Consider the following 56,383-nt stretch of genomic DNA (forward strand, 5'->3'; position numbering starts at 1 on the left):
CGTTTACCGTGATTTTCTCGGACACGATCGACGGATCGAACGGCATGTGGCCGCTGTCACCCAGGATCAATTGCAAGGTGTGCTTGCCCGGGGCCAGTTTGATGTCGGCCTGGGTTTATGCCTTGCCGAAGTGCATGTGGTTGGCGTCGTTTGGAATCGGCGCGCCAGCGGCAGGCAGTTTGTCGACATCGATGAGCAAATGGTGATGGCCAGTATTTTTGGTCACATCGCCGGCCGGGGCCAGGGCGATCTCCTTGACGCCGAACTTGACCGTGAACTCTTGGGCGACGGTGGCGCCGTCTGCCGGGGAAACGATGAACACTTTTGCACCTTCGGGTGCCGAGGTCGCGGCGGTTGCCAGCATCGAGGCGCCCAATAACAGGCCGGCCAACGTGGCACGAGACATAAAGCTTTGCATTTTTTTCTCCAGTTTTTCCATGAAATCCGCCTGGCCATGACAACTTCATGACCAATCGTTGTCAAAGCTTGCAACAACCATAGCAAAGCGCGGCTGAAACGGGCGTCGCTAAATACAAAGGAGTGACCATGCGCTTTCTGCCTGGCCTGATTTGCCTGCTACCCCTTTTGAGTCCCCTGGCTCATGCCGAACTGATCGATGACATCAATGACCGTGGCGAACTGCGCATTGCCCTCGAGGCCAACACCGCGCCCTTCAACTTCAAGGAAGACGGCAAACTCACCGGTTTCGAAGTGGAACTGGGCGAAATGCTTGCCAGTGAGCTCGATGTACGCCCCGACTTCGTGGTCACTGATGCCGGGGACCTGATGAGCGGGGTGGAGAGCGGCAAGTACGACGTCGCCATCAACCACATAGCAATGACCCCGGAACTGGCGGAACGTTTCGATCTCAGTGCTGCTTACAGCCATCCGGATGCACAACTGCTGGCGAGCAAGGATGAGACGCCACGCCCGTTGGTCATGGCGCAGTCATTCCAGCCAGAAAAAAAGAACGACCCGGCGCCGAGCCTGGTGATTCCGTTCCAGAAGGGCAACCCGGCCTTCAAGTCCAGCCTGGACAACGCCCTGACGCGTATCAAGGATGATGGAAGGCTGGAGCGGTTGTCGCAGAAGTGGTTGGGGCTGTAGGAGCTGACGAGTGCAACGAGGCTGCGATCTTTCCAAGGACACTTGAATCTCAAGCGAAAGATCAAAAGATCAAAAGATCGCAGGCGCCTACAGAGCTCAGTGGGAGTAAGTTCTTCGCCAGGGTTCAGCATTGAACCGGTTCAGACGAGTCTGTCTTCAGGGTTTACGCCAGACACTCGCCAACCAAGGCTGTTGCTCCCGCGGCAGCCCCGCCGGTCGGTAGTAATGCTCCAGTTCCACGAAGCCTGCGTCGCCGAGCAGCGTGCGCCAGGCCGCGAGGTCGTGGTAGGCGCCGAAGCGCTGGCCGTTCCAGCCCTCCTGGTTTTCGCCTCGAGGGTTTGAGCTGAACAGTACGCCGTCGGGCTTGAGGGTGGCGTGCAGTTGCTTGAGCACCCGCGGCAGTTCCTGGACGGGCACATGAAACAGCACCGCGTTGGCGAAAATCCCGTCAAAGCGCTCGGCCGGTAGGTCGAGTTCCAGGAAGTCCTGTTGCCACACCTCGCAGCCGCTGTCCTGGTGCGCCATCCGGGCAAACGCTTCTGAACCGTCGAGGCCGACCGCGACGTGGCCCAGGGCCGTGAATGTCCGCAGGTCGCGCCCCGGGCCGCAGCCGAAATCCAGGATGTGCAACGGTGCCTGGCCCTGGATATGGCGCAGCAGGGCGTCGATGTTCTGGCTGACATCGTGATCGCGGGTGCCTTCGCGAAAGCTTTCTGCCACGGCGTTGTAATGGCCCAGGGTCGTGGCAGTGATGGCGTGCAAGTCTTCGGTGGTGCGTTTCATGATCGTGGGCTTAGGTGGGGAGCGTCAGCCGACTATACCGCAAGATCCTTGGTCTACCGGTGGGTCGAGCCCGTGTGTTGTTGGGGTAGATGGGCCAGTGCGTGAAACAGCTTTTCGCGCAGGGTGCCGTTGTCGTATTCGGTTTTGTACGAGCCGCGTCGTTGCAACTCGGGAATCACCAGGTCGATGACGTCCACGTACTGGGAAAAATCGATTCCCGTCGATGCGGCAAAATGCGCCACGCCGGCCTCGGCGCTGGCGTAGCTCAGGTACTCGGCATGCTTGGCCCAGGCAGCCGTTTCGGCCACGGCAATCTAGGCAGGGCCTTGGCGTATTGCACTGGAGTGATCGTGTTCCGTTCCATACCCACCTCACATCTCAAGAAAACGCCGCGTTGAATGCGGCGAGCGAAAATCGAGAATGTCCGGTGATCCGGTCTATATACCTTAAACGCGTTTATATTATTTTTTGAACTAACTTTTAGGACTGCGGCTAGCGGGCTTTTGCCGGGTGATGTTGTAGCGAGGGGATTTATCCCCACGCGACAAAAAGCTTCTTTAGGGTATTCACGTTCGGTGACGTGACTCGGCCGCCAGGAGGGGTTCTTTCGGCGGGTTGTTCAGATACGGATTGGCGCAACCGATCTTCAACGTCCGTGGCGGTGCCCAGTGGGAGTTGTTGCCCACACGGTCGAGGATGCAATAGGTCACTTCCAGGCGCAGGTCTTCTCCTGCCTCCAGGATGATCTGCGGCGGGACCCAGATATGGATTGGCTGGCCGACGTCGCTGGCGGTAACGGCAGGCAGGTCCATGCGCACATCGCCCCAGCGCAGGGTCACGGCATCACCGGCGGCCATGTTCAGGTAGGGTTCGATGGTCAGTGGTACGCCGCGCTTGATCTGGTTGGGGTTCACCCCTTGGCGTCGGATCGTGTCGGGAATGCGCACTGGGGCCAGGCTTTGGTTTTCATCGCCGCTCAGGGGCGACGGCTGCCCGCCAGGGCAATCGAGCTTTGCGTGTACCCGTTGCTTGGCGGATAGCGCCGGCCCACGCCCGACCTGCATCACCCGATAGTGGATGCGCGAAGTCCCATCGACGATGAAACTCTCCGGGACCCGCAGGGTGACGCGGTCTTGCGCATCGGCGTGCGACAGCAAGCGCGAGCCGACGTAGCAGTTGTCCCAGAACAGTTCGATCAGGTCGCCGGCGTCCATACCGGGGTAGGGCGCAATGGCAACCTCCAGGTGAGCGGCGTTGGCGATATTGATGCCGGTGGGGTGGGCGTTGGCCAAGGTGGGTGCAGCCAATTCGGAACTCTTCGACTTACATGTCATGGTGTTCTCCTTGATGCTTGAAAACGAAGTCCGTTTCGGGAAGATCAACGGCAACGACTAATTGCGAGATATCTTTATGTGTACAGTCATGTAGGCGGATTGTGCTTAATCACTGAGCAGAACATAAATAATGTGCATCGCCTGTTGGACACTAGATAAGGGCTCAATAGTTTCAGTGTCAATAGAGGCACTTGCTTAATAATTCAATGTTAAAGGCTTCAGAAATATCCTACGCACTCGTGTTAATAATGCGCGGCATCACAAGCCATTTTCCCAGGCTCGCAGGTTTTTGAAAAGTGCTCCGGAGAGCGTCTTAAGACTAAAAAAGGCAGGGGCTTGGGCTCAGAGGAAGTGTTACGAGAGGTAGGTCCATGCCGCACATAAAACGGTCGAGGATGTTGAGTGGGGCGCAAGTCGCACGTTGTTTCTTTGTGCTCAAATTTATGACGGTAGTGTCTTGAATGTGTTGTGGCGGCCTCACTTCCATCCTTGGAAGTGATGGCGCTCCCCATAACTTACTGGGTGCCGTGTCCGTCGGAGAGGAACTTGCTGAGGAACTGTCGCGTGCGTTCTTCCTTGGGTGCTGCAAACAAGGCCTTGGCTTCGCCTTGTTCGACGATCACGCCTTTGTCGAAGAACACCACGCGGTTGGCCACGTCTCGGGCGAAGCCCATTTCGTGGGTCACGATGACCATGGTGCGTTTTTCTTCGGCCAAGCCGCGAATGGTTGCCAGCACCTCGCCTACCAGCTCCGGATCGAGGGCCGAGGTCGGCTCGTCGAACAGGATGACCGCCGGCTCCATCGCCAACGCTCGGGCTATCGCCACGCGCTGTTGCTGACCGCCGGAAAGGCGCCGTGGATAGGCGTCCTCCTTGCCGGCCAAGCCGACCTTGGCCAAGAGCTTGCGCCCCAGGGCTTCGGCTTCGGCACGGGGAACTTTCTTCACCACTTGCGGGCCTTCAGTGACATTTTCCAAGGCGGTGCGATGGGGAAACAGGTTGAAGTTCTGGAACACGAAGCCCACCTGCTGGCGCAAGCGGCGCACCAGGCCCTGTTGCTGGTTTAGCGGGCGACTGCCATCGATCTCGATGTCGCCGACCTTGATCCGGCCGCTGGTAGGCTCTTCGAGGAAATTCAGGCAGCGCAGGAACGTCGTCTTGCCCGAGCCGCTGGGGCCGATGATCGCAACCACTTCGCCTTCTTCGATCTTCAAGTCGATGCCGTTGAGCACCACCTGACCCTTGAACTGCTTTGTCAGTTTTTCCACGACAATCATGGGTCAGGACTCCTGGTCATGCCGATTGACCCGGGCTTCCAGGACGTTCTGCAGGTGCGAGAGCACGCTGGCCAGAACCCAATAGATCAGCGCGGCGGCAAGGTACATGGTGAAGATTTCGAAGGTTCGCGCGGTGATCAACTGCGCCTGGCGGAACAGCTCCGGTACCTGGATGGTTGCCGCCAGCGCGGTGTCCTTGACCAGGGAAATGAAGCTGTTGCCCAGCGGTGGCAGGGCCGTGCGTGCCGCTTGCGGCAGGATGGCCCGGCGCAGGGTCTGGGCGCGGGTCATGCCGATGCTTGCCGCCGCTTCCCACTGGCCGCGCTCGATGGAGCTGATGGCGGCCCGCAGGATTTCACACGCGTAGGCGCCCATGTTCAGCGAGAAACCGATCAGGGCCGCCGGTAGCGGATCCAGCTCGATGCCCAGTTGCGGCAACCCGTAATAGATCACGAACAACTGCACCAGCAACGGCGTGCCGCGAAAGAACGACACGTAGATGCGGGCGATCCAGTTCACCAGTTTGAAGCGCGACAGGCGCATCAGCGCCAGGCCGAACCCCAGCAGCAAGCCGAAAAACATACCGCCCAGGCTGAGGATGACCGTGTAATACGCGCCCTTGAGCAGGAAGGGCGCGGAATCCAGTGCGAGTTGAAGAGCAGCTTCCATTATTGGGTAACGTCAGCGCTGAAGTATTTTTCCGAAAGCTCTTTCAGCGTACCGTCGGCGCGCAGTTTCTCGATCGCCTTGTTCACGGCTGCCAGCAACTCTGGCTCGCCCTTACGCAGGGCAATACCGGACTCCTGGCGCGAAAAGGCTTCGCTGGTCACCGTGGTGTCCTTGGCTTTCTTGGCGTATTCCAGTGCGGCCAGGCGGTCGATCAGGATGGTATCGATACGACCGACGCGCAGGTCCTGGAACTTGGTTGGGTCGTCATCGTAGGTTTTGACTTGGGCGCCCGGTACTTCTGCCTTGACCCACTGTTCGTAGTTGGTGCCAAGGCCCACGCCGACTTTTTTTCCGTCCAGGTCGGCGGCCTTCTTGATGTTCAGCTCGTCGGCTTTCTTGGTCAGTACCAGCGCTTGAATCCCGGAGACGGTGTACGGCTCGGAGAAATCGTACTTTTTCTTACGTTCCTCGGAGATGGTCACCTGGTTGACCACTGCGTCCAGACGCTTGGATTCCAGGGCCGCGAGAATGCCGGCCCAAGGGGTCGTTTGCAGTTTGACTTTCACCCCCAGTTCCTTGGCCAGGGCTTCGGAGAACTCCACTTCGAAGCCGGACAGTTTGCCGCTGTCATCAACGAAACTGAACGGTGGATACGTGCCTTCCAAGCCGATCTTGATTTCGCCGGTGTCCTTGATTTTCTGCAGTTGCTCACCGGCAACTGCTTGCCCCAACAGCCCGGCGCTCAATGCCAGGCCCAGCGAACCTAGCAACAGGTTGCGACGTAATGCGGAAAAATTCATGACAAGCCCCTGTGTTTTCTTATGAAGAGGTTATTTTGGCTGAGCGACGGCGTAGCCGCGATCCGAAAAGATTGCCACATCCTGCCTTAAAGCAGCTTGGGCGTCTTGCGGCAAATGCGCCTGCGGCGAGACTATAGGATGGCTTTTATAGATTGGAAAATAATATTAAATCATCCACATATTCCAAAATCCAATGGGTTCTCCTGTGGGAGCGAGCTTGCTCGCGAGGGTCTGTCAGCCAAATTGATCGTGGCTGATCCACCGCTATCGCGAGCAGGCTCACGCCCATATAGAGGTTCCCCCCGACATCTCAGAACGCCGCATTATAGGCAAACAACGCCGGTGCGCCGCCGGTGTGCAGGAAGATGATCGGGCCATCGTCGAAACGGTCACGACCCATGCCGTCGAGCAGGCCGGCCATGGCCTTGCCGGTGTAGACCGGATCGAGCAGCAGGCCTTCCTGGCTGGCCAGCAACTTGACCGCCGCCAGTGTCCCGGCGTTCGGTTCACCGTAGCGGGGGGCGAAATATTCGTCCCACAGGTTCACTTTGAACGCTTCTGGAAGGGCGACTTCGAGCAACGCTGCGGTGCGCTCGGCCAGGCCCTGGACCTTCGGAAACTGGTCCTCCTCGCTGCGCGAAACCGTGACGCCGATGACAGGCAGCGCCGGCAGGGCTTCACTCAGCGCCAGCGCCAAGCCACTGTGGGTGCCGGCACTGCCGGAGGCCAGTACCACGGCGGCGAATTCAATTCCGGTGTCCTTGATCTGCTCGGCCAGTTCCAGGCCGGCGCGCACATAACCCAGCGCGCCCAAGGCGTTCGAACCACCTATTGGCACCAGATAGGGTTTTTTCCCGTTGCTGCGCAGGCGACCGGCCAGGGCTTGTAGCTGCTCATCGGCGTTGTCCAGGTGGTCCACTAACTCGACCTTGGCGTCGAACAACTCCATCAGCAGCCGGTTGCCGTTGCCCAGGTAATTGCTATCTTCGGTGCCGATGGGGTTTTCCAGCAAGGCCACGCAGCCCAGGCCCAGTTTCGCGGCCAGGGCTGCGGTCTGGCGCACATGGTTGGACTGGATCGCCCCGGCGGTGATGAGGGTATCGGCGCCTTGGGCGATGGCGTCGGCGGCCAGGTATTCGAGCTTGCGCAGTTTGTTGCCACCCATGGCCAAGGGCGTCAGGTCGTCACGCTTGATATAGATGTCCCGGCCGAGCCAGGTGGAGAGGCGGTCAAGTTTTTCCAGCGGTGTCGGATGGCCGAGCAGGTCGAGACGGTTAAAGCGAGACAGCTGTTCTTTGATCATGGGTCCGTACTGGTTGTAGGCGATGCCTGGACTATAGGCACGCCGATATTCAGGGGCAACCGGCATGTTTTTGTTTGAGCGTGGATCTGGCGACACGTCGTCGGTTTGCCCTGTACTTGATCTGGGGGAGCGGGCTTGGCGCTAATGAACGAATGCCTTCCAGGCAACGTCATACCCTCCCGTAGGTTGGTGTAGCAAGCGTGCTATCAAGCCCTGCGATTGGTCCTTAGCTAGCTATTTATGTTTAACTTGAACGTTCATTCAAGTTAAACCGTCGGTTTGCTGCCCGCTCACAACAGGAGGCTTGCCTTTGCCGAGTCCATTTTCGACCACCCGGATTCTTTTTCCCGAGGTGCTGGTTTCATGAGTACCTCGCCCCTTCCATCCAGCGGCCTGGTCCGTATGAACCCGCCGGTCTTTTACTTCGCCGCGACCTTTATCTTGTTGTTCGGCCTGGTGGTGATTGCCATGCCCGCCCAGGCCGGCGCCTGGTTGTTGGCGGCGCAGAACTGGGCGGCCAATACGGTCGGCTGGTACTACCTGTTGGCGATGACGCTGTATCTGGTCTTCGTGGTGGTCACCGCCTTGTCCGGCTACGGTAAGATCAAGCTCGGTGCCGACCACGACGAACCCGAATTCAGTTACCTGTCCTGGGCCGGCATGCTGTTCGCCGCCGGCATCAGTATCACCCTGTTTTTCTTCTGCGTGTCCGAGCCACTGACCCACATGGTCCAGCCGCCCCAGGGCGAGGCTGGTACCGCCGAGGCGGCGCGCCAGGCCATGCAGATCCTGTTCTTGCACTGGGGGCTGCACGGCTGGGGTGTTTTCGCGTTCGTCGGTATGGCCCTGGCGTACTTCGCCTACCGGCACAATTTGCCGCTGGCCCTGCGTTCGGCGCTGTATCCGCTGATCGGCAAGCGCATCAACGGCCCCATCGGTTACGCCGTGGACGGCTTCGGCATAATCGCCACGGTGTTTGGCCTCGGCGCGGACATGGGCTTTGGTGTGCTGCACCTCAATTCCGGGCTCGACTACCTGTTCGGCATCGCCCATACCCAGTGGATTCAGGTCGGCCTGATCGTGCTGATGATGGGCTCGGCGATCATTGTGGCGGTGGCCGGTGTCGACAAGGGCGTGCGGGTCATGTCCGATATCAACATGCTGCTGGCCTGCGCATTGTTACTGTTCGTGCTGTTCGCCGGGCCCACCCAGCATTTACTCAACACCTTGATCCAGAACATCGGCGATTACCTCGGCGCCCTGCCGATGAAGAGCTTTGACCTGTACGCCTACAATGAACCTAGCGACTGGCTGGGCGGCTGGACGGTGTTTTACTGGGCCTGGTGGATCGCGTGGTCGCCGTTCGTGGGGCTGTTCATCGCACGGATTTCCCGTGGCCGCACCATCCGTGAGTTCGTGTTTGGCGTGCTGCTGATTCCCCTGGGTTTCACCTTGGCGTGGATGTCGATCTTCGGCAACAGCGCCATCGACCAAGTGCTGAACCACGGCATGAGTGCCCTGGGCATGTCCGCTCTGGAAAACCCATCGATGAGCCTTTACCTGCTGCTGGAAACCTACCCCTGGAGCAAGACCGTCATCGCGGTCACTGTGTTCATCAGCTTCGTGTTCTTCGTCACGTCCGCCGACTCGGGCACCGTGGTGCTGTCGACGTTGTCGGCCAAGGGCGGCAACCCCGATGAGGACGGGCCGAAATGGCTGCGGGTGTTCTGGGGGGCGATGACGGCCTTGGTGACCAGTGCGTTGCTGTTCTCCGGCAGCATCGATGCCTTGAAGTCGGCGGTGGTGCTGACGTCCTTGCCGTTCTCGTTGATTCTGTTGCTGATGATGTGGGGACTGCACAAGGCGTTCTACCTGGAGTCGCAGAAGCAAATCGCGCAATTGCACTCCCTGGCGCCGGTGTCGGATTCACGCCGGGGCACGGGCGGCTGGCGCCAACGCTTAAGCCAGGCGGTGCATTTTCCGTCCCGTGATGAGGTGTACCGTTTCCTCAACACCACGGTGCGCCCGGCCATTGAAGAGGTGACGGCGGTGTTCGTCGAAAAAGGCCTGGCGGTGGTGACTCAGCCTGACCCGGCCAACGACAGTGTCAGCCTGGAGATCGGTCACGGCGAGCAGCATCCATTCATCTACCAGGTGCAGATGCGCGGCTACTTCACGCCGTCCTTCGCCCGGGGTGGTATGGGCTCCAAGGAACTCAACAACCGTCGTTACTACCGTGCCGAGGTGCACTTGAGCGAAGGCAGCCAGGATTACGACCTGGTGGGCTACACCAAGGAGCAAGTCATCAACGACATCCTCGACCAGTACGAGCGTCATCTGCAGTTCCTGCATTTGGTGCGCTGACCAACGTGCCACCGTGCCGACCCCATCGTGAGCAGGCTCGCTCCCACAAGGCAATCACGTAACCCTGTGGGAGCGAGCCTGCTCCGGGCGGAGCGGTTTGGTTGGCGACGAAGAAACCTCAGACCAGCCCACCGTTGGCCCGCAGGATCTGCCCGTTCACCCAGCCGGCAGCCGGGCTCACCAGGAATGCGATGATGCTGGCAATGTCTTGTGGCTGGCCGAGGCGTTCCAGGGGCGGCATCTTGGCGTAGTGCTGCACCTGCTCTTCACTCTTACCGTGCATGAACAGTTCGGTGGCGACGGGGCCGGGGGCCACGGCGTTGACCGTGATCTGCCGCCCGCGCAGTTCCTTGGCGAACACCTGGGTCAGGGATTCCACTGCGGCCTTGCTGGCGATGTACACCGAGTAGCCGGGCAGGTTCAGGCCCACGGTGCTACTGGAAAAGTTCACGATCCGGCCGCCGTCGTTCAAGCGGGTCGCGGCTTCGCGCAGGGTATTGAAGGTGCCACGGGTGTTGATGGCGAACGTCTGGTCGAACAGTTCGTCGCTGTGCTGCGCCAGAGGCATCACCTGGAGGATACCGGCGTTGTTGATCAACACATCGACCTTGCCCAGTTGCGCTTCGGTTTCATCGAACAGCCTACGGACATCGGCGGCAGAGGACACGTCGGCCTTCACCGCTATGGCCTGGTGGCCGGCCTGGCGCAATTGCACCACCCACTTGGACGCCTCACTGGCGCTGTTGGCGTAGTTGATGACGACGGCGAAACCTTCGCTGGCCAGTTGCTTGGCGATTTCGGCACCGATGCCGCGGGACGCGCCGGTGATGATGGCAACTTTGGATGTTTGAGTCGGCATAGTTGAGTCCTCTTGAAGTGGGTGAGGCCAGGCTCACATGTTTACTCTCGGCGATAAATGCCGGAAAGTTGCCTTGACTGTTCAACAATCGCTAACAATAAAGGCGCCGGTTTCAGATGGATCAAGTCAAAGCGATGAAGGTGTTCGTGCGCATCTACGAGCGAAGCAGTTTCACCCTGGCCGCCGAAGACTTGAACATGCCACGGGCGACGATGACCCACACCCTCAATCAATTCGAAGCCTGGCTGGGTGTTCGCTTGTTGGAACGCAGCACCCGCAAAGTGCGCCCGACCCTCGATGGCGAAGCCTATTACCCACGCTGCGTGCAATTGCTGGCGGAACTTGAAGAAGCCGAACTGGCGTTTCGCGGCGTGGCGCCCAAAGGCAAGCTGAGGGTGGACTTGCACGGAACCCAGGCTCGGCACTTCGTGATACCGGCGTTGCCGCAATTCATGGCCCGCTATCCCGAAATAGACCTGTTCATCAGCGAGGCGGATCGTTTCGTCGATCTGATCGCCGAAGGCGTCGATTGCGTGCTGCGCTCCGGTGCGCTGGCGGATTCGTCATTGATCGGTCGACGTGTCGCCAATCTTCGGCAGATTACCTGTGCCAGTCCCGCTTACCTGCGCCAGTACGGTGAGCCGAAAAGCCTCGATGACTTGAAACATCACAGAGCGGTGAACTACGTCTCTCGGACCACCGCCAAACTGTATCCGTTTGAGTTCATGGTCGATGGCGAGCTCAAGGAGGTACCGATCGGGGGCTCGCTGTCGGTGTCCGGCGCCGAAATCTATGCCGCCTCGGCCATCGCCGGCCTGGGCTTGATCCAATGCCCGCATTACCGAATGGAAGAGCAGATCCAGCAGGGCCTGATCCAGGAAGTCCTCACCGCCACCCCACCGCCGTCCATGCCGGTGTCGGTGCTTTATCCGCACAACCGGCTCATGTCGCCGCGTGTGCGCGTGTTTGTGGATTGGTTGGCGGAGGCGTTTGCGCAGGCGCAATGACCGAGTGGTGATGGCGACGCATTGGCTGGAGAGTTGAGCCAGTCTTTTTCAGGGTGTGTGTTGTGTGTATCGAACTCATCTTTCGCAGCTAGAGTTTTCCGGCAGAGCTGCAAACACCCAGACGCCGATCTGCCCAGAGGCACGATCAATAGCATATTGAAACAGGCGGGCCTGAAATGAAGCCCATGACCGATTACGAAATCCCCGATGCGTCTGTGAAGTGTTAGCTTCTGCCACCAGCGTCCGAACAGAGAGCCTTTCGATGACCTACACCGCTGCGCAAAACCGCTACGAGTCCATTCCTTATCGCCGCGTCGGTCGCAGCGGGCTGGTGCTGCCGGCGCTGTCGCTGGGGTTGTGGCACAACTTTGGCGACAGCACGCCCATCGATACCCAGCGCGCCTTGCTGCGCACGGCGTTTGACCTGGGCATCAACCACTTCGACCTGGCAAACAACTACGGCCCTCCCTACGGCAGCGCCGAGATCAATTTCGGCCGGTTGCTGCGCGAAGATTTCAAGCAGTACCGCGATGAGTTGATCATCTCCAGCAAGGCCGGTTGGGACATGTGGCCGGGCCCCTACGGCCAGGGCGGTGGCTCGCGTAAATACGTGCTCGCCAGCCTCGACCAGAGCCTGCAACGCCTGGGGCTGGACTATGTGGATATCTTTTATTCCCACCGCTTCGACCCCGATACCCCACTGGAAGAAACCGCCAGCGCACTGGCCACTGCCGTACAGCAGGGGAAGGCGCTGTACATCGGCATTTCCTCGTATTCAGGGGTGAAAACCCGGGAAATGGCGACGCTGCTCAACGAGTGGAAAGTCCCGCTGCTGATTCACCAGCCGGCCTACAACCTGCTCAACCGCTGGGTGGAAACGGACCTGCTGGACGCCACCGACGAACTGGGCACCGGTGTGATCGCTTTCACGCCACTGGCCCAGGGCCTGTTGACCGATAAGTACCTCAAGGGTATTCCGGCCGATGCGCGGGTGAACCGTCCGGGCGGTGGCTCGCTGCAAGCCTCGCACCTGTCGGAGGAAAACATCGCCCATGTACGCGCCCTCAATGAGATCGCCCAGCGGCGCGGCCAAAGCCTGGCGCAAATGGCCTTGGCCTGGACCCTGCGCGATCCACGCGTGACCAGTGCGCTGATCGGCGCGAGCCGGCCGGAGCAAGTCATCGAGAACGTCGGGGCGTTGCAGAACCTGAGCTTCAGTGCTGAAGAACTGGCGCAGATCGATCGGTTTGCCCAGGAAGGCGGAATTAATCTTTGGGAGAAACCTTCGTCGGCTGAGTAACGCCCTACCGTGCCGGAACCGCGTAGGAGCTGTCGAGTGCAACGAGGCTGCGATCTTCCCCCAGCCACTTGAATCTCAAGCGAAAGATCAGAAGATCAAAAGATCGCAGCCTTCGGCAGCTCCTACAGTGCAGTCCAGCGAAGCGTCCTCGTCAAAGAGGGGTCAGTTGCTGATTGCCAGGATGCTCGCCTGATACGAACCCACGAACACGTCGAAGTCCCCCACTTCGTTCTGCTCCAGCTCAGTTTGCTGGACCAGTGACTCTCGGGCGGTTTTTTCGAATGCCGCCTGTGCCTGGGCGGGCAGAGGCTCGGCGCGGAAGAACTCAGCGTGGGCCTTGCTTTGGCGCAGGGAGAACTGGGAGAAGCTTTCCTGGTGCTTGGCCATGGCGGCCAGCACTTGGGCGGAGGGCGTGAGGGACGGATCACGGACTTTCGCCACTTGTGCATCCAGCGCCTGGCGGTGGGCATCGCCACCTTGGCTCTGATCGAGCAGCGAGGCCAGCGGCGCGATTTTTTCCAGCAATTCGACGGCCCAGGCCTGCATGTCCACTGACTGACCCTGATGCTGCAATTGCAGACCCGGCTTGCGGCCTTCCTTGACCACGGTCAGGAAGTTACTCGTGGCGTTGCTGCATTCGTTGTTTTCCAGCTGCGGGCTGTCATTAAGGCCGCAATACAGCAGGAACGCATCGAGGAACCGCGACTCGGTGAGGTCGATACCCATTGGCAGGAAAGGGTTGATGTCCAGGCAACGCACTTCGACGTACTGGATACCCCGGGCCATCAAGGCCTGGATCGGCCGCTCGCCGGTGTAGGTCACGCGTTTGGGGCGGATGTTGGAGTAGTACTCGTTTTCGATCTGCAGGATGTTGGTGTTGAGCTGCACCCACTCGCCGTTTTGGTGGGTGCCGGCTTCGACGTACGGCGCATAAGGTGTCGCCACCGCTTTGCGCAGGCTGTCGGTGTAGCTGGCCAGGTCGTTGTAGCAAGGCGTGAGGCCGGCCTGGGCGTTGCTCTGGTAACCCAGGTCGCTCATGCGCAGGCTGGTGGCGTAGGGCAGGTACAAGGTGTCCGGGTCCAGTTGTTCCAACTGGTGCGGGCGACCCCGCAGGAAACCGGCGTCCAGGGCCGGCGAGGCACCGAACAGGTACATCAGCAACCAGCTGTAGCGGCGGAAATTTCGGATCAGTGCGATGTAGGCCGACGACTGGAAGTCACGGTCGCTGGCCTCGATGCCCTCGGCCTGCCGGAGCAGGGGCCAGAGCTTTTCCGGCAGGGAAAAGTTGTAGTGGATCCCGGCAATGCATTGCATGCTCTTGCCGTAGCGCAGGGCCAGGCCCTGGCGATAGACGTACTTGAGCCGACCGATATTCGAGGTGCCGTAATACGCGATCGGGATGTCCTCTTCCGCCGGCAGTGGGCACGGCATCGAAGGGCTCCACAGGTACTCGTCGCCCAGTTTGCTGTAGGCAAACCGGTGGATCTTGTCGAGGCTGCTCAGGGTATCGGCCGGGTTGGCCAGGGCCGGTGTGATGAACTCCAGCAGCGACTCGGAATAGTCGGTAGTGATCTGTTCGTTGGTCAACGCCGAACCCAGGGCCTTGGGGTGCGGGGTCGGCGCCAAGTGCCCATTGCCGGTGACGCGCAGGCATTCACGCTCGATGCCGTGCAGGCACTGTTCGAGCAGAGAGAGGTTGGCGCGCTCGCCGAGCAGGGCCAGGCGGCGGTTTAAAAGGTCGCTCAAGTTGAATTCCTTCACGCGTCAGTCGCCCCAATATGGGGGTGGGCAAGACGGTCTACAAGGGTGAAGTTAAAACTGGCGTTTTCGCCTGGTTTTCATGCTGCCAAAGACAATCATCACACCCCCTGTGGGAGCGAGCCTGCTCGCGATAGCGGTCTGTCAGTCAACTTTTATATTGACTGGTCCACCGCTATCGCGAGCAGGCTCGCTCCCACAAGGGGTTTCGGCGCGGCATTCATGGCATCGAAATTAACTCAAATCGATGACAGGGAGCTATAGGACAGCGAACGTGCCTTGCGCTTTTGCGACCAGTTTGTCGCCTTGCATCACCTCGGCCTCGACCACCAGCGTGCGCCGGCCGGGGTGGATGACCCGGGCGGTGCACAACACGTCGCCGTCGGACACGGCGCGAATGTAGTTGATCTTGCATTCGATGGTCGCGCTTTGCTGGTCAAAGCCATGGACGCTGGAGCAGGCCAGTCCCATGGCGATGTCCACCAGGCTGAACAGCGCGCCGCCGTGCAGCTTGCCGCCGCGATTGCGCAGCGGCGGCTCAAGGCCCAGGGCGACTTGCGCCACCCCGTCCCCAAGGCTGTGCAGACGGCAGCCAAGCAGCTTGAAAAAGGCGCTCTCCACCAACCCGGCTGGCACGTCCATCAGCGTTTCTTCAGCTGCTTGGCGTTGGCGAACAAAGAAGCCATGGCGTTGTTCGCGGGTGCCGCGGTGGCGGTTTCCTTGCGTGGCGCGGTGTTTTGCGACTGGCGTGGCGTCGAGCCAGGACGCGCACCACGGGCCCCGTCGACTTTTTCGCCCGGCGTGTCGCTCATGCGCATCGACAGGCCGACGCGTTTGCGCGGGATGTCGACTTCCATGACCTTCACTTTCACCACATCACCGGCCTTCACCGCTTCGCGCGGGTCCTTGATGAACTTCTCGGATAAGGCCGAGATGTGCACCAGACCGTCCTGGTGCACGCCGATGTCGACGAAGGCACCGAAGTTGGTGACGTTGGTTACCACACCTTCGAGGATCATGCCCGGTTGCAGGTCCTTGAGGTCTTCGACGCCGTCCTGGAACTCGGCGGTCTTGAACTCAGGGCGCGGGTCGCGGCCCGGTTTCTCCAGCTCCTGGAGGATGTCGGTGACGGTGGGCAGGCCGAAGGTTTCGTCAGTGAATTTCTTCGGATCCAGGCGTTTGAGGAACCCGGCGTCACCGATCAGCGAACGGATGTCGCGGTCGGTCTGGGCGGCGATGCTTTGCACCAGCGGGTAGGCTTCAGGGTGGACCGCCGACGAGTCCAGCGGGTTATCGCCGTTCATGACCCGCAGGAAGCCGGCGGCCTGTTCGAAGGTCTTTTCACCCAGGCGCGGGACTTTCTTCAGCGCGGCGCGGGTCTTGAACGCGCCGTGTTCGTCACGGTGGGTGACGATGTTCTGCGCCAGGGTGGCGTTCAGCCCGGAGATTCGCGCCAACAGCGCCACCGACGCGGTGTTCACGTCCACGCCCACGGCGTTCACGCAATCTTCCACCACCGCGTCCAGGCCACGGGCCAGTTTCAATTGGGAAACGTCGTGCTGGTACTGGCCGACACCGATGGATTTGGGGTCGATCTTCACCAGCTCCGCCAGCGGGTCCTGCAGGCGCCGGGCGATGGACACCGCGCCACGGATCGATACATCGAGGTCCGGAAACTCCTTGGAGGCCAGTTCCGACGCTGAGTAAACCGAAGCGCCGGCCTCGGAGACCATGACCTTGGTCATCTTCATGGCGGGGTATTTCTTGATCAGCTCGGCGGCCAGCTTGTCGGTCTCGCGGCTGGCGGTGCCGTTGCCGATGGCGATCAGGTCCACCGAATGCTTGGCGCACAGCGCGGCGAGCACGGCGAGGGTCTGGTCCCACTTGTTGTGCGGCACGTGCGGGTAGACCGTGGCGTGGTCCAGCAGCTTGCCGGTGGAGTCCACCACGGCCACCTTGCAACCGGTGCGCAGACCCGGGTCCAGGCCCAGGGTGGCGCGTGGGCCGGCCGGGGCGGCCAGCAGCAGGTCGTGCAGGTTGTGGGCGAACACGTTGATCGCCTCGGTCTCGGCGTTATCGCGCAACTCGCCCAGCAGGTCGGTTTCCAGGTGGGTGTAGAGCTTGACCTTCCAGGTCCAGCGCACCACCTCGGCCAGCCATTTGTCGGCGGCGCGATTCTGGTTCTGGATGCCGAACTGCTGGCCGACCATGCCTTCGCACGGGTGCATGGTGCCGGGCAATTGTTCACCGACTTTCAGTGCGGAGCTGAGGATGCCTTCGTTGCGGCCACGGAAAATCGCCAGGGCACGGTGGGACGGCATGCTCTTGAGCGGTTCGTCGTGTTCGAAGTAGTCGCGGAACTTCGCGCCTTCCTCTTCCTTGCCGGCGATCACCCGGGCGCTGAGAATGGCTTCCTGTTTGAGGAAGTTACGCAGTTTTTCCAGCAGGTTGGCGTCTTCGGCGAAACGCTCCATGAGGATGTACTTGGCGCCTTCCAGCGCTGCTTTCACGTCCGCCACGCCTTTTTCGGCATCGACGAAGCGCGCGGCTTCGGTTTCCGGGGCCAGGGTCGGGTCGTTGAACAAGCCGTCGGCCAGTTCGCCGAGGCCGGCTTCCAGGGCGATCTGGCCCTTGGTGCGGCGCTTTTGCTTGTAGGGCAGGTACAAGTCTTCAAGGCGGGTCTTGGTGTCGGCCAACTTGATGTCGCGCTCAAGTTGCGGGGTCAGCTTGCCCTGCTCCTGGATGCTGGCCAGGATGCTGATACGCCGTTCGTCGAGTTCTCGCAGGTAGCGCAGACGCTCTTCCAGATGACGCAATTGGGTGTCATCGAGGCTGCCGGTGACTTCTTTCCGGTAGCGGGCGATAAATGGCACCGTAGAGCCTTCATCGAGTAGCGTGACGGCCGCTTCGACCTGTTGTGGGCGTACGCCGAGTTCCTCGGCGATGCGGCTGTTGATGCTGTCCATAAAACCACCTGACAAATTGTGAAATCAGGCTCGCCACCGCGCAAACAGGGCTCGGCGAGACTGGTTGAGCGGCCTGGCGTGCGCCGCTGCCTGGGTCAACAGGCTGCCTGTTGACCCGCGAAATTCAAAAAGTGCTGCCGGGCCAAGGGGAAAAAACGATACGCCGGGATAATGATCCGACATTCCCTGGCACAAAAGGCCGCGCATTATAACCAGCGTTCCGTCCTTCGGGGGCGTCGTGGTCTGTAGGTTTGATACCCGGATTTGTGGAGCTAGAGGAAAAATCTGCTAACAATGCACACGGTGCGTATAACGGCAGCTAGGCCATAATGCGCGCCAAGATCAAAGGAGCTTCCTATGAGCAGCACCGCACAAACTGCTGAAGGCGAAAAAATTCTTATTGTTGACGACGATCCGGGGCTGAGCAGCTTGCTGGAACGCTTTTTCGTCAGCAAGGGCTACCGCGCCCGCACCGTACCGAACACCGAGCAAATGGATCGACTGCTGGCCCGTGAGGTTTTCAACCTGGTGGTGCTCGACCTGATGCTGCCCGGTGAAGACGGCCTGACAGCCTGCCGCCGCCTGCGCGGCGCCAACAACCAGATCCCGATCATCATGCTCACCGCCAAGGGCGACGAATTGAGCCGTATCAAGGGCCTTGAACTGGGTGCCGACGATTACCTGGCCAAGCCGTTCAACCCCGACGAGCTGATGGCCCGCGTCAAGGCGGTACTGCGTCGTCAGTCGGCGCCGGTGCCTGGTGCGCCGGGTAGCGAAGATGAAAGCGTGACCTTCGGCGACTATGAACTGTCCCTGGCCACTCGCGAGCTCAAGCGCGGCGATCAGGTCCACATGCTCACCACGGGTGAGTTCGCGGTGCTCAAGGCCCTGGTGATGAATGCCCGCCAGCCGCTGACCCGCGACAAATTGATGAACCTGGCCCGTGGTCGTGAATGGGATGCGCTGGAACGCTCCATTGACGTGCAGATTTCCCGCCTGCGCCGGATGATCGAACCCGATCCTTCCAAACCGCGGTATATCCAGACCGTCTGGGGAGTGGGTTATGTGTTCGTACCGGATGGCGCCGCCAGCAAGTGATCGGCGATTTGTAGGAGCGGGTGGTTTGGCCGGTTGAAATGTCTTCTTCCAGGCGACTCGCGGTCTGTCATTGTGCGAGCATCGCTCGCTCCTGCAAGTGTGTAGCGGTTATTCATGAAAACCCCCGTTTGGTTCCCCCAGAGTTTCTTCTCCCGCACCCTCTGGCTGGTGCTGATCGTCGTGCTCTTCTCCAAGGCATTGACGCTGGTGTACCTGCTGATGAACGAAGACGTTCTCGTGGACCGGCAGTACAGCCACGGTGTTGCCTTGACCCTGCGGGCCTATTGGGCGGCGGACGAAACCAACCGGGCGAAAATTGCCGAGGCGGCAACGCTGATCCGCGTCGTCGGTGCCGGCGTGCCGGAGGGCGAGCAGCACTGGCCCTACAGCGAGATCTATCAACGCCAGATGCAGGCCGAACTGGGCGCCGATACCGAGGTGCGATTGCGCATGCACTCGCCGCCGGCGCTTTGGGTGCGGGCCCCGAGCCTGGGGGATGGCTGGCTGAAAGTGCCCTTGTACCCGCATCCGCTGCGCGGCCAGAAAATCTGGAACGTGCTCGGCTGGTTCCTGGCCATCGGCCTGCTGTCGACGGCGTCGGCGTGGATCTTCGTCAGCCAGCTCAACCAGCCTCTGAAACGTCTGGTCTACGCCGCCCGCCAACTGGGCCAGGGGCGCAGCGTGCGGCTGCCCATCAGCGATACGCCCAGCGAGATGACCGAGGTCTACCGTGCCTTCAACCAGATGGCCGAGGATGTCGAACAGGCTGGGCGCGAGCGCGAACTGATGCTCGCCGGCGTCTCCCATGACCTGCGTACGCCGCTGACCCGGCTTCGGTTGTCGCTGGAGTTGATGGGCGAGCACACCGACCTGACCGATGAGATGGTCCGCGACATCGAGGACATGGACGCGATTCTCGACCAGTTCCTGGCGTTCATTCGCGACGGTCGTGACGAGTCTGTGGAGGACGTGGACCTCAGTGAGTTGGTGCGGGAGGTGGCCGCGCCCTATAACCAGAGCGATGAGAAAGTACACCTGCGCCTGGAGCCAATCCAAGCGTTCCCGTTGCGCCGCGTGTCGATGAAGCGTTTGTTGAACAACCTGATCGGCAATGCTCTGAATCACGCAGGCACTGGCGTCGAAGTCGCGGCCTATGTTTCTGGCGACACCAGCGCGCCTTACGTGGTGCTGAGCGTCTTGGACCGTGGTGCCGGCATCGATTCCTCTGAGTTGGAAGCCATTTTCAACCCCTTCACCCGCGGCGATCGTGCCCGGGGCGGGAAGGGTACGGGGTTGGGCCTGGCCATCGTCAAGCGCATCGCCTCGATGCACGGCGGCAACGTCGAGCTGCGTAACCGCGTCGGTGGCGGGCTGGAAGCTCGGGTGCGATTGCCGTTGGGTTTGATGTTGCCTCGGGATGCGGTGTAGCGGTCTCTCTCAAGTCAGACAGAGAACCTGTGGGAGCCGAGCAAGCTCGGCTCCCACAAAGGCACACTCCCAAAGGGTTTTGTGTTGCGTTAACCCTTGCCCTTGGTCCGGGTCATGTTCGGCCCGCCATTCTTTTCCAAATGCTCGATGATGATCCCTGCCACGTTCTTGCTCGTGGTGGTCTCGATCCCTTCCAGGCCTGGCGAAGAGTTGACTTCCATCACCAGCGGCCCGTGGTTTGAGCGCAGGATGTCTACACCTGCCACGGCCAGGCCCATGACTTTTGCGGCCCGCAGGGCGGTCATGCGTTCTTCCGGCGTGATCTTGATCAGGCTGGCACTGCCGCCGCGATGCAGGTTGGAGCGGAACTCTCCGGGTTTGGCTTGGCGTTTCATCGAGGCAATCACCTTGTCGCCGACCACGAAGCAGCGAATGTCCGCGCCACCGGCTTCCTTGATGTACTCCTGGACCATGATGTTCTGCTTCAGGCCCATGAACGCCTCGATCACCGACTCCGCCGCCGTCGCGGTTTCACACAAGACCACGCCGATGCCCTGGGTGCCTTCCAGCACCTTGATCACCAGCGGTGCGCCGTTGACCATCGCAATCAGGTCGGGAATGTCGTCGGGGGAGTGGGCAAAACCGGTTACCGGCAGGCCAATCCCGCGCCGTGACAGCAACTGCAGCGAGCGCAGCTTGTCCCGGGAGCGGGCGATAGCCACCGACTCGTTGAGGGGAAACACCCCCATCATTTCGAACTGACGCAAAACGGCGCAGCCATAGAACGTCACCGATGCGCCGATGCGCGGGATCACCGCATCGAACCCTTCCAGCGGCTTGCCACGGTAATGAATCTGCGGTTTGTGGCTGGCAATGTTCATGTAGGCGCGCAGGGTATCGATCACCACCATTTCATGGCCTCGTTCGGTCCCGGCTTCAACCAGGCGACGAGTGGAATACAGACGCGGATTACGCGACAGCACAGCGATCTTCATGCAACACCTGTGGCAGAGGTAGTGGACGCCGGGAATGCCGGCTTGTCTTGAACGTATTTGATACCCGGATTGACCACCAGTTGGCCGTCGATCAAGGCTTTGGAACCCAGTAACAGGCGGTATCGCATGGACTTGCGGCAGGCAAGGGTGAACTCGACCCGCCAGACCCGATCACCCAGTGCCAGCGTGGTGCTGATCACGTAGCGGACCTGAGCGTGGCCGTTGGAGCTTTTTATTGTCTTGCGGGCCACCAGCGGGGCTTCGCAGCGGCGATGGCGCAACTGCACCACGGTGCCGAGGTGCGCAGTGAAGCGCACCCACTTTTCGCCATCGCGCTCGAACGGCTCGATGTCAGTGGCATGCAGGCTGGAGGTGCTGGCGCCGGTGTCGATTTTTGCCCGCAGGCCCACGACTCCCAGATCCGGGAGCGCCACCCACTCGCGCAGACCGACAACGGTCAAATGGTCAAAAGTCTTCAATAAAAAAACCTGCGATCAGTACATCGGATCGTGGACTCCGCGAATCGCGGTATTCACGCAGAATAATCACAAAATGGCGACAGTTATCTACGCACTTGTTTGTGCTTGTGACCGATTCCGAGCCAAGCCATGGGTGTGGACGCGGTTTGGCGGGCATTCTATCCGTAGGGCCGGATTCGTGCGCTCGTCAAAAACGGTAGTACAGTTGCGGCTATTGGCAGAAAAGAGGAATGGCAGTGGCACAAAAAAAGGAAGAGGACGACAAGGTCCGTCTCGATAAATGGTTGTGGGCGGCGCGATTCTACAAGACACGGGCCCTGGCCAAGACCGCCATCGAAAGCGGCAAGGTCCATCACCGGGGAGAGCGTTGCAAGCCGGGTAAGGAGCCACGCGTTGGCGATGAGTTTGTCATCCGTATTGGCTTCGATGAAAAGACCGTGGTGGTCGAAGCCCTGTCGATCGTGCGTCGCGGCGCGCCTGAAGCGCAGGCACTGTATCGCGAAACCGAAGCCAGCATCGCCAAGCGTGAAACCGCTGCCGCGCAACGCAAGGCCGGCGCCCTGGGGGTCAGCACCGACGGCAAGCCGAGCAAGAAGCAGCGCCGGGACCTGTTCAAGTTTCATGGCAGCAACAGTGAATAAAGCACCGTCATCCCGCTGGGCGCTGTAGGAGCTGGCGAAGCCTGCGATCTTTTGATCTTTCGCTTGAGATTCAATTGTCTGGGGAAAGATCGCAGCCTCGTTGCACTCGACAGCTCCTACGCCAGTACCTCCGATCCAGCGGGAGCAAGCTTCAGTACCTTCCTGTCAGACAAACCCAAGCCTTGCTTGGAACCCACCCTGAATGCCCATAAAATGCCTGCCATCATTTGTCATCACCTCAGATACCAGACCCTATGACTGATTTACCGGATACCGACTACACCCAACGTTTCATCTTCGATGACAGCGACGCCCGTGGCGAGCTGGTGGCGTTGGAGCGTAGCTACGCCGAAGTCCTCGCCAAGCACGCCTATCCGGAGCCGGTCGCACAATTGCTCGGCGAGCTGATGGCGGCTGCGGCGTTGTTGGTGGGCACCTTGAAGTTCGATGGCTTGCTGATTCTCCAGGCACGCTCCGAAGGGCCGGTGCCGCTGCTGATGATCGAGTGCTCCAGCGAACGTGAGATCCGTGGCCTGGCCCGTTATCACGCCGAGCAGATCGCGCCCGACGCGACCCTGGCCGACATGATGCCCGACGGCGTGCTGGCCCTGACGGTCGACCCTACCCATGGCAAGCGCTACCAGGGCATCGTCGATCTCGATGGCGCGACCCTGGCTGAATGCTTCACCAACTACTTCGTCATGTCCCAACAGACCAATACCCGCTTCTGGCTCTACGCCGACGGGCGGCGCGCTCGTGGTTTGCTGCTGCAACAATTGCCTGCCGATCGCCTGCGCGACCCGGAAGAACGTGACGCCAGTTGGCAGCACGTCACCGCTCTGGCCAGCACCCTGAGCGCCGATGAGCTGTTGAGCCTGGACAACGAAACCGTGCTGCATCGCCTCTATCACGAGGAGCAGGTACGTTTGTTCGACGGACAGCCGTTGCGCTTCCAATGCAGTTGCTCTCGTGAACGTTCCGCCAATGCGCTGGTCAGTCTGGGTCTGGAAGATGCGCAGCAACTGGTGATCGAGCATGGCGGCGCCATCGAGATCGATTGCCAGTTTTGCAACGAGCGCTACCTGTTCGACGCGGCGGACATCGCGCAGTTGTTCGCCGGTGCGGGTGTCGACACACCGTCAGATACTCGTCACTAAAACGTTTCAGCGCAGGTAAATCTCCTGGCAAACGCCGGGTTTACGCCGTACTGACGGGAGGGCCCTACTCTTTTTGGGGTTTTCTGGCATAATCCGGCCCACTTTTTTCGGGTAGTAGTGCGCGACTTCCTACTACAAAACGTTTGGAGCACTCGGCCACGGGCCGACGGGGAATCTCATGACGCAAGCCAATAACGCCGTGTACACCGATCTGAGTGTCGATGATCTGGTCAAAGAAGCCCTGAATCGCGGTGAAGGCGAGCTTGCCGATACTGGCGCGCTGGTTGTTCGTACCGGTCATCGTACTGGTCGCTCGCCAGTCGACCGTTTCATTGTGGAAGAGCCAACCACCCAGGACGCCATCGCCTGGGGCCCGATCAACCGCAAGTTCCCGGCCGACAAGTTCGACGCCCTGTGGAACCGCGTCGAAGCCTACCTGGGCGAGCGCGAGCGTTTTGTATCCCACGTACATGTAGGCTCCGATCCTGCGCACTACCTGCCGGTCAAGATGACCACCGAGACCGCGTGGCACAACCTGTTCGGCCGTTGCCTGTTCATCAACCCCGAGCAATACAACGCCGGCGGCAAGGATGAATGGCAGATCCTCAACGCGCCGAATTTCGTCTGCGAGCCTGAGCGCGACGGCACCAACTCCGATGGCACCGTGATCATCAACTTTGCGGCCAAGAAAGTGCTGATCGCCGGCATGCGTTACGCCGGTGAAATGAAGAAAGCCCTGTTCTCCGTGCAGAACTTCCTGCTGCCAGCTGTTGACGTGCTGCCGATGCACTGCGCCGCCAACATGGGCGAAGAGGGCGATGTGACCCTGTTCTTCGGCCTGTCGGGCACCGGCAAGACCACCCTGTCCGCCGACGAAAGCCGTTACCTGATCGGTGACGACGAGCACGGCTGGGGCGTGGGCGTGGTCTTCAACATCGAAGGCGGCTGCTATGCCAAGTGCATCGACCTGTCCGAGAAGAACGAGCCGGTCATTTGGAAAGCCATCCAGCACGGCGCCGTCCTGGAAAACGTCGTCATCGACCCGATCACCAAGAAAGCCGACTACGCCGACGACAGCCTGACCCAGAACAGCCGCGCCGCCTACCCGCGTGAGCTGATCGAAAAACGCGCACCGAAAAACCTCGGTGGCGAGCCAAACGCCGTGATCTTCCTGACCTGCGACCTGACCGGTGTACTGCCGCCGGTGTCGATCCTCAGCGAAGAACAAGCCGCGTATCACTTCCTGTCCGGCTACACCGCACTGGTGGGCTCGACCGAAATGGGTTCGGGCAGCGGTATCAAGTCGACCTTCTCCACCTGCTTCGGCGCCCCGTTCTTTCCGCGCCCGGCCGGTGAATACGCTGAGCTGCTGATCAAGCGCATCCGTGGTTTCGGCTCCAAGGTCTACCTGGTCAACACCGGCTGGACCGGCGGCGGCTACGGCGTTGGCAAGCGCTTCAACATCCCGACCACCCGTGCGGTGATCGCAGCGATCCAGAGCGGCGCGCTGATTGGTGCTGAAACCGAACACCTGGACATCATCAACCTGGACGTGCCGCTGGCGGTTCCAGGCGTCGAGACTGGTTTGTTGAACCCGCGCAACACCTGGGCCGACAAAGTGGCCTACGACGAAGCGGCCAAGGCATTGGCCGGTCTGTTCACCGAGAACTTCAAGAAGTTCGACGTGAGCGACGCGATCAAGGCGGCGGGTCCACAGCTGTAAGGCTTGGTTAGCGAATGAAAAAGCCGCCCTGATCAGGGCGGCTTTTTTGTGGCAACTATTTTGTGTGTGAAAGGTGTAACGCGGACGCCATATTGTCCTGCTCACGCCTGGACAGTCCCAATGCCCCAGCCAGTACGGGCCTGGCTAACCACCTCTTGAAGCCGTGCAATGATGTCCAGGGCATCCGCGTGGTTGACCCGAAAATACCCAGCCGCCTCTAGCGCGAGCTCCAGATCCAGAGCGTTGTCCGCATCGGTGATGTTGAGTTTCAGCCCATTGGCGTGTGGCACAGGGGTGCATGTCGTAGGCGGGGGCTGGCGCCATCCTCCTGCGAGGCTTATGAACGTCGACCTAGAGTAACTGCCATTATTGCACCTGAAATAGAGAACTACAGTCAGAATAATGCCACTTATGCCGTCCAGGTTGACTAGGCCCCTTCTACTTCCCGCGTATCCCATCGTTGTGCCTTGATCGCCTTGTAAAGCATGCCGATGCTCAGTGGCATCTTGTTCCCACGGCCCTTGGTCCTGCGCTTTTGAAACACATCAAAACCCTCAGGCTGAAAATAGCGGTAGGCGTCGTAGTCGATGAGCTCGATGGCGAACCGCTCCTCCAATGCCTCCATCAGATGCCGGGCATCCGCGCCATCGCAACCCAAGTCGAGATTGATCGCCGTGTCCAGGCGGATGGTCTTGCGTTCCGGTAGGCCGATCTCTTCGTGCAGCAGTTCCATGAGCTGGCGCATGGCGTGATCGTCGGGGAAGTCTGGGGCGAAGTGCATGGCGAGGTTTCCGGGAGGTTGGCGCGTGTCTGTATGGTAGGAAAGTTTAGGGGGAAATCGCAGCCCATTGGAAAAGAAGAAAGGTCTCACAGCAGTCTCGGAACCGTCTGCTGAGTATTGCTTTGGTCGCCCGGTAAGGCTCGCCGCGCCACCAACCACCAAGGCAGCGAGGCGGTAGATTTCTTCGCATTTCCCGTGGTCTATTTCCTGAACCAAACGTTAGGCACCAGGCTGTATCATCCCGTATCGTTTTTGACCCCGACCTTTTCTCGACTCGCTGCATTGTCCCACTAGGCTTTGGGCATCGCAGCAGTCAAAGGAGCGACCGCGCATGCACAGCACCCTGGAACAGGTTTTCGGTTATCCACAGTTTCGTCCCGGTCAGGAGGCGGCCATCGGCGCCGTGCTGGCCGGTCGGTCGGCGGCGGCCATTTTCCCCACCGGCTCGGGCAAGTCCCTGTGTTATCAATTGTCGGCCCTGCTCTTGCCGCACCTGACCCTGGTGGTCTCACCGTTGCTGGCGCTGATGCAGGACCAGTTGGCGTTCCTCAAGCGCCACGGCATCGCGGCGGCCAGTATCGATTCGGCCCAGGGCCGTGACGAAACCAACGATGCCATGGCGCGAGCCCGGTCGGGCGAGTTGAAGATCCTGATGATTTCCGTGGAGCGCCTGAAGAATGAGCGCTTTCGCAATTTCTTGCAGCAGGTGCCGATTTCGTTGCTGGTGGTGGACGAGGCCCACTGCATTTCGGAATGGGGGCATAACTTTCGACCTGACTACCTCAAGCTTCCCGACTACCAGCGTGAGTTCAATGTTCCTCAGGTATTGCTGCTGACGGCCACCGCCACACCCAAAGTCATCGCTGACATGCAGGCGAAATTCGCCATCGCCGCCGTCGATGTGGTGACGACCGGTTTCTACCGCCCGAACCTCAATCTGCTGGTCGAGCCCGTGCGGGGTGCCGACAAGCGCGCACGGCTGGTGCAATGGCTGGGCGAGCGTGCCGGGCAGCCGAGCATCGTCTACGTGACCTTGCAGCGAACCGCCGAGCAGATCGCCGAACACCTGGGCCGGCACGGTATAGAGGCCGAGGCCTATCACGCCGGTTTGCCCCATGAACAACGTGAAGCCATCCAGCGGCGGTTCATGGGCGGGCAATCCAATTGCATCGTCGCGACCATCGCTTTCGGCATGGGCATCGACAAGAGTGACATCCGCAATGTCGTGCATTTCGACCTGCCCAAGTCCATCGAGAACTACAGCCAGGAGATCGGCCGGGCCGGGCGGGATGGGCAGCCTTCCGATTGCCTGGTGCTGGCCAACCGCGACAGTCTCAACGTGCTGGAAAACTTTGTGTATGGCGATACGCCGGAGCTTGCAGGCATTCGTTGCGTGCTCGATGAACTGAAGGCCGCCGGCCCCGATGGGCAATGGGAGTTCTTGCTGGGACCACTGGCGGACCAGAGCAACATCCGGCAACTGCCACTCAAGACGCTGCTGGTCCAGTTGGAGCTACGCGGGCTGATCGCGCCGCGCTATGCCTATTTCGCGGAGTACCGCTTCAAGTTCCTGACTGAGCCGCAAGAACTGCTGGAGCGCTTCGAAGGCGAGCGAAGGGACTTCGTCTCGGCCATCATCCAGACCTCCAGTCGCGCCCGGGCCTGGGCCACGGTGAATTTCGACGGGATGTACCAGCAGTATCACGCTGAGCGTAATCGTGTGGTCAAGGCGCTGGATTTTTTCCAGGAAAAGGGCTGGATCGAGCTGGAAAGCAAACAGATGACCGAGGTGTACAGCGTGTTGGACGCGGACCTGGATGTGCAGGTCTTGAGCGCGGAGCTACACGTCTATTTCACCCGGCACGAGCAGGGTGAAATCGCACGGATCCACGCCATGCTCGAGTTGTTCGCCACCGACCGTTGCCTGGGTTATCGCTTGGCGCAATATTTCGGCGACGACAATGCGCCACGCCAGTGTGGTCATTGCTCGGTGTGCCACGGGCATGTCGCTCGCCTGCCGGAACCACCTTCGCTGCCGGCACTTGTGGATAAAAGCTTCGAGGCGCTGTGTGGCGACTTTATCCACAAGCATGAGCAGCACAGCGGCAGCGTGCCGTCAGCAGAGCGCCTGACCCGCTTCCTGTGCGGAATCAGCGTGCCGCTGTTCACCCGATTGAAGGCACGGAAGATCGGTGGGTATGCCGCACTGGAAGCGTATCCATACGCTGAAGTTCGCCAGTGGACCCAAGCGCACCTGTGAGCTGTATCCATCCGCTGAATGCCCTTCATCACACGAATAAATTTCAAAAATATTCGCTGGCTGACTAAGGTGAAGGCTGTCTTCGGGTCGCCAACAAGAGAGCAAACATGAGCCAGACACCTTTCGATGTTCAGCGTGCCGCGGTGGTAGGTGCAGGCACCATGGGCCGGGGCATCGTGATGTGCCTGGCCAACTCGGGCGTGGCGGTGCAGTGGGTCGACAACAATCCACAGATGCTCGAGCAGGCACTGGTGGCCGTGGCCGAGACCTATGCCCATGGCGTGCGCCAGGGGCGTATCGACCAGGTCGAGGCTGACGCGCGGATCGCCCGGGTAACACGGGCGGATGATTACGCGGCGATCCGCGATGTGGACCTGGTGATCGAAGCGGTTTACGAAAACCTCGAGCTCAAACAGAAAATTTTTCGTGAGCTGGACGGCCTGCTCAAGCCCAAGGCCATCCTGGCGAGCAACACCTCGGCGCTGGACATCGATGCCATCGCGGCTGTCACCCGCCGGCCAGCCCAGGTCCTGGGCCTGCATTTCTTCAGCCCGGCGCACATCATGAAGTTGCTGGAAATCGTTCGCGGCGCACACACCTCCACAGCGGTGCTGGACGCGGCGTTGGTGCTGGGCAGGCGCATGGGCAAGGTCAGCGTTGTATCGGGCAATTGCCATGGATTCATCGGCAACCGAATGCTTCATCCTTATGTGCTGGAAGCGCGCAAGATGCTGCTGGAGGGGGCGTTCCCCCATCAGGTGGATGCGGCGTTGCAGGGCTTCGGTTTCGCCATGGGACCGTTCCGTATGTACGACGTCGTTGGCATCGATCTGGAGTGGCGCGCCCGTGAGCTGGCGGGCAAGGGCCAGGACGCGCCCGAGGTGCAGGTGGACAACCGGTTGTGCGAGTTGGGGCGGTTCGGCCAGAAAAGCGGCAATGGGTACTATCACTACGAGCCGGGCAGTCGACAGGCCGAGCATGATGTCGAGGTCGATGCGCTGGTACTAGGGGTCAGTGAAGCGCTGGGTTTCCAGCGTCGCGAGATCGGCCCGGAGGAAATCCTTGAGCGATGCTTGCTGGCGCTGGTCAACGAGGGGGTGAAAATCCTGCAGGAAGGCATTGCCGAGTCGGCCCACGATATCGACCTGGTCTACCTCAACGGCTACGGCTTCCCGGTGGACAAGGGCGGGCCGATGGCCTGGGCCGACGGGCAGGGGCTGGAGGATATCCACGCACGCCTGCTGGCGCTCGAAACGAAGCAGGGCGACCAGTGGAAGCCCGCGCGCCTGATCGGCGAGCTGGCAGCTCAGGGCAAGGGATTCGCTAACCGATAAGCCGCCATCCTCTAAACCATTGAACAACCATGAAGAGCACTTGATGCCCCAACGCAACGAATACCCACACTTGCAACCCATCACCACGCGTTGGCACGACAACGATGTGTACGGTCACGTCAATAACGTCACCTACTACAGCTTTTTCGATAGCGCAGTGAATACCTACCTGATCGAAGTCGGCGGCCTGGATATCCATGACGGAGAGGTGGTGGGGTTCGTGGTGAGTTCAGCCTGTGACTACTTTGCCTCGATCGCCTTTCCGGACCGGATTGAAATCGGCCTGCGGGTCGGCAAGCTGGGCAGCAGTTCGGTGCAGTACGAGCTGGCGGTGTTCAAGGCGGGCGAGGAGGAGGCCTGCGCGGCGGGGCGTTTTGTTCACGTATTCGTGGACCGGGCCTCGAATCGGCCGGTGGCGATTCCGGAGCGGCTACGTGGGGCTTTGGAACGGTTGGTGGTCTGAAACAAAAAATCGCAGCCTCCTGTCAGCTCTGGGAGCTGCCGGAGGCTGCGATCTTTAAACGGCGGGTATCCGTCAGCCGTTAGTCGCGGTAGTGGCGATGATGCTTTTTGCGATGCCCGTAGGCATGGCCGCGACCTGGGTGGCCATCACGGTAGTAGCGGCGGTCACCACGGCGACCGTCATAACGACGATCATCGTCATCGTCCTTGCCCATGTAGTTACCCAGGGCGCCACCAGCGCCGCCGCCCGCTGCCGCACCGATCAGGCTGCCCGTGGTACCGCCGACGCTACGACCGACCACATTACCGCCGGCTGCGCCCAGCGCGCCGCCGATAGCGGCTTCGCCGCGGCTGCGTTTGTCTGCACCGACTGCACTGCCGCCCGCACCGCCCAGCGCCGCGCCGATAGTGGAGCCGGTGTTGCCGCCCAGGGACTGGCCAACGACGGAACCCAGAACCCCGCCTAATGCGCCGCCCACACCTGCTTCGGCAGTACCACCGGCAGACGCGATGCCACTGGCCAGGCTAAGGGACAACAAGAGAATGGAGGAGAACTTCATAGAGGAGCCTCAAAGGGATGACGGCGCGATCCTGAGGCTGGCTTCGCTTGGTTACAATAGAAATCCGACGAGTAACACGACTTGTGCACAATTCGCTAAGTTATTGTTTTTCTGTGGGAACTTAAGGTGAATTGGTCGGTCTTTAGCTACTTCGGACAGGCCGTTTTCTATGGAAAACGGCCTTTTTTTTGTGTTCGAAAAGATGTGAGTGTGGGAGCAAAGCTTGCTCCCTCCCACACATCCTAATCTCCTCGTTCGTTGTGTCAGGCCGACTTGGCCAGGATCAGTCCATTCTCGCTCGCCGCTTCCAGGCGGATCGCGACGAATTTCGACGTTGGGGTGTAGCTGCCGTCACCGGTGCTTTCCAGTGGCACCAGCGGGTTCACTTCGGGGTAATAGGCCGCAGCCTGGCCGGCAGGAATGTCGAACGCCAGCAGGGTGAAGCCCTTGACCCGGCGCTCGCGACCGTCATCCCAGAGCGAAACGATGTCGGCTTTCTGTCCCGGCTTGAAGCCCAGGCGAATGATGTCTGCTTCGTTGGCAAACAACACGTCACGCTGGCCCTTCACGCCGCGATAGCGGTCATCGAGGCCATAGATGGTGGTGTTGTACTGATCGTGGGAACGCATGGACTGCATGATCAGGTCGGGCAGCTGACCGGTGGCCCGGGTGCGTTCATGCACAAGGTCGGTCGGCAACCGGTTGGGCATGAAGTTGGCGCGGCCCGAAGGGGTGCTCCAGCGCCGCGAACTGGCGCTGTTGCCCAGGTAGAACCCACCGGGGTTCTTCAGCTTTTCGTTGAAGTCCTTGAAGCCGGGTACGGTGTCGGCGATCAGGGCGCGGATGCGACTGTAGTCGGCCACCAGCCAGTTCCAGTTCACCGGACGGCGACCCAGCGTGGCGGCGGCGATGCCGGCGATGATCCACGGTTCTGAGCGCATCTGGTTCGACAGCGGCTGCAGCTGGCCCATGGAGGCATGCACCATGCTGAAGGAATCCTCCACGGTCACCGCTTGTGCACCTTCGGTTTGCAGGTCGATGTCGGTGCGACCCAGGCACGGCAGGATCAGCGCTTCCTTGCCGTGAGCCAGATGGCTGCGGTTGAGCTTGGTGCTGACCTGTACCGTCAAGTCGCAATTGGCCAGGGCCTGGAACGTTCGATGGCTGTCTGGCGTGGCTTGGGCGAAGTTGCCGCCCAGGGCGATGAACACCTTCGCCTGGCCGGCGGCCATGGCGTGGATCGCCTCGACCACATTGTGGCCGTTTTCACGCGGTACCTTGAATTGGAAACGCCGCTCCAGCGAATCGAGGAACGCCGCTGGCGGACGCTCGTTGATGCCCATGGTCCGATCGCCCTGGACGTTGCTGTGGCCGCGCACCGGACACAGGCCTGCGCCCGGCCGGCCGATGTTGCCGCGCAGCATCATCACGTTGGCGATTTCCTGGATGGTCGCCACCGAATGACGGTGCTGGGTGATGCCCATCGCCCAGCACATGATCACGTTCTTGCTCTTGGCGTACATGCGTGCCGCTTGCTCGATGTCGAGCAAGGTCATGCCCGATTGCTCGACGATCTGTTCCCACGGTGTGTCGTCGACGGCAGCCAGGTAACCCAGCACGTTGGTGCTGTGCTCATTGAGGAACGCGTGGTCGAACACCGCCGCCGCGCCGGTGTTCTGCGCTTCGCGCTCCCACTGCAGCAGGAACTTCGCCATGCCGCGCAAGATCGCCATGTCGCCACCCAGGGCCGGTCGGAAATAGGCGGTGTTGGTCGGCTTATTGCCGTTGGTGAGCATTTCGATCGGGCTCTGTGGATGCTGGAAACGTTCCAGGCCACGCTCCTTGAGCGGGTTGATGCAGATCACTTGGGCGCCGCGTTTCACCGCCTCGCGCAGTGGTTCGAGCATCCGCGGATGGTTGGTCCCGGGGTTCTGGCCCCAGACGAAAATCGCGTCGGCGTGCTCGAAATCGTCGAAGGTCACCGTGCCCTTGCCCACGCCCACGCTCTGGGACAGCGCTACGCCGCTGGCCTCGTGGCACATGTTCGAGCAGTCGGGGAAGTTGTTGGTGCCGTAGGCGCGCACGAACAGCTGATACAAGTAGGCCGCTTCGTTGCTGGCCCGGCCCGAGGTGTAGAACTCGGCTTGATTGGGGCTGGACAAGCCTTGCAGGTGCTTGCCGATCAGGTCAAACGCCACTTCCCAACTGACGGGTTTGTAGCGGTCGGTTTCGGCGTCGTAGCGCATGGGCTCGGTCAGGCGACCCTGGTACTCGAGCCAGTAGTCGCTCTGCTCCAGCAGCGAGCTCACGCTGTGCTTGGCGAAAAATGCACCATCGACGCGGCGCTTGGTGGCTTCCCAGTTCACGGCCTTGGCGCCGTTCTCACAGAACTTGACCACGCCGCTCTCCGGCGAGTCCCCCCAGGCACAGCCCGGGCAGTCAAAACCGCCATTCTGGTTGGTCTTGAGCATCATGCGGATGTTTTTCAGCGCATTGTCGCTGGTCAACCAGGCCTGAGCGACGCTGATCAGCGCACCCCAGCCACCGGCTGGGCCTTTGTAGGGCTTGTAGCGCGGTACGGGTTTCTGGTCGGCTTGTTGATGATTGCTCACGCTTGTTTCTCCATCGCAGGGCTGTAGACCCGCGGCGCACTTTTTTGCGGTAGGTGGATGAGGTTGAGGTTGTGTTGGCGGGCCCACTGCGCCGCAAGGCCGGTGGGTGACGACAGGCTGACCAGGGTCTGGATGCCGGCCCGCAGGACTTTCTGGATCAGTTCGAGGCTGCAACGGCTGGTGACAATCGCCACGCCGCCGGCCACCGGGATCTGCTGCCGGATCAATGCGCCGATCAGCTTGTCGAGGGCGTTGTGTCGGCCAATGTCTTCGCGCCCCAGCAGCAATTCGCCCTGGGCGTTCATGAACAACGCGGCGTGGACTGCGCCGCAGTATTGGCCCAGGGGCTGGAACTGGCTGATACGGTCACGCAGGCCATCGAGCCATTGCGCCGGTGGCAGCGGTGCGCCGGGCAGGACCTTGAGGTTTGGCAATGCCTGTTCCACCGCTTCCACACCGCACAACCCGCAGCCACTGGTGCCCGTCAACTGCCGGCGTTGCTGCTTGAGGTTCCAGAAGGCGCGGTTGGCGATGGTCACCTCGGCATGGTGCGCAGCCCCCGTGCCGCTCAGTTGCAGGTCATAGATATCCGCTGCGTCTTCGATGATGCCGCTGCCGAGGCTGAAGCCGACGATGAAGTCTTCAAGGTCGGTGGGGGTGACCAGCATGACTGCCTGGCTGATGCCGTTATAGGCAATCGCCAGCGCCACCTCCTCGGCCAGCGCGGTGCTGTCCGAACGGGAGTGGTCCAGATTGCAGTAGCGATAGCTCTGGCTGGCGGCTGGCGCGGACGTTTCCATCGCTGGCGCTGGACTGACCGGAGGCTTGTCGTTCATAGGTATCACTGAAAGTAGGAATAGTGATAAGACTAAATGCGGCAATCTGCCACGTCTAATCGCTATTACTGATCTCTCAATAGATGACGTCGATCAAGATGGTGTCGATGATTTCTGGTAGAGGGCAAAACAGGCTTCTGCCAAGGCCGAGCGTGGGGCGCCGCGTCGCATGATCAGGCCCAGGGGGACCAACGTCTGCGCGCTGTCGATGGGCTGGATGCGCAAGTCTTCGGTCAGCACATTCAGGCCGCTGTCCAGGGGCATCACCGCGCAACACAGTCCGCCGTGCACAGCTTGTAACAATTGATGCACCGCATCGGTTTGCAACAGCGGTTGAGGCATGAGGCCGCGGCTGTGGAAGTTGTGGTCGATGGATTGGCGAAAGTGCATGCCGCTGGTGAGCATACCCAGGGGGACTTCGATCAGTGCTTCCCAGCTCAGCGGTTGTTCACCGAAAAAGAAAAAGCGCTGGTCGTAGAGCAGGCCCATGCGGGTGTGGCTGAAGGGCAGGGCTTCGAAACGTTCGTTGTCCAGGCGTTCCAGGTAGGAAACACCCAGGTCGATACGGTTGTTGGCCAGCTGTTCAAGGATGCCTTCGGAGCTCAGGGAGGACAGTTCGAAACGCAGGCTCGGGTGCTCGGCATGTAAACGCTGCATCATTGCCAGGGGGGCGAAATCCGACAACGGCACCACGCCCAGGCGCAGCGTACCCACCAGGTTGCCACGACAGGCCGCCGCTTCGGCCTGCAGCCCGTCATAGGCCGCCAGCACCGTGCGTGCCCAGGCCAGCACCCGTTCCCCCGGCGCGGTGAAACCTTCAAAGCGCTGGCCGCGGTTGACCAGCGGCAGATCGAGTTCTTCTTCAAGGCTGCGCAGGCGCATCGACAAGGTCGGCTGCGTGATATGACAGCGTGCGGCGGCCTGGCCGAAGTGACGGGTTTCGTCCAGCGCGATCAGAAATTTCAGCTGCTTGATGTCCATCTTCGCTCCAGGGCGCAGGAAGGTTCGGATTCTAGCGCTTGCGCGTAGCGGGGTCATTGGTCGGTTGGGAACCAGGTTCGTTTCGCCTGGTCTAGTCTTTGCGTCTGGACACTTAAATCAAGGAGCGTGCGCCATGAGTATTTTTAGTTTTGTGAAGGAAGCGGGGGAAAAGCTGATCGACCTGCTGACCCCCGGCAATGCCAATGCCAGCGAACAACTGAAAGCGCATATTGAAAAGGTTGGCCTGGGTAATCCAAATGTCCAGGCGACCATTGACGGTGACAAAGTCATCGTCACCGGTGAAGTAGCGAGCCAGGAAGAGAAGGAAAAGATCCTGTTGGCGGTGGGCAATATCGCCGGTGTCGGCAGCGTTGACGACCAGATCACGGTGACTGGCCCGGTGGCACAGTCGGCGCGTTTCGTGACCGTGAAGAAGGGCGACACGCTTAGCGCCATCTCCAAGGCCGAGTACGGCGACGCGAACAAGTACAACAAGATCTTCGAGGCCAACAAACCGATGCTGTCGCACCCGGACAAGATCTATCCGGGGCAGGTGTTGCGTATCCCGAGTAACCTTCAGGCCTGACAGCCAGGATGTTGTTGATCGAGTGCATATCCATTGCTGCGGTAATGGCGGCTTATGGTTGCGCTCTTACAACGGGTCACTTTTGAAGAGCCCGGAAGCCGGCCCAGTCAAAAGTCACCAAAAAGGCTCTTGGCCCACCACTCGGCACCTCGCCTAGGCTCGGTGTGCTCGAACGAAGGCGTTGTTCCGTGGGCCCGCCGCGAAGGGCCTTCCATGGCTCAGCGCGGCCATCCCGGCATCCATGCCGGGATGGCCACTCCACAGTGCCTGCGTTCGGCCAGCGTGGTTAACGGGGCGCCGGGATCAACGTCCGCCGCGAGGCGGCCTTAAAGCCGGCCTATTTCTCCAACCGTGCCCCGATCCAACTGTGGGAGCGAGCCTGCTCGCGATGAATGCGGCGCGGTTCAAAGCCCGGCAATCAAGTCCCGATAATCCCCCAACGCGTCAAACTCCCCCGTTTCCTTCGGCCCTTTGCGGCTATCCGGTTCGCTCACGGCCAGCAAATGCGCCACGCCGAAGTCCCGGGCGCTGCGCAGCACTGCCAGAGTGTCGTCGATGAACAGGCTGCGGGCCGGGTCGAAATTCAAGTCGGCTTGCAGCGCGTCCCAGAACTGCGGGTTTTCCTTGGGAAAGCCGTAGTCGTGGGAACTGATCAAACGGTCGAAGTAAGGGGCCAACTCGATGCGTTCCAGCTTCAGGGACAATGAATCGCGGTGGGCGTTGGTGATCATCACCACGCGTTTACCAGCCTGCTGGATCGCCGCCAGGAAGGTATCGGCGTCCGGGCGCAAGGCGATCAGGTGTGCGGTTTCCAGCTTCAGTTCGCGCACCGGCAGTTTCAATTCGGTGCTCCAGAAATCCAGGCAATACCATTGCAACTGGCCGGCGTTGCGCTCGAACAGCGGCTGCAGCTCCATCTCGGCCATCGCCCGGCTCACGCCATGCAGTTCGGCGTAGCGCTGGGGCAGGTGTTCGAGCCAGAAATGGTTGTCGTAATGCAGGTCCAGCAGCGTGCCGTCCATGTCCAGCAGAACCGTATCGATCTCATGCCAGGGCAGCAAAGCCATAAAACTTCTCCAGCGGTAATCGGATATCCGACACAAACAATCAGAATAGGCCGGGTATAGTAGCTCGCTATCGCCCAGGGAGCCGTTTATGCGCCAGAAACCCACCATACTCGATCGCCAGATTGTCGCTACCACTCGTCTGTTTTGCGTGGAGGAACTGAAATTGCGGTTTTCCAACGGTGTGGAGCGCACCTATGAACGTCTGGCGAGCAAGGGGGCGGGCTACGGCGCGGTGATGATCGTGGCGATGCTCGATGCCGACCACGCGGTGTTGGTGGAAGAGTATTGCGGTGGCACCGACGCCTACGAACTGTCCCTGCCCAAGGGCTTGATCGAGCCAGGTGAAGACGTGCTGGCGGCGGCCGAACGGGAGCTCAAGGAAGAGGCCGGTTTCGGTGCGTGTCAGTTGGAACACCTGACCGAACTGTCGCTGTCCCCCGGTTACATGAGCCAGAAGATCCAGGTGGTGCTGGCGACTGACTTGTATGAAGAGCGGCTTGAGGGTGACGAGCCCGAGCCGATGCGCGTGGACAAGGTCAACCTGCGTGAGCTGTCGGCCCTGGCACAGAACCCGCAGTTCACGGAAGGCCGGGCGTTGGCGGCGCTCTACCTGGCCCGTGACCTGTTGACCCAGCGTGGAGCGTTCCTGTCATGACTTTCCCCCATCCGTTGATGGCCCCTGTGGTCGAGCTGGCGCTCCAGGCCGGTGAGGCGATCCTGCCGTTCTGGCGCGCCAACGTGCAGGTCAACCACAAGGCCGACGAGTCGCCGGTGACCGCCGCAGACATGGCCGCTCATGATGTGATCGTGGCCGGGCTGATGGCGCTGGCCCCGGATATTCCGATCCTCTCCGAAGAAGACGCCGATATTGCCCAAAGCGTGCGCGCCGGCTGGCATCGCTGGTGGCTGGTGGACCCGTTGGATGGCACCAAGGAATTCATTTCCGGCAGCGAGGAGTTCACCGTCAACATCGCGTTGGTGGAGCAGGGCCGTGTGGTGTTTGGCGTGGTGTCGATGCCCACCAATGGGCGCTTTTACGTCGGCGGCGCAGGGCTGGGTGCCTGGCGTGGCGACAAGGGGGGCGTGCCTTTGCCTATCGCGGTTCGTGAGGTCTTGGCGCCGGGAGAAGCCTTCACCGTGGTTGCCAGTCGCCGGCACACCAGCCCTGAGCAGGAACGCCTGCTGAATGGCTTGAGCGGGAGCCTGGGTGAGCTGCAACTGACCAGTATTGGCAGTTCGTTGAAGTTTTGCCTGGTGGCCGAAGGCGCGGCGGATTGCTATCCACGGCTGGCGCCGACCTCCCAGTGGGACACCGCCGCCGCCCAGGGTGTATTGGAAGGTGCGGGTGGCGAGGTGTTGGACTTGAGCGGCGAACCGTTCAGTTACCCACCGCGTGAGTCGCTGTTGAATACGTCGTTCCTGGCGTTGCCGGCGAAAGCGGCGTGGCGTGGAAAGTTGTTGGAACTCGCCCGCTCTTAAGCCCGGCTCGATCCTTTGTGGCGAGGGAGTTGTGGGAGTCAAGCTTGCTCCCACACAAGGGTGCCGGGCCACAGGGGCATGCGCTGTTTTAGCGGTGCAACACGTACTGCCCCTCAAACTGCACTGCCACGTCTTCGCTCCCGGTATTCATCACCCGCGTCTGCAACGCCAGCCGCGCCCGGCCGTAACGCCGGTAGGTGGCCAGGAAGCGCTTCCAGACCTTTTCCTCGGGCGCTTGGCAGACGACGGTCGCATCGCGGGTCACCGGCAGCGGATAGCTGATCTGCCCTTCCTGAATCACGATATGCCCGTCTTCGATGCCTTCCTCACGCAGGGCCAAGTGCAGCCAGCCCCAGCCACCGAGCACCGCGCCGCAATACAGGCTGCCACCGAACATGGTGCTCTTGTGGTTGACGTTGGCTGCAAGTGGCAAGGACAGGTGCAGTTGCCGGGCCTGCCAATCGAGTACCTTGAGGCCCATGTCCCGGGTCAAGGGGATGTCGTGGTGCAGGATTGATTCCAGGTAACGACTGTCGCGGTTCATTACGGGGCCTTTTGCTTGAGAGGGAAATGACGATAACTCAATCGGACTCATCGGCCGAGCCATGGCTGCTGTCGCCGAAGTTCAGCCCATGTTTGCGTAACTTGTCGTGCAAGGTCTTGCGTGGAATGCCCAAGGCTTCGGCCAGGCTGCGCACCGAGCTGTGGGGGCGGGTCAGTTCGGCGGCGATCAGGGTTTTCTCGAAATTTTCCACTTGCTCGCTCAAGCCGCCACTGACCACTTCCACCGGTGCGCTGGGGCTGCCGTCGGGCGCGCTGTTGTCCAAGGCCAGTTCCAGGCCCAGGGCAAAACGTTCGGCGGCGTTCTGCAGTTCCCGCACATTACCCGGCCAACTGTGGCGCAGCAGCAGCGCCCGTTGTGCCGGTTGCAATTCATGGGGTGGCAGGCCGTGGCGAGCGCTGGCTTCGTCGGCGAAGTGCTGGAACAGCATCAGTGCATCCTCTCCCCGTTCGCGCAAGGGCGGTATGCGCAGCGGTGCGACGTTCAGGCGGTAATACAGGTCGGCGCGAAAGCGCCCCTGATCGGCGGCCTGGCGCAGGTCTTCCTTGGTGGCGGCGATCACGCGGATGTCCAACGGGATCTGTTGATTGCCCCCCAGCCGCTCCACCACGCGCTCCTGCAGCAGACGCAGCAGCTTGACCTGGACATCCAGGCTCATGCTTTCGATTTCATCCAGAAACAGCGTACCGCCGTTAGCGAATTCGAATTTGCCGATGCGGCGTTTCTGCGCGCCGGTAAACGCGCCGGGTTCGTGGCCGAACAGCTCGCTTTCCACCACCGACTCGGCCAGGGCCCCGGCGTTGATCGCCACGAAAGGGCCGTTGCGTCGGCCGGAAAGATCGTGCAATGCGCGGGCGACCACTTCCTTGCCGGCGCCGGTTTCACCGAGGATCAGCACGTCGGCGCGGGTGGCGGCCAGTGCACCGATTTGCTCGCGCAGGCGCAACATGGGTGTCGATTGGCCGACCAGGCGGGCGCTGAGTTCATGGCGATCGCTCAGGGCCAGGCGCAGGCTGCGGTTGTCCAGCACCAGCCGGCGTAAGGCCAGGGCCCGGCGTACACTGTCGAGCAGGTGATCGCTGGCGAAAGGTTTTTCCAGGAAGTCATAGGCGCCGGCGCGCATCGCCTGCACGGCCAACGGCACATCGCCGTGGCCGGTGATCAGCAGCACCGGCAGCTCTGAGTCCTGGGCGTGGAGTTCGCCCAGCAGTTCGAGGCCGTCCATGCCGGGCATGCGAATATCGCTGACCACCACGCCCGGCCAGTCACGGGGCAGTTGCGCGGCCACGCCCTGGGCTTCGGCCAGGGGCAGGATTTTCAGGCCGGCCAGGTCGAGGGTCTGGCTCAAGGCCTGACGCAAATGGGGATCGTCGTCGATCAGCACCACCTCAATCCGGTTGTCGATGGTCATACACTTCGGTCCTCGGACGGTTGCAGGCTCACCCCGGGGGCGCCGGCGCGCAGCTTCAGGGTAATCAGGGCGCCGCCTTCCTTGTGGTTGGCGAACAACAGTTCGCCGCCAAAGGCGCGCATCAGGGTGTCGCAGATCGCCAGTCCCAGGCCAAGGCCCTGGGTGCGGGTCTTGGTGGTATAGAAGGGTTCGCCGGCGCGGCCCAAGGCTTCCATGCAAAACCCCGGACCGTTATCGCGGATGTACAGGTTGACGCCAGTTTCGGTGGCCTGGGCACTGAGCCAGAGTTTGCGCGGAGGGCCTTTCTCGGTGAGCGCATCGAGGGCGTTGGCCAGCAGGTTGCCGAGTACCTGGCGCAAGCGGGTTTCGCCGGCCTCGACCCACAGCGTGGCAGCCGGTAAGTCACGGATCAGTTCCACTTCCATGCTGCGTCGGCGTTTGGCGAGCAGCGCCAGGGCATCGTCCAGCGCCGGCTGCAGGGCGACGCTTTCCGGGGCATGGCGGTCGCGGCGGGCGAAGGCGCGCAGGTGGGCGATGATCGAGGCCATGCGCCCGGTCAGTTCGCTGATCAGCTTGAGGTTGCCCCGGGCGTCTTCGGTGCGTTGGTGGTCGAGCAAAATCTCGGCGTTTTCCGCGTAGCTGCGAATCGCTGCCAGCGGCTGGTTGAGTTCGTGGCTGATGCTCGCCGACATGGTGCCCAGGGCCGACAGCTTGCCGGCCTGCACCAGGTCATCCTGGGCACGGACCAACTCCTGCTGAGCCTGTTCGCGCTCCAGCACTTCCTGCTTCAGTCGTCGGTTCAGCCCTTCCAGGTCACTGGTGCGCTCGGCCACCCGGCCCTCCAGCTCTTGGCGGGCCTTGGCTTCGAAGGCGATTCGATCCAGGTAATGGCGCCTGCGTTGCATCATCAACCCGAGCAGCAACATCAAGACCAGCAATGCCGCGCCGCCGATGGCGACCACGGTGCGCACCGGACGATCGATCAGTGTGCGCGGGGCGAGAATGCTCACGCTCCAGCCGGTTTCCTCGATGGACTCGGTCTGGGGCAGCCAGGCGTTGGCATCCAGGTTCAGCGGCTTGGGATCACGGGTCGGATACGGTTGCACCGCGCTGATGGCCTTGCGCTCGGCGTCATTGAGGGGCCGGGTCGCGCGAAATCGCCATTCCTGTCGCGACGTGAGGATGACCACGCCGTTGTGGTCGGTCACCAGTAGTTGTTCGGGAGTCTTGCCCCACAGGCTTTCGGTGTGGTCGAGGTCGACCTTGACCACCAGCACGCCGATGACTTTTTCGCGGTCGCGCACGGCGGCGGCAAAGAAATAACCGCGTTTGGCCGATGTCGTGCCCAAGCCGAAGAAGCGGCCCAGGCGCCCGGCCATGGCTTCGATGAAGTACGGCCGGAAGGCGAAATTGCGTCCGACGAAACTGTCGTGTTTGTCCCAGTTCGACGCGGCCAGGGTCTTGCCGGAAGAGTCCATCAGGTACATGACTTCGGCGCCGGTCTGGGCGCTGATGTGTTTCAGCAGCCGGTTGGCATTGCCTTGGGTCACGCCATCGTCTGGCACCAACAAGGCGGCGCGCAAGGCCGGCAGGTCGCCGAGAATCTGGGGTAGCACCTCATAGCGGTGCAGTGTGCCCAGCAGGTTGGCGACGTAGAGGTCCAAGGTCTGGCGGTTCTGCCCGGCCAGCTCGCTGCGGTAATAACGCTCGGCCAGGTGCTCCAACGGCCACAGCAACGGCGCCAGGCACAGTGCGAGCAAGGCCAGGCTGCGCCAACGGGGTCTGCGGGGAAGGGTGGAGTTCATGAGCACGGGGCGCCTGTGGTGACAGGCGTATTATGCCTAGTTACCCCGCAAATACTATTTGTAAGACCTTACCGGGCTTGTCCGGCAAGGCACTGCTGCAATGCGCTTCGCCAGTCGGGTTGGCTCACCGCCCATTCCTTGAGCAGGCGGCTGCAATCCAGGCGCGAGTTCAACGGTCGAGGGGCCGGCGTTGGGTAAGCGCTGGACGCAATGGGCTCCAGCAGCGCACACGGCGTGTGTCGCTCGAGCAGGTTTTCGCCGATGGCCTGGGCGAAACCGAACCAGGATGTTTCGCCCCGGGCGGTCAGGTGATAGGTGCCCCAGGCGCCGGGTTGACCGGTCTGCCAGCGCTCGATCAGTTGCGCGGTGCTGTCGGCAATGGTGCCCGCCCAGGTCGGAGCACCGATCTGATCGGCGACCACCCGCAGTTGCGGTTTTTCCTGCAGCAGTCGCTGCATGGTCAACAGGAAGTTGCGGCCCTCGGTGGAGTACACCCAGCTGGTGCGCAGGATCAGGTGCTGGCCGCCAGCCTGGCGGATGGCATTCTCGCCGGCCAGTTTGCTGCGTCCGTAGACACTCAGCGGGTTGGGTGCGTCGTCCTCGGTGTAGGGGGTGGGCTTGAGGCCATCGAAGACGTAGTCGGTGGAGTAGTGAATCAGCGGGATGCCCAGCGCAACCGCTGCTTGGGCCAGGATGCCCGGTGCCGTGGCATTGAGGGTGAATGCCCGCTCCGGTTCACTTTCGGCCTGGTCGACGGCCGTGTGGGCGGCGGCATTGATGATCAGGCCGGGCCTCAGGGCTTCGATGGGCGCGCGCAGCGAATCCGGTTGTGCCAGATCGAGCTGGTCGCTGCCGCGTACGAGCAACTCGCCCCGTCCGCTCAGGCGCGATTGGAGCGCCCGGGAAACCTGGCCATTCTGGCCGATGATCAGGATGCGCAAGGGGGCACTCATGGGAACAGGTCCGCCTCGTGCAGGGCCTTGCCATTTTGGTCCTTGACCGAGAGGATCGGCGCGCCTTCGAGCTCCCAATCGATGGCCAACTGCGGGTCGTCCCAGCGAATGCAGCGTTCGGCCGAGGGTGCGTAGTAGTCAGTGGTCTTGTAGAGGAAATCCGCCGACTCGCTCAGCACGACGAAGCCGTGGGCGAACCCTGGCGGGACCCACATCTGCCGGTGGTTCTGTGCCGACAGGCGTACGCTGGTCCATTGGCCGAAGGTCGGCGAGCTGCGGCGGATGTCCACCGCGACATCCAGCACTTCCCCCGCCGTGACACGCACGAGTTTTCCTTGGGCTTGTTCGATCTGATAGTGCAGGCCGCGCAGCACGCCCCTGGCGGAGCGTGAATGGTTGTCCTGGACGAACTGCAGAGTGCAGCCGGTCGCTTCGGCAAACGCCCGGGCATTGAAGCTTTCGTAGAAAAAACCGCGGTCGTCGCCAAAGACGTTCGGTTCGATGACCAGGACCTCCGGCAAGCGAGTGGCGATGACATTCATCGTGTTTCTCCGGCGATGTTGAACAAGTACTGGCCGTAGCCGGTCTTACCAAAATACTGGGCGCGCTCAAGAACGTGCTCGCGACTGACCCAACCTTGCTGGTAGGCAATTTCTTCCAGGCACGCCACTTTCAGGCCTTGGCGATGTTCGATGGTTTGCACGTATTGCGAGGCTTCCAGCAGGCTGTCGTGGGTGCCTGTGTCCAGCCAGGCAAAACCACGGCCGAAGCGCTCAACGTGCAGGTCGCCGCGTTGCAGGTAGGCATTGTTGACGTCGGTGATTTCCAGTTCGCCGCGTTTGGATGGCTTGATGGTCTTGGCGATCTTGATCACGTCGTTATCGTAGAAATACAGGCCGGTCACCGCGTAGCTGGATTTGGGCGCGGTGGGTTTTTCTTCGATGGACATTGCCCGTCCTTCGGTATCGAAGTCGATCACGCCAAAACGCTCAGGGTCCTTGACCCAGTAGCCGAACACTGTCGCGCCACTCTGCCGGTTGACGGCGGTCTGCAATTGTTCGCCAAAATGCTGGCCGTGGAAAATGTTGTCGCCCAGGATCAGGCACACCGAGTCGCTGCCAATGAACTGCTCGCCGATCAGGAACGCCTGGGCCAGGCCATCGGGCGTCGGCTGCTCGGCGTAGCTGAACTGCACGCCAAACTGATGACCGTCGCCCAGCAGGCTGCGGTATTGCGGCAGATCCTGCGGGGTGGAGATCACCAATATGTCCTTGATGCCGGCGAGCATCAGCACCGAGATCGGGTAATAGATCATCGGCTTGTCATAAACCGGCAGGAGTTGCTTGGAAACCCCAAGGGTAATCGGGTGCAAGCGTGTGCCGGAACCGCCGGCCAGAACAATGCCCTTCATCATGCAATCGCATCCTTGTTGTCGAGCGAGCCGAGGCGCTCGCCCTGATAGCTGCCGTCCTGGACACGCTGGCACCACAGCAGGTTCTCGAGGTACCACTGCACGGTCTTGCGCAGCCCGGTCTCGAAGGTTTCCCGAGGCGTCCAGCCCAGTTCCCGTTCGATCCTGCTGGCGTCGATGGCATAGCGCAGGTCGTGGCCGGGGCGATCCTGGACGAAGCTGATCAGGTCGGCATAGTGCTCGACCCCTTCGGGTTTGCGTGGCGCCAATTCTTCGAGTAGCGCGCAGATGCTGCGCACCACGTCGATGTTTTTCTGCTCGTTGTGACCGCCAATGTTGTAGGTCTCGCCGACCGCGCCTTCGGTGACGACCTTGAGCAGTGCACGGGCATGATCTTCCACGAACAACCAGTCGCGCACTTGCTGGCCGTTGCCGTAGACCGGCAAGGGCTTACCGGCCAGTGCGTTGAGGATCACCAGTGGAATGAGCTTCTCGGGGAAGTGAAACGGCCCGTAGTTGTTCGAGCAGTTAGTCAACAGCACGGGCAAGCCATAGGTGCGTTGCCAGGCGCGGACCAGGTGGTCGGACGCTGCCTTGCTCGCCGAGTAGGGTGAGCTTGGGGCATAGGCGGTGGTCTCGGTGAACAGGTCATCCACACCGTGCAGATCGCCATACACTTCGTCGGTGGAGATGTGGTGGAAGCGAAACGCGCGTTTCTGCGGCTCGGGCAGGGCCTGCCAATAGGCTCGAGTGGCTTCCAGCAGGCTGTAGGTGCCCACGATATTGGTCTGGATGAAGTCCGCCGGGCCATCAATGGAACGGTCTACATGGGACTCGGCCGCCAGGTGCATGATGGCCTCAGGCTTGAACCGTGCCAGCACTGCACTGACAGTGGGTTGATCGACGATATCGACCTGGACGAATTCGTAGCGGCTGTCGTGATCGATGCTGCTCAGCGATTCGAGATTGCCGGCATAGGTCAGCTTATCGAGGTTCAGGACCTGGTGGTCGGTATCAAGAATCAAGTGCCGTATGAGAGCCGAGCCGATGAAACCGGCGCCGCCAGTGATGAGAATGCGCATCCAGTAAGCCTTTTGGACCAGAGAGTCGAGCGGTAAGAGCATAGCTTGTAGGCATGGCGGGGGCGGTGCAAGCGAATATCCTATGGACACCCCCTCCCCATATAGCCTCTCAGGAGAACTGTGCATATTTTTGAACAGGGGGGGTTGCTTATCCCCCGACTCAGTGGCGTGATAGGCATCCGATCAAAACCACCTCAGGGGTCGTTGTATGCTGCTCACTACGTTGGTTCACCGTGCCAGTTTGCCAAGCCCACAGATTAGCGCCGAGCAGGCGTTGGTGCTGTTGCGCTTGAACTACGGACTCAGCGGCGACCTGCGACCCCTTGGCAGCCACCAGGACCTCAACTACCGCGTCGACAGCGAGCGCGGGCGCTTTGTGTTGAAAATTTGCCACGGCGACTACGCTGTCCAGGAACTCCAGGCCCAACACGCAGCCCTCAAGCAGTTGGCCGGGCACGACGCGGTGAAGGTGCCGCGGGTGATTACCGCCAGCAACGGCCTGGACCTGCTGACATTGGACGTCGACGGGCAAGCGGTTCACATGCGACTGCTGGAGTACATCGACGGCCAGTCCCTCACGCAACTCAAACACCTGCCGCCTGAGTTGGTGACCGGCCTGGGCCGCCTGTGCGCGGAAATGGACCTTGCCCTGGCGACATTCGACCACCCAGGCCTGGAGCGTACCCTGCAATGGGACGCGCGCCACGCCCCCGCCCTGATCGATCACCTGCTGCCTGTCATCGACGACGATCAGCGGCGGCAACTGATCGCCGAGGTCGCGCAACAGGCCGAGCGGCGCTTGCAGCCGCTCAAGGCCAGCCTGCCGGTGCAGGCGATCCACATGGACATCACCGACGACAACGTGGTCTGGCAGCGCGATGCCCAGCGCCAATGGCAATTGCAGGGCGTCATCGATTTCGGCGACCTGATCCGCACCTGGCGCGTCACTGACTTGTCGGTGACGTGCGCGGCCCTGCTGCACCACGCCGACGGCGATCCATTCTTTATCTTGCCGGCGATCAAGGCCTACCACGCGGTCAACCCCTTGCAACACGAAGAGCTGTTGGCGCTGTGGCCACTGATCGTGGCGCGCGCCGCGGTACTGGTGCTCAGCGGTGAGCAGCAGGTTTCCATCGACCCGGACAACCAATACAGCCGCGACAACCTGGCGCATGAGTGGGAGATTTTCCGGGTCGCCCACTCGGTGCCCTTCGAACTGATGGAAGCGGCGATTCTCACCGCCGTCGGCCACAGCCTGCCGCCCATCGCCAGCGAAGGCTTTGCGCCGCTGTTGCCGACCCTGGTGGGGCGTGAGTTTGCGCTGATTGACCTGGGTGTACTGAGCCCGCATTTCGAGGCCGGCAATTGGGAGCAGCCGGGGATCGACCAGCGCCTGCTGAGCGAGGCCGCGGGCGTTCATGGCCTGGCCGCCAGCCGCTATGGGCAATACCGGTTATCCCGCACCCGGCCGGACAGCGCCGTCGAACCCGATACGTATCCACTGCACGTAGAGTTGAGCGTTGCGCTGGGGACGCCGCTCGAATCCCCTTTCGCTGGGGTCGTGCACAAGACCGCCGAGGGTTTATTGCAGCTGGACAGTACCCAGTTGAGCGTGCGGCTGTGGGGCGTGACCTCGCCGCTGCATTCCGGCGCGGCACTGGTCAAGGGGCAGGTGCTGGGCGAAGTGACGGGGCCGTTGCGGGTCCAGTTGTGCCGGGGCGCCCAGGTGGATCCACCACTGTTTTGCACGCCCTCCAGGGCACTGGCCTGGCAGGCGCTTTGCCCTTCGCCAGCGGTGCTGCTGGGGCTGGCTTGCGATGCCGAGCCGGAGATCGATCCCGACGTGCTGCTGGCCCGTCGCGATGCGAGCTTTGCCCGTTCGCAAAAGCACTACTACGTCGACCCGCCGCGCATCGAGCGCGGCTGGCGCAATCACCTGATCGACATGCAGGGCCGCTCGTACCTGGACATGCTCAACAATGTCGCGGTGTTGGGCCATGGTCATCCACGCATGGCGGCAGTGGCTGCCCGGCAGTGGTCGCTGCTCAATACCAACTCGCGTTTCCACTATGCGGCGATCGCCGAATTTTCCGAACGCCTGCTGGCGTTGGCGCCGTCCAACATGGACCGGGTGTTCCTGGTCAACAGCGGCACCGAGGCCAACGACCTGGCGATCCGCCTGGCCTGGGCCTACAGCGGCGGGCGGGACATGCTCAGTGTGTTGGAGGCCTATCACGGCTGGTCAGTGGCGGCCGATGCGGTCTCGACGTCCATCGCCGACAACCCCCAGGCCCTGAGCAGCCGCCCGGACTGGGTGCATCCGGTGACTGCACCGAACACCTATCGCGGCGAATTCCGTGGCCCCGACACTGCGCCGGACTACGTGCGCAGCGTCGAACACAACCTGGCGAAAATCGCCGAGAACAAGCGCCAGCTCGCCGGTTTCATCTGCGAACCGGTGTACGGCAACGCCGGTGGGATCGCGCTGCCGCCCGGTTACCTGAAGCAGGTCTACGCGATGGTGCGCGAGCGCGGTGGGGTCTGCATCGCCGACGAAGTACAGGTCGGTTACGGGCGCATGGGCGAGTTTTTCTGGGGCTTCGAAGAGCAAGGTGTGGTGCCAGACATCATCACCATGGCCAAGGGCATGGGCAACGGCCAGCCGCTGGGCGCGGTCATCACCCGCCGGGAGATCGCCGAGGCGCTGGAAGCCGAGGGGTATTTCTTCTCGTCGGCCGGTGGTAGCCCGGTCAGTTGTCAGATCGGCATGGCGGTGCTGGATGTCATGGAAGAAGACAATCTCTGGGAAAACGCCCGGGTGGTGGGCGGACATTTCAAGGCTCGGCTGGAGGCCTTGATCGACCGCTATCCATTGGTCGGCGCGGTGCATGGCTCCGGCTTTTACCTGGGCGTGGAATTGATCCGCGATCGCGACACGTTGGAGCCGGCCACTGAAGAAACCGCGGCGCTGTGCAACCGTCTGCGCGCGTTGGGGATTTTCATGCAACCGACCGGCGATTACCTGAACATCCTCAAGATCAAACCGCCTATGGTCACCTCGCGCCAGAGCGTGGATTTCTTCGTCGATATGCTGGTGAAAGTCTTGGACGAGGGGCTGTAACCGATCTGGAACGCCAAGCTGTTCCCCTGTGGGAGCGAGCAGGCTCGCACTCACAGGGTTTCGCACTGATTTATAAAATCGATTTTTGTCGATGTTTGGCGCTGTTTTTTGATGGTTGTTAGTTTTACTGACTTTATTAGTCGATATTTATCGTTTATAAAGTCGACATTGCCCATCGCCCAGGAGATGACCCATGACAACGTTGCACAGCACTCCCCGCGCGGATGGTTTCCACATGCCTGCCGAGTGGGCGACCCAGACCCAAGTCTGGATGATCTGGCCCGAGCGCCCGGACAACTGGCGCCTGGGCGGCAAGCCTGCGCAGGCCGCCCACATAACGGTCGCCAAGGCCATCGCCCGTTTTGAACCGGTGACCGTGGCGGTGTCTGCGGCCCAATACGAAAATGCCCGGGCGCGTCTCGACGTACCGAATATCCGTCTGGTGGAAATGTCCAGCGACGACGCCTGGGTTCGCGACACAGGCCCGACGTTCGTCATTAATGACAACGGCGAAGTGCGCGGAGTCGATTGGGATTTCAACGCCTGGGGCGGTTTCGACGGTGGCCTGTATGCGCCGTGGAACCGTGATGCGCAAGTGGCCGGCAAGATCCTCGAAATCGAGCGCAGCCCGCGTTATCGCACCGAAGGTTTTGTGCTCGAGGGCGGCTCGATCCACGTGGATGGCGAAGGCACCCTGATCACCACCGAAGAGTGCCTGCTCAACCGCAATCGCAACCCGCATTTGAACCGTGAAGAGATCGAAGCGGTGCTCAGTGCGCAGTTGGCGGTGGACAAGATCATCTGGTTGCCGGACGGTCTGTTCAATGACGAAACCGACGGCCACGTGGATAACTTCTGTTGCTACGTGCGGCCGGGTGAAGTCCTGCTTGCCTGGACCGACGACCCGCAAAACCCGAACTACAGCCGTTGCCACGCGGCGATGAGCGTGCTGCAAAACAGCACTGACGCCAAGGGACGCCCGTTCACCGTGCACAAAATGCCGATTCCGGGGCCGTTGTATGCCACCGAAGAAGAATGTGCCGGCGTCGATGCGGTGGAAGGGTCCCAGGAGCGCAGCCCAACCGTGCGGCTGGCCGGCTCCTATGTGAATTTCCTGATCGTCAACGGCGGCATCATCGCCCCAAGTTTTGACGATCCGCTGGACGCACCGGCCAGGGGCATCCTGCAGAACCTGTTCCCGCAGCACGAAGTGGTCATGGTGCCTGGGCGCGAACTGTTACTGGGGGGCGGGAATATCCATTGCCTTACCCAACAGCAACCCGCACCACGCGCAAAATGAGTGGCGATGTAACAGCAGGGTGATATCGACTGCGCTGGCTCTAGCTCGGCGCTTTTGGATCCATCCTGGCAAACCCGCGGCCTGATTGGGTTGCGGGTTTTTTTGTGCCTGTTTATTGGCGTGGCGGATACATTGGCATAGCTCTTGTATCTGTACTTCGGCAGTTCTGGGGAGAGAACTGAGTTGTTTTGTCATAAACCTTGGATAAATTGACCGCTCATCAACCAGGAGAGGGCGCTGGAATGAATATGATAAGCGAGCGCACATGCCATCCCTTGGCCGTTAATGGTGAGTCGCTTCAAGCCTTGGCGCAGTGGTTGAAGTCCAACGGAACGCGTCAGATCAGAGAGCCTGATCCGCGCCGGATAATCGTTGAGCGTTACCCCGCTGGCCTGTTCAGCGAGGCGGAACTGGAAGCGTTGTGGGATGTGATGCAAGGGTGATGCAAGGATAGACTTCGAAGGATTGATAAAAAGCGCTGGCCGGGATGGCAGCGCTTTTTTTGTGTCCGAAGGATCTGTGGATTGACGCAAATCCCTGTGGGAGCGGGCTTGCTCGCGAAGGCGGTGTGTCAGTCACTGCCTATGTAGCTGACCCGACGTCTTCGCGAGCAAGCCCGCTCCCACGCGGCATTCGACCGATCCACGAAACACACTGAAAACCGTTCCAGCGTTTTTCCGCAGCGCTCTCAAGACTATCCTGCAGCCATCGAATCCCTATGGCCAGCGCAGTTCCCATGACCACTGTTCACTATATCTACGACCCGCTGTGCGGCTGGTGCTACGGCGCCAAGCCGTTGGTGCAGGCTGCCCGGACCGTTTTGCCGGTCATTGCCCATGGCGGCGGCATGATGACCGGTGCCAATCGCCAGCAGGTCTCGCCGCAATTGCGCAATTACGTGATGCCCCACGACCGGCGTATCGCCGAGTATTCCGGGCAGCCATTTGGCGAGGCCTATTTCGAGGGTTTGCTGCGCGACCTCAGCGCCGTGTTCGATTCGGCGCCGCCGACCGCCGCGATCCTGGCTGCCGAACAGCTCGGCGGCCACGGCCTGGAGTTGCTCGGGCGTCTGCAAACCGCACACTACGTTGAAGGCCGGCGCATCGCTGACGAAACCGTCCTGCTGGAGCTCGCCCAAACCATCGGCCTGCCGGCCCAGGCGTTCCTGGCGGCATTGCGCGCGGTTGATGTGCAGGGGCATATCCAGGCCAGTCGTACCTTGCTGGCCCAGGTCGGCGGCCAGGGTTTCCCGACCTTGGTCCTGGAGCTGGACGGCCAGTTCACGCGGATCGACATCGGCCCCTGGCTTGGCAAACCCGAGGCATTCGCCCAATGGCTGACGCAAGCCTTGCCAGTTCAGGCCTCCACGTCATCAGCGGCCTGCGGTCTGGACGGCTGTTCGCGGTGAGCAGTTCTTAGACATTTTTTGCCTAATTACAGACGTTTCACGAAATTGACACACCGTTGAGGGCGCGACTAGGATTCGCCTTACGCCTGTGGCTAACAACCATGACTCTTAAATAATAAAAAGGCCCGACACGATCACTCGTGGGCGGGCCTTTTCATTATTTTCAGGAGCAAGAGTCCGAAAAAGAGCGCAAAAGCGCCATTTCGGTTGCCCGCCGCAGTGCGTATCAACCCGTACAAGGAAAATAAACATGTTGAACAAGCGCATTAGTTTGATCGCACTGGGGATCTTGAGCACGACACACGCCATGGCCAACGACCAGGCGCAGTCCAAAGGGTTCGTTGAAGACAGCAGCTTGAACGTGCTGTTACGCAACGCTTATATCAACCGCGACTACAAAGATGGCAACGAAGACAAAGCCGAATGGGGCCAAGCGGCCATCGCTACCTTCTCGTCCGGCTTCACCCAGGGCACCGTGGGTGTCGGTGTGGATGCGTTCGGCCTGTACGCGCTGCGCCTGGACGGCGGCAAAGGCCGCAGCGGTGCGGGCGGCATCGACTTCTTCAAGCGGGGCGACAGCGGCAACGCAGCCGATGACCTGTCCAAGTTCGGGGCTGCGGTCAAGTTCCGCGTCTCCAACACCGTGCTGGCCTACGGCGACCAGATGCCGGCCCTGCCGGTGCTCAGCTATGACAACTCGCGCCTGCTGCCGGAAAGCTACACCGGCACGCTGATCACCTCCAAGGAGATCAAGGGCCTGGAACTCAATGCCGGCCGTTTCACCGCCGAATCGCGCAAGAGCGCTGAAGGCCGCGACAGCGGTGGCCTGAAGTCGATCAACGTCTTGGGCGGCAGCTATCAGTTCACCGAGCAGTTCAAGGCTTCGCTCTACGCCTCGGATGTCGAGGATGTATTGAAGAAGCAATACGTCAACGCCAACTATGTGTTCCCGCTGGCCAAGGATCAGTCCCTGACCCTGGACTTCAACGGTTATCGCACCAAGCTGGACAACAGCTACGTTCGTGAAAACAACGTCACCGGCGACGACAACAAGATCTGGAGCCTGGCTGCCACCTTCGCCACGGGCCCGCACAGCATCACGCTCGCCCACCAGCGCAGCACCGGCGACAGCAACTTGGGTTATGCCTACGGCGGTTATCAGCGCGGGCAGAATCGTGTGGGTGATGGCGGCAACACGATCTACCTGGCCAACTCCTACTGGTCCGACTTCAACGCTGAAGACGAACGCAGCTGGCAGTTGGGCTATGGCCTGGACTTCACCACCTTTGGCGTACCGGGCCTGACCTACAACGTCGCTTATGTGCGTGGCGATAACATCACCACCTCCACCAGCGAAGGCGGTACCGAGCGCGAGATCTTCAACCAGTTCAAGTACGTGGTCCAGAGCGGCCCGGCCAAGGACTTGAGCGTACGGTTGCGCAGTTCCGTGCTGCGAGTGTCGCAGAAGTCCAGCGAGTACAACGTCAGCGGCAATGAGCTGCGGGTGTTTGTGGATTATCCGATCAACGTCTTCTGATGCCTGATCAGGTTGTAAGTCTATAAAACCGTGGCGAGGGAGCTTGCTCCCGCTGGGCTGCGCAGCAGCCCTTCTGGTGTGAGCGCTGCGCACTCAAGCGGGAGCAAGCGCCCTCGCCACGATTGATTCATGCCTGCCTGAAGTGAATAGCGTTGCGACGCCAGACTCGGGGCCTTTTGGCTTGCTGCGCAAAAAACACCGCTGTAACCGCCTGTATTCCCAAGAAAAAGTCGTACCAATGCGACTTTATCCACCGTTTCAAGCGCCGCTTGAAATGCCTCAAATACTTTCTCATGGACGTAAATCCTGCACCTACTAGATTAGGCCGCTCAATGCAGCGGAGACCTTTGAAAAATGATCGTTCTGAACAGGGAAGTGGGCGAAGCGCTGAGGCGTGACAAATACGTCAACGTTAGCGGTGGGGACTTCAACCTCTACGGTCATTTCGGCGACTTTGTCCGGCTGACCAAAAGCTGGGAAAACATGGAGCCCGACAGTTACTACGGCCAGGCCGAGTCAGGCATGCGTTTTCGCCGCTACAGCGACTTCGAATACAACCCAACGACCCGCGCGCTCACGCAGCTCGAACACCGGGCCTACGTTCAGTCCAAGGCCAACAACAGTTATGTCGGCGGACTGGAGCGGCACTTCCAGGACTTCTCCAACGAAGTGATCAATTCGCCGGTGATGCGCAGCCTGATCGACACGGACTTCGAGGTGTACAAGAACGTCCTGCCGCAGGAACTGCACGATGAAATCTGGCAGTGCCAGATCCATCAGATCCGCATCGAGATCAAGCCGGGCAAGCAGCTGGAAATCACCCCTGAAGGGATTCACTGCGACGGGTACCCGTTCAGTGGCGTGCATTTCTGGGGCCGCCACAATGTGGCGGGTGCCGAAAGCCGTTTATACACCGCCCAGGAAGAACAGCTGGCGGCGATTACCTACGAGGACATCCTCGACACCACGTTCTTCCTGGATCGCGACATGCGTCATTACGTGACGCCGGCTCGCAATACCCATAGCCATAACATGGCGTATCGGCAGATCCTGGCCATTTCCTTCTCGCGGCCCGGGACCGCTTTCGACATTGTTCGCTGAACGGCTCGAACCCATGGGCGACTCGACGCAGCAGGTCCTGTTGCGCCGGGCGTTGGTCCGGGATGCCGAGCGACTGGAGCGGTTCTTTCGCGGTTTCGATGAGGTGTCGTTCTGCGAATGGCAGGACGCCCGATTCTTGCGCGGTGTGTTGTTGCAGGACACCACCACCGCGTACATGGCCATCGATGCGAGCGGTGACGTGGTGGGCGCCGTGATCGGCGGTATGCTCGGTACCCGTGGCACGATCAATCACTTGGCGGTCAGCCCACGGCATCGCACCAAAGGCCTGGGGCAGCGCCTGGTCGAGGCCGCATCGGCTGACATGAAACGGGTAGGCGTGCTGCGCATGTTCCTTTTCGTCGACGATGCTAATCTGGCCGGCAAGCGTTTCTGGGCGGCCCAGGGGTTCTGTGAGCCCCGGGGTGAAATCACCTTCGAGAGGGATTTATGAACAAGACTTCCAGCCAGCCGCTGGCGGTCGAAGCACAAGCCTCGCGTACCTTTGCTGAAGCCAGTCCGGTGGTAGCGGGTTATTTCACGGTTTCGTTTGTGTTCGGTCTGATGGCGGTCAACGCCGGGCTACCCTTGTGGTTGCCGGTGGCGATGTGCCTGTTCGTCTACGCGGGCGCTTCGCAATTCGCGGCGCTGGCGTTGATTTCCAGCGGCGCGTCGCTGACCACCATCGTGCTCACCACGTTCCTGATCAATGCCCGGCACATGCTGATGTCGGTCTACATGGCCAAGGCCCTGCGTGCGCTGGGGCTCAGCCGTTTCGAACGCTGGTGCTACGCGGCGGGGCTGACGGACGAGTCGTTCGCGTTCCACAGCGTCAAGCTTGGCAGCGGGGCGCCGGTGAGCGTGCGCTACCTGGTCGGCTTCAACCTGTTCTGTCACACGTCCTGGGTGCTGGGTGGCTTGCTGGGCGCCGTGTGTGCGCAATACGCGGCGCACCTCATCAAATACCAGCTCGACTATGCCCTGACGGCGATGATGCTCTATGTGCTGGTTTCGTTGTGCAACACCCGCAACAAACTGATCGCTGCCTTGGCGGCTGTCGTCTGCATGGGCGGGCTGAGCCTGCTGGGCAGCTCGCCATTCAATGTCTTCATTGCCACGTTCGTTGGCTGCGGGGTGGGCGTATGCCTGACCAAACGTTCCTGATCCTGGTGGTGGTCCTGATGATGGCCGTGACCTTCCTGCCGCGCGCCCTGCCGTTGCAGATCAATACCGAACACTGGCCGCCCTTCGTCGCCCGCGCCCTGGAATACCTGCCAGTGGCGATCGTCGCTGCCATCAGCCTGACTCCCTTGCTGATCAAGGACCAGCAGATACAACTCGACCGCCCTGAGTTTTATGCCGCGATTCCGACGCTGTTATGTGCGTATTTCAGCCGCAACCTGTTTCTCAGTGTGGCGGTGGGCACGGCGGCGTACATCGCGCTCGGTTCGTTCCTGTAGCGTCAGGTCCACCACGTCGTGCAGTGCCTGGCCGGACAACTCCGGATTGTTCACCGCCAGGCGGACGTCAAGAAAGTCCTCGAAATCCGGGAAAATCGCCAGGCCGTTGCGCAGCGCGGCTTCCCGGGACACCAGCCCCAAGCCATCGAGCTGCGTGATCAACGACAACGTCAGCGTCTCACTGCAGGAATACACCATGCGCTGGCTCGACCCGTATTCGCCCAGGCCAGCGTCGAGAAAGCGCAGGAAGCTGTGGGAGTACGGGCATTCTTCTGCCGGACGCACCTGAAACTTGTCACCGAGCAAGCCAAGGGAATCGTCTGCATCGCCACAATGGGCGCCCACCACCCGCACCTGCACATCCGGCATGGTGATGCTGGTAAAACCACCCTGTTGCTGCCCGATCAGGATCGCCAGGTCAAAATCTTCATTCCTGAGCTTGCTCAGGTTCTCCATCGACTCGGCGTAGCTGAATTCCAGCTGATACTGGGGGAACACAGCGATCAAGCGGTCGATCATTCGTCGATTGAAGTCCGCCGGCAAGGTGGTATTGAGCGCCACCCTGAGCGTGCGCTGTCGCGGCGTCTTGAGCGCCGCGACTTTATCCTCCAACTGCCGGGTGGCAACCAGCACCTGATCCATGAAGGGGGTCAGTTCCGCGCCTTGGCTCGTCAACGTCAGGCCCTTGTTCGAGCGCCGGAACAACCGGAAACCGAACTGTTCCTCGACCTTGTTCAACTGCGCCGCCAACGCCTGCACCGTGAGGCACGAATGCTCGGCCGCTGCCGACAACGAGCCGGTCTGCACGATACGCATAAGGTTGCGTAGGATTCTGCTATCCATGAGGTAATGCCCTCTGCTTAAGTGGGCTCGCTATTGTTGTGCACCTGGTCCGGGCCAGGCAGTGCATGCTGGCTATCATCATGCACCTTGCCACGGTTGTCGCGATTTTGTGCCGAAAAGCGCCGGGAGGCGATGGTTGAGCTTATGCGGGATTTGGGGATTTTGCCCAGTCGGTGCTGGCCGGGATCAGTTAGCAGGGTCATAGATGGACTGTCTTGCGAAAAATCCTGCGTGAGTCTCGGAGCACTCCCAACATCATGGCTGATCGCTCTGATATCCGTCCTTGGAAACTCAGGTTGAAATACGCCCCTTAATACAGGCGATGCCAAACCTGCCGTTATCCATGCAAGGCCGCTTATCCACCTGACGTTGACCCATGGCGGCAG

Annotated in this window: 50 protein-coding genes and 3 pseudogenes (1 of these 53 running past the window's edge); 25 read left to right on the forward strand and 28 right to left on the reverse strand. The window is 61.0% G+C overall.

The annotated features are described in order from the left end of the window. A pseudogene (locus AACY42_RS18080) lies at positions 1-418 on the reverse strand (DUF4399 domain-containing protein); it reaches 8 nt to the left of the window's first position. Positions 419-546: 128 nt separating this feature from the next. On the opposite strand from AACY42_RS18080, the gene AACY42_RS18085 reads away from it, so the two are divergent. Beyond that, the gene (locus tag AACY42_RS18085) at positions 547-1,107 is read left to right on the forward strand and encodes a transporter substrate-binding domain-containing protein (protein WP_339481381.1); all 561 of its coding nucleotides are present in this window, start codon (positions 547-549) and stop codon (positions 1,105-1,107) included. A gap of 156 nt (positions 1,108-1,263) precedes the next feature. Here AACY42_RS18085 and AACY42_RS18090 read toward each other — a convergent pair whose 3' ends face one another. The 7 genes and pseudogenes from AACY42_RS18090 to AACY42_RS18120 all read right to left on the reverse strand — a co-directional run bounded on the left by AACY42_RS18090 (position 1,264) and on the right by AACY42_RS18120 (position 7,273). Next, positions 1,264-1,890 (reverse strand): class I SAM-dependent methyltransferase, encoded by a 627-nt coding sequence (locus AACY42_RS18090; RefSeq protein WP_339481383.1) that lies wholly within the window; start codon positions 1,888-1,890, stop codon positions 1,264-1,266. Between the two features lie 53 nt (positions 1,891-1,943). Then, positions 1,944-2,204, reverse strand: a pseudogene (locus AACY42_RS18095) (hypothetical protein); the annotation flags it as partial. A 252-nt stretch (positions 2,205-2,456) separates the two neighbouring features. Further along, entirely contained in the window at positions 2,457-3,224 is a 768-nt protein-coding gene (locus AACY42_RS18100; RefSeq protein WP_339481384.1) for a hypothetical protein, read from the reverse strand. Positions 3,225-3,739: 515 nt separating this feature from the next. Beyond that, the gene (tcyN, locus tag AACY42_RS18105; RefSeq protein WP_339481385.1) at positions 3,740-4,501 is read right to left on the reverse strand and encodes an L-cystine ABC transporter ATP-binding protein TcyN; all 762 of its coding nucleotides are present in this window, start codon (positions 4,499-4,501) and stop codon (positions 3,740-3,742) included. Positions 4,502-4,504: 3 nt separating this feature from the next. Beyond that, on the reverse strand, positions 4,505-5,170 hold the full coding sequence (gene tcyL / locus AACY42_RS18110; RefSeq protein ID WP_339481387.1) for a cystine ABC transporter permease: 666 nt from the start codon (positions 5,168-5,170) through the stop codon (positions 4,505-4,507). Continuing rightward, entirely contained in the window at positions 5,170-5,970 is an 801-nt protein-coding gene (tcyJ, locus tag AACY42_RS18115; RefSeq protein ID WP_339481388.1) for a cystine ABC transporter substrate-binding protein, read from the reverse strand. The genes tcyL and tcyJ overlap by 1 nt, the downstream gene beginning before the upstream one ends. 310 nt (positions 5,971-6,280) lie before the next feature. Further along, the gene (locus AACY42_RS18120) at positions 6,281-7,273 is read right to left on the reverse strand and encodes a D-cysteine desulfhydrase (RefSeq protein WP_339481389.1); all 993 of its coding nucleotides are present in this window, start codon (positions 7,271-7,273) and stop codon (positions 6,281-6,283) included. A gap of 402 nt (positions 7,274-7,675) precedes the next feature. Between AACY42_RS18120 and betT the strand changes: the two genes are divergently transcribed. Further along, positions 7,676-9,637 (forward strand): choline transporter BetT, encoded by a 1,962-nt coding sequence (gene betT / locus AACY42_RS18125; RefSeq protein WP_339481460.1) that lies wholly within the window; start codon positions 7,676-7,678, stop codon positions 9,635-9,637. Positions 9,638-9,755: 118 nt separating this feature from the next. Here the strand turns inward: betT and AACY42_RS18130 are convergent, their stop codons facing one another. Continuing rightward, entirely contained in the window at positions 9,756-10,496 is a 741-nt protein-coding gene (locus tag AACY42_RS18130; RefSeq protein WP_339481390.1) for an SDR family oxidoreductase, read from the reverse strand. Positions 10,497-10,612: 116 nt separating this feature from the next. Between AACY42_RS18130 and AACY42_RS18135 the strand changes: the two genes are divergently transcribed. Together AACY42_RS18135 and mgrA are read left to right on the forward strand one after the other, a co-directional pair. Continuing rightward, positions 10,613-11,503, forward strand: coding sequence for a LysR family transcriptional regulator (locus tag AACY42_RS18135; RefSeq protein ID WP_339481392.1), 891 nt, complete (start codon positions 10,613-10,615; stop codon positions 11,501-11,503). Positions 11,504-11,765: 262 nt separating this feature from the next. Beyond that, positions 11,766-12,803 (forward strand): L-glyceraldehyde 3-phosphate reductase, encoded by a 1,038-nt coding sequence (mgrA, locus tag AACY42_RS18140; RefSeq protein WP_339481394.1) that lies wholly within the window; start codon positions 11,766-11,768, stop codon positions 12,801-12,803. A 162-nt stretch (positions 12,804-12,965) separates the two neighbouring features. Here the strand turns inward: mgrA and gshA are convergent, their stop codons facing one another. The 3 genes from gshA to AACY42_RS18155 form a co-directional block, all read right to left on the reverse strand. Beyond that, the gene (gene gshA, locus AACY42_RS18145; protein ID WP_339481395.1) at positions 12,966-14,549 is read right to left on the reverse strand and encodes a glutamate--cysteine ligase; all 1,584 of its coding nucleotides are present in this window, start codon (positions 14,547-14,549) and stop codon (positions 12,966-12,968) included. Between the two features lie 270 nt (positions 14,550-14,819). Further along, positions 14,820-15,203 carry a PaaI family thioesterase gene (locus AACY42_RS18150; RefSeq protein ID WP_092169213.1) on the reverse strand — a complete coding sequence of 128 codons (384 nt, stop codon included), beginning with the start codon at positions 15,201-15,203 and terminating at the stop codon, positions 14,820-14,822. After that, entirely contained in the window at positions 15,203-17,527 is a 2,325-nt protein-coding gene (locus tag AACY42_RS18155) for a Tex family protein (RefSeq protein ID WP_339481398.1), read from the reverse strand. The genes AACY42_RS18150 and AACY42_RS18155 overlap by 1 nt, the downstream gene beginning before the upstream one ends. A 357-nt stretch (positions 17,528-17,884) precedes the next feature. On the opposite strand from AACY42_RS18155, the gene ompR reads away from it, so the two are divergent. Together ompR and AACY42_RS18165 are read left to right on the forward strand one after the other, a co-directional pair. Then, positions 17,885-18,625: an osmolarity response regulator transcription factor OmpR gene (ompR, locus tag AACY42_RS18160; protein WP_339481400.1), complete on the forward strand. Its 741-nt coding sequence runs from the start codon at positions 17,885-17,887 to the stop codon at positions 18,623-18,625. Positions 18,626-18,739: 114 nt separating this feature from the next. Continuing rightward, the gene (locus AACY42_RS18165; RefSeq protein WP_339481402.1) at positions 18,740-20,053 is read left to right on the forward strand and encodes an ATP-binding protein; all 1,314 of its coding nucleotides are present in this window, start codon (positions 18,740-18,742) and stop codon (positions 20,051-20,053) included. An 89-nt stretch (positions 20,054-20,142) separates the two neighbouring features. On the opposite strand, the gene rimK is transcribed toward AACY42_RS18165, so the two are convergent. Next, positions 20,143-21,048, reverse strand: a complete 906-nt coding sequence (rimK, locus tag AACY42_RS18170) for a 30S ribosomal protein S6--L-glutamate ligase (RefSeq protein WP_003196697.1) — start codon at positions 21,046-21,048, stop codon at positions 20,143-20,145. Continuing rightward, positions 21,045-21,527 (reverse strand): retropepsin-like aspartic endopeptidase RimB, encoded by a 483-nt coding sequence (gene rimB / locus AACY42_RS18175; RefSeq protein ID WP_445261512.1) that lies wholly within the window; start codon positions 21,525-21,527, stop codon positions 21,045-21,047. The genes rimK and rimB overlap by 4 nt, the downstream gene beginning before the upstream one ends. A 236-nt stretch (positions 21,528-21,763) precedes the next feature. Here rimB and AACY42_RS18180 point away from each other — a divergent pair, with 236 nt between their 5' ends. From AACY42_RS18180 to AACY42_RS18190, 3 genes are all read left to right on the forward strand, one after another. Next, on the forward strand, positions 21,764-22,168 hold the full coding sequence (locus AACY42_RS18180; RefSeq protein WP_339481403.1) for an RNA-binding S4 domain-containing protein: 405 nt from the start codon (positions 21,764-21,766) through the stop codon (positions 22,166-22,168). 254 nt (positions 22,169-22,422) lie between these two features. Then, complete coding sequence (gene hslO / locus AACY42_RS18185) at positions 22,423-23,325, forward strand: Hsp33 family molecular chaperone HslO (protein ID WP_339481404.1); 903 nt, start codon at positions 22,423-22,425, stop codon at positions 23,323-23,325. A gap of 178 nt (positions 23,326-23,503) precedes the next feature. Beyond that, a complete protein-coding gene (locus AACY42_RS18190; RefSeq protein ID WP_339481406.1) occupies positions 23,504-25,048 on the forward strand; it encodes a phosphoenolpyruvate carboxykinase in 1,545 nt (514 codons plus the stop codon). A gap of 427 nt (positions 25,049-25,475) precedes the next feature. On the opposite strand, the gene AACY42_RS18200 is transcribed toward AACY42_RS18190, so the two are convergent. Further along, entirely contained in the window at positions 25,476-25,829 is a 354-nt protein-coding gene (locus AACY42_RS18200; RefSeq protein WP_339481408.1) for a DUF1493 family protein, read from the reverse strand. 331 nt (positions 25,830-26,160) lie between these two features. Between AACY42_RS18200 and AACY42_RS18205 the strand changes: the two genes are divergently transcribed. The 3 genes from AACY42_RS18205 to AACY42_RS18215 all read left to right on the forward strand — a co-directional run bounded on the left by AACY42_RS18205 (position 26,161) and on the right by AACY42_RS18215 (position 29,886). Beyond that, entirely contained in the window at positions 26,161-28,089 is a 1,929-nt protein-coding gene (locus AACY42_RS18205) for a RecQ family ATP-dependent DNA helicase (RefSeq protein WP_339481409.1), read from the forward strand. Positions 28,090-28,196: 107 nt separating this feature from the next. Then, positions 28,197-29,423, forward strand: coding sequence for a 3-hydroxyacyl-CoA dehydrogenase (locus AACY42_RS18210; RefSeq protein ID WP_339481410.1), 1,227 nt, complete (start codon positions 28,197-28,199; stop codon positions 29,421-29,423). A 43-nt stretch (positions 29,424-29,466) separates the two neighbouring features. Beyond that, positions 29,467-29,886, forward strand: coding sequence for an acyl-CoA thioesterase (locus tag AACY42_RS18215; RefSeq protein WP_339481411.1), 420 nt, complete (start codon positions 29,467-29,469; stop codon positions 29,884-29,886). A 79-nt stretch (positions 29,887-29,965) separates the two neighbouring features. Here the strand turns inward: AACY42_RS18215 and AACY42_RS18220 are convergent, their stop codons facing one another. The 4 genes from AACY42_RS18220 to AACY42_RS18235 all read right to left on the reverse strand — a co-directional run bounded on the left by AACY42_RS18220 (position 29,966) and on the right by AACY42_RS18235 (position 34,874). Continuing rightward, a complete protein-coding gene (locus AACY42_RS18220) occupies positions 29,966-30,445 on the reverse strand; it encodes a glycine zipper domain-containing protein (RefSeq protein WP_339481412.1) in 480 nt (159 codons plus the stop codon). 263 nt (positions 30,446-30,708) lie between these two features. After that, positions 30,709-33,057: an FdhF/YdeP family oxidoreductase gene (locus tag AACY42_RS18225; RefSeq protein WP_339481413.1), complete on the reverse strand. Its 2,349-nt coding sequence runs from the start codon at positions 33,055-33,057 to the stop codon at positions 30,709-30,711. Then, positions 33,054-33,893 carry a formate dehydrogenase accessory sulfurtransferase FdhD gene (gene fdhD, locus AACY42_RS18230; RefSeq protein ID WP_339481414.1) on the reverse strand — a complete coding sequence of 280 codons (840 nt, stop codon included), beginning with the start codon at positions 33,891-33,893 and terminating at the stop codon, positions 33,054-33,056. Before fdhD ends, AACY42_RS18225 begins: the two co-directional genes overlap by 4 nt. Before the next feature lie 93 nt (positions 33,894-33,986). After that, entirely contained in the window at positions 33,987-34,874 is an 888-nt protein-coding gene (locus AACY42_RS18235) for a LysR family transcriptional regulator (protein WP_339481415.1), read from the reverse strand. Between the two features lie 133 nt (positions 34,875-35,007). Between AACY42_RS18235 and lysM the strand changes: the two genes are divergently transcribed. Both lysM and AACY42_RS18245 read left to right on the forward strand, forming a co-directional pair. Next, the gene (lysM, locus tag AACY42_RS18240) at positions 35,008-35,460 is read left to right on the forward strand and encodes a peptidoglycan-binding protein LysM (protein ID WP_339481417.1); all 453 of its coding nucleotides are present in this window, start codon (positions 35,008-35,010) and stop codon (positions 35,458-35,460) included. Positions 35,461-35,673: 213 nt separating this feature from the next. Further along, positions 35,674-35,786, forward strand: a pseudogene (locus AACY42_RS18245) (nucleoid-structuring protein H-NS); the annotation flags it as partial. Positions 35,787-35,864: 78 nt separating this feature from the next. On the opposite strand, the gene yrfG reads toward AACY42_RS18245, so the two are convergent. Beyond that, entirely contained in the window at positions 35,865-36,527 is a 663-nt protein-coding gene (gene yrfG, locus AACY42_RS18250; protein WP_339481419.1) for a GMP/IMP nucleotidase, read from the reverse strand. Between the two features lie 88 nt (positions 36,528-36,615). Between yrfG and nudE the strand changes: the two genes are divergently transcribed. Together nudE and cysQ are read left to right on the forward strand one after the other, a co-directional pair. Further along, positions 36,616-37,182, forward strand: a complete 567-nt coding sequence (gene nudE / locus AACY42_RS18255) for an ADP compounds hydrolase NudE (protein ID WP_339481421.1) — start codon at positions 36,616-36,618, stop codon at positions 37,180-37,182. Further along, positions 37,179-38,006, forward strand: a complete 828-nt coding sequence (gene cysQ, locus AACY42_RS18260) for a 3'(2'),5'-bisphosphate nucleotidase CysQ (RefSeq protein ID WP_339481423.1) — start codon at positions 37,179-37,181, stop codon at positions 38,004-38,006. The genes nudE and cysQ overlap by 4 nt, the downstream gene beginning before the upstream one ends. Before the next feature lie 88 nt (positions 38,007-38,094). On the opposite strand, the gene AACY42_RS18265 is transcribed toward cysQ, so the two are convergent. From AACY42_RS18265 to rfbB, 7 genes are all read right to left on the reverse strand, one after another. After that, positions 38,095-38,550, reverse strand: a complete 456-nt coding sequence (locus AACY42_RS18265; protein WP_339481425.1) for a YiiD C-terminal domain-containing protein — start codon at positions 38,548-38,550, stop codon at positions 38,095-38,097. Between the two features lie 37 nt (positions 38,551-38,587). After that, positions 38,588-39,979, reverse strand: a complete 1,392-nt coding sequence (locus AACY42_RS18270; protein WP_339481427.1) for a sigma-54-dependent transcriptional regulator — start codon at positions 39,977-39,979, stop codon at positions 38,588-38,590. Next, entirely contained in the window at positions 39,976-41,784 is a 1,809-nt protein-coding gene (locus AACY42_RS18275; protein WP_339481428.1) for a sensor histidine kinase, read from the reverse strand. Before AACY42_RS18275 ends, AACY42_RS18270 begins: the two co-directional genes overlap by 4 nt. A 68-nt stretch (positions 41,785-41,852) precedes the next feature. Beyond that, the gene (gene rfbD, locus AACY42_RS18280; RefSeq protein ID WP_339481429.1) at positions 41,853-42,737 is read right to left on the reverse strand and encodes a dTDP-4-dehydrorhamnose reductase; all 885 of its coding nucleotides are present in this window, start codon (positions 42,735-42,737) and stop codon (positions 41,853-41,855) included. After that, positions 42,734-43,279 (reverse strand): dTDP-4-dehydrorhamnose 3,5-epimerase, encoded by a 546-nt coding sequence (gene rfbC / locus AACY42_RS18285; RefSeq protein WP_339481430.1) that lies wholly within the window; start codon positions 43,277-43,279, stop codon positions 42,734-42,736. The genes rfbD and rfbC overlap by 4 nt, the downstream gene beginning before the upstream one ends. After that, positions 43,276-44,151, reverse strand: coding sequence for a glucose-1-phosphate thymidylyltransferase RfbA (gene rfbA, locus AACY42_RS18290; protein WP_339481431.1), 876 nt, complete (start codon positions 44,149-44,151; stop codon positions 43,276-43,278). Before rfbA ends, rfbC begins: the two co-directional genes overlap by 4 nt. Beyond that, entirely contained in the window at positions 44,148-45,230 is a 1,083-nt protein-coding gene (gene rfbB / locus AACY42_RS18295; protein ID WP_339481433.1) for a dTDP-glucose 4,6-dehydratase, read from the reverse strand. Before rfbB ends, rfbA begins: the two co-directional genes overlap by 4 nt. 208 nt (positions 45,231-45,438) lie before the next feature. Here rfbB and AACY42_RS18300 point away from each other — a divergent pair, with 208 nt between their 5' ends. The 9 genes from AACY42_RS18300 (at position 45,439) to AACY42_RS18340 (ending at position 55,154) form a co-directional block, all read left to right on the forward strand. After that, positions 45,439-48,351 (forward strand): aminotransferase, encoded by a 2,913-nt coding sequence (locus AACY42_RS18300; protein ID WP_339481435.1) that lies wholly within the window; start codon positions 45,439-45,441, stop codon positions 48,349-48,351. Positions 48,352-48,544: 193 nt separating this feature from the next. Next, positions 48,545-49,651: an agmatine deiminase gene (aguA, locus tag AACY42_RS18305; RefSeq protein WP_339481438.1), complete on the forward strand. Its 1,107-nt coding sequence runs from the start codon at positions 48,545-48,547 to the stop codon at positions 49,649-49,651. A 242-nt stretch (positions 49,652-49,893) separates the two neighbouring features. Next, positions 49,894-50,094: a hypothetical protein gene (locus AACY42_RS18310; protein ID WP_025211311.1), complete on the forward strand. Its 201-nt coding sequence runs from the start codon at positions 49,894-49,896 to the stop codon at positions 50,092-50,094. Between the two features lie 293 nt (positions 50,095-50,387). Then, entirely contained in the window at positions 50,388-51,059 is a 672-nt protein-coding gene (locus AACY42_RS18315) for a DsbA family protein (RefSeq protein WP_339481439.1), read from the forward strand. A 250-nt stretch (positions 51,060-51,309) separates the two neighbouring features. Next, on the forward strand, positions 51,310-52,596 hold the full coding sequence (locus AACY42_RS18320) for an OprD family porin (RefSeq protein WP_339481440.1): 1,287 nt from the start codon (positions 51,310-51,312) through the stop codon (positions 52,594-52,596). 354 nt (positions 52,597-52,950) lie between these two features. Continuing rightward, on the forward strand, positions 52,951-53,697 hold the full coding sequence (locus tag AACY42_RS18325) for a 2OG-Fe dioxygenase family protein (RefSeq protein ID WP_339481441.1): 747 nt from the start codon (positions 52,951-52,953) through the stop codon (positions 53,695-53,697). A gap of 13 nt (positions 53,698-53,710) precedes the next feature. Further along, entirely contained in the window at positions 53,711-54,148 is a 438-nt protein-coding gene (locus AACY42_RS18330; RefSeq protein ID WP_339481442.1) for a GNAT family N-acetyltransferase, read from the forward strand. Beyond that, complete coding sequence (locus AACY42_RS18335; RefSeq protein ID WP_339481443.1) at positions 54,145-54,858, forward strand: AzlC family ABC transporter permease; 714 nt, start codon at positions 54,145-54,147, stop codon at positions 54,856-54,858. Before AACY42_RS18330 ends, AACY42_RS18335 begins: the two co-directional genes overlap by 4 nt. Then, positions 54,837-55,154, forward strand: a complete 318-nt coding sequence (locus AACY42_RS18340) for an AzlD domain-containing protein (protein ID WP_041475660.1) — start codon at positions 54,837-54,839, stop codon at positions 55,152-55,154. The genes AACY42_RS18335 and AACY42_RS18340 overlap by 22 nt, the downstream gene beginning before the upstream one ends. Here AACY42_RS18340 and AACY42_RS18345 read toward each other — a convergent pair. Next, positions 55,071-55,997, reverse strand: coding sequence for a LysR family transcriptional regulator (locus tag AACY42_RS18345; RefSeq protein ID WP_339481444.1), 927 nt, complete (start codon positions 55,995-55,997; stop codon positions 55,071-55,073). The two genes, AACY42_RS18340 and AACY42_RS18345, sit on opposite strands and share 84 nt — an antisense overlap. Positions 55,998-56,383: the final 386 nt, after the last annotated feature.

This window comes from Pseudomonas sp. RL_5y_Pfl2_73, from assembly GCF_963970515.1.
In the GTDB taxonomy this organism is placed as follows: domain Bacteria; phylum Pseudomonadota; class Gammaproteobacteria; order Pseudomonadales; family Pseudomonadaceae; genus Aquipseudomonas.

Bases quoted from the DNA above. Each gene is read 5' to 3' on its own strand.
- AACY42_RS18085 (WP_339481381.1), top strand. From the start codon at position 547: ATGCGCTTTCTGCCTGGCCTGATTTGCCTGCTACCCCTTTTGAGTCCC.
- AACY42_RS18090 (WP_339481383.1), bottom strand. From the start codon at position 1,890: ATGAAACGCACCACCGAAGACTTGCACGCCATCACTGCCACGACCCTG.
- AACY42_RS18100 (WP_339481384.1), bottom strand. From the start codon at position 3,224: ATGACATGTAAGTCGAAGAGTTCCGAATTGGCTGCACCCACCTTGGCC.
- tcyN (WP_339481385.1), bottom strand. From the start codon at position 4,501: ATGATTGTCGTGGAAAAACTGACAAAGCAGTTCAAGGGTCAGGTGGTG.
- tcyL (WP_339481387.1), bottom strand. From the start codon at position 5,170: ATGGAAGCTGCTCTTCAACTCGCACTGGATTCCGCGCCCTTCCTGCTC.
- tcyJ (WP_339481388.1), bottom strand. From the start codon at position 5,970: ATGAATTTTTCCGCATTACGTCGCAACCTGTTGCTAGGTTCGCTGGGC.
- AACY42_RS18120 (WP_339481389.1), bottom strand. From the start codon at position 7,273: ATGATCAAAGAACAGCTGTCTCGCTTTAACCGTCTCGACCTGCTCGGC.
- betT (WP_339481460.1), top strand. From the start codon at position 7,676: ATGAACCCGCCGGTCTTTTACTTCGCCGCGACCTTTATCTTGTTGTTC.
- AACY42_RS18130 (WP_339481390.1), bottom strand. From the start codon at position 10,496: ATGCCGACTCAAACATCCAAAGTTGCCATCATCACCGGCGCGTCCCGC.
- AACY42_RS18135 (WP_339481392.1), top strand. From the start codon at position 10,613: ATGGATCAAGTCAAAGCGATGAAGGTGTTCGTGCGCATCTACGAGCGA.
- mgrA (WP_339481394.1), top strand. From the start codon at position 11,766: ATGACCTACACCGCTGCGCAAAACCGCTACGAGTCCATTCCTTATCGC.
- AACY42_RS18150 (WP_092169213.1), bottom strand. From the start codon at position 15,203: ATGGACGTGCCAGCCGGGTTGGTGGAGAGCGCCTTTTTCAAGCTGCTT.
- AACY42_RS18155 (WP_339481398.1), bottom strand. From the start codon at position 17,527: ATGGACAGCATCAACAGCCGCATCGCCGAGGAACTCGGCGTACGCCCA.
- ompR (WP_339481400.1), top strand. From the start codon at position 17,885: ATGAGCAGCACCGCACAAACTGCTGAAGGCGAAAAAATTCTTATTGTT.
- AACY42_RS18165 (WP_339481402.1), top strand. From the start codon at position 18,740: ATGAAAACCCCCGTTTGGTTCCCCCAGAGTTTCTTCTCCCGCACCCTC.
- rimK (WP_003196697.1), bottom strand. From the start codon at position 21,048: ATGAAGATCGCTGTGCTGTCGCGTAATCCGCGTCTGTATTCCACTCGT.
- hslO (WP_339481404.1), top strand. From the start codon at position 22,423: ATGACTGATTTACCGGATACCGACTACACCCAACGTTTCATCTTCGAT.
- AACY42_RS18190 (WP_339481406.1), top strand. From the start codon at position 23,504: ATGACGCAAGCCAATAACGCCGTGTACACCGATCTGAGTGTCGATGAT.
- AACY42_RS18200 (WP_339481408.1), bottom strand. From the start codon at position 25,829: ATGCACTTCGCCCCAGACTTCCCCGACGATCACGCCATGCGCCAGCTC.
- AACY42_RS18205 (WP_339481409.1), top strand. From the start codon at position 26,161: ATGCACAGCACCCTGGAACAGGTTTTCGGTTATCCACAGTTTCGTCCC.
- AACY42_RS18210 (WP_339481410.1), top strand. From the start codon at position 28,197: ATGAGCCAGACACCTTTCGATGTTCAGCGTGCCGCGGTGGTAGGTGCA.
- AACY42_RS18215 (WP_339481411.1), top strand. From the start codon at position 29,467: ATGCCCCAACGCAACGAATACCCACACTTGCAACCCATCACCACGCGT.
- AACY42_RS18220 (WP_339481412.1), bottom strand. From the start codon at position 30,445: ATGAAGTTCTCCTCCATTCTCTTGTTGTCCCTTAGCCTGGCCAGTGGC.
- fdhD (WP_339481414.1), bottom strand. From the start codon at position 33,893: ATGAACGACAAGCCTCCGGTCAGTCCAGCGCCAGCGATGGAAACGTCC.
- AACY42_RS18235 (WP_339481415.1), bottom strand. From the start codon at position 34,874: ATGGACATCAAGCAGCTGAAATTTCTGATCGCGCTGGACGAAACCCGT.
- lysM (WP_339481417.1), top strand. From the start codon at position 35,008: ATGAGTATTTTTAGTTTTGTGAAGGAAGCGGGGGAAAAGCTGATCGAC.
- yrfG (WP_339481419.1), bottom strand. From the start codon at position 36,527: ATGGCTTTGCTGCCCTGGCATGAGATCGATACGGTTCTGCTGGACATG.
- nudE (WP_339481421.1), top strand. From the start codon at position 36,616: ATGCGCCAGAAACCCACCATACTCGATCGCCAGATTGTCGCTACCACT.
- cysQ (WP_339481423.1), top strand. From the start codon at position 37,179: ATGACTTTCCCCCATCCGTTGATGGCCCCTGTGGTCGAGCTGGCGCTC.
- AACY42_RS18265 (WP_339481425.1), bottom strand. From the start codon at position 38,550: ATGAACCGCGACAGTCGTTACCTGGAATCAATCCTGCACCACGACATC.
- AACY42_RS18270 (WP_339481427.1), bottom strand. From the start codon at position 39,979: ATGACCATCGACAACCGGATTGAGGTGGTGCTGATCGACGACGATCCC.
- AACY42_RS18275 (WP_339481428.1), bottom strand. From the start codon at position 41,784: ATGAACTCCACCCTTCCCCGCAGACCCCGTTGGCGCAGCCTGGCCTTG.
- rfbD (WP_339481429.1), bottom strand. From the start codon at position 42,737: ATGAGTGCCCCCTTGCGCATCCTGATCATCGGCCAGAATGGCCAGGTT.
- rfbC (WP_339481430.1), bottom strand. From the start codon at position 43,279: ATGAATGTCATCGCCACTCGCTTGCCGGAGGTCCTGGTCATCGAACCG.
- rfbA (WP_339481431.1), bottom strand. From the start codon at position 44,151: ATGATGAAGGGCATTGTTCTGGCCGGCGGTTCCGGCACACGCTTGCAC.
- rfbB (WP_339481433.1), bottom strand. From the start codon at position 45,230: ATGCGCATTCTCATCACTGGCGGCGCCGGTTTCATCGGCTCGGCTCTC.
- AACY42_RS18300 (WP_339481435.1), top strand. From the start codon at position 45,439: ATGCTGCTCACTACGTTGGTTCACCGTGCCAGTTTGCCAAGCCCACAG.
- aguA (WP_339481438.1), top strand. From the start codon at position 48,545: ATGACAACGTTGCACAGCACTCCCCGCGCGGATGGTTTCCACATGCCT.
- AACY42_RS18310 (WP_025211311.1), top strand. From the start codon at position 49,894: ATGAATATGATAAGCGAGCGCACATGCCATCCCTTGGCCGTTAATGGT.
- AACY42_RS18315 (WP_339481439.1), top strand. From the start codon at position 50,388: ATGACCACTGTTCACTATATCTACGACCCGCTGTGCGGCTGGTGCTAC.
- AACY42_RS18320 (WP_339481440.1), top strand. From the start codon at position 51,310: ATGTTGAACAAGCGCATTAGTTTGATCGCACTGGGGATCTTGAGCACG.
- AACY42_RS18325 (WP_339481441.1), top strand. From the start codon at position 52,951: ATGATCGTTCTGAACAGGGAAGTGGGCGAAGCGCTGAGGCGTGACAAA.
- AACY42_RS18330 (WP_339481442.1), top strand. From the start codon at position 53,711: ATGGGCGACTCGACGCAGCAGGTCCTGTTGCGCCGGGCGTTGGTCCGG.
- AACY42_RS18335 (WP_339481443.1), top strand. From the start codon at position 54,145: ATGAACAAGACTTCCAGCCAGCCGCTGGCGGTCGAAGCACAAGCCTCG.
- AACY42_RS18340 (WP_041475660.1), top strand. From the start codon at position 54,837: ATGCCTGACCAAACGTTCCTGATCCTGGTGGTGGTCCTGATGATGGCC.
- AACY42_RS18345 (WP_339481444.1), bottom strand. From the start codon at position 55,997: ATGGATAGCAGAATCCTACGCAACCTTATGCGTATCGTGCAGACCGGC.